The following is a 57,671-nucleotide window of genomic DNA, read 5'->3' as shown; positions in this document are numbered from 1 at the left end:
ACCAAACAAATACAACAACACAATTGGTCGCATATTAGTTTTGGCATTCTTTTTTTGGTTTGCAATAGAAGCGGCAACTAAGATAAAAACCAATATTGGTGCAATGGCTTTCAATGCGCCAACAAATAGCTCACCAAGAAAGGCAACGTTCTCTGCACCTGTTTTTGAAACTGTCGCCAATACAACACCAGCGATAATACCTACGAGAATTTGTAATACGAGACTGCCACTTGCCATTTTGGCAAACAGAGATGTTTTTTGATTCATTACTTAACCTGCATTTATAATTTTTAGTTTTTATTAATTTGATTTAAGGGCTAGCAGCAAAGTTGTAAGCCTTAAATTAAATTAATCTTCCTTCAACAGTGTTTGTATCGGATGTGGCCATAGTTGTCTACCTTTGCTAGACAATTAGACCTCGTTATTACTCTGAGGCAGCATATTACTAACAAGCTACTAAATATTAGCAATAGCTTTTACTTTATTCGCGCCACGCAGCATAGCTTCAATAAGCTCATGAGCATCGAACTTGGTCAGTGCTTCATTAGCGCCAACTTGATGAGCCTGGCTAACACTTATCTCACTCGATAGCGAAGTATGTAAGATGATATAGGCATCTGCGATAGCGGGGTTATTCTTAACTTCAAACGCTAATTCATAGCCGTCAAGTCCGGGCATCTCAATATCACTGACTAAGATATCGATAGCATGACCATTCTTTTCAGCCTGCTCCATAATTGCAAGAGCGTGCTGCCCATCGGCGGTCACTTGATAAGGAATGTTGATGCTATCTAACGCATCCGAAAGTTGTTTACGGGCAACCATCGAGTCGTCTACCAGTAATATTTGCAGTGGCTTAAGCTGTTCTCGCTGCACATCGGTCAAAATAGCGCGAGTTGTTTCAGGACTTGCAGGAAACACTTTTGAAAGTAGCAGTTCAACATCCAATAACTGAACTAATTTATCATCGATACGCGTGACACCGGTTAAGAATGCATTTTTCCCTAAGTTATTTGGCGGTGATTCAATATCTCGCCAATTACACTCGATTATCTTGTCAATTGAACGCACCAGAAAGCCAATCACCATCCGCTGACAATCGGTAATAATAATATAACTGTCTTTTAGCTCTTCATCCGACATGGGCCGATAACCAATGGCGGCTGCCATATCAACAACGGGAATAGTGGTACCGCGGATGGTTGCCGCTCCTAATATCGTCGGATGAGATTGAGGAATGACACTGAGCGGACTATAGGGAACTAACTCCCTGACTTTTAATGTCCCCAGCGCAAAGAGTTGAGTATATGACAGTTGAAACAATAATAATCCTTGGGACTGCGTTGCCTTACTTTTCATTATATTGTTATCTCTTAGTTACTTAAGTCTTCCTGATTTGCGCAAACAAACTTTACCTTAATCGTATCAAACTCACAATTAAAGCTGTGACTCAATCGGTAATAATGCGATACAGTCAACTAAGAATTTGCGCCAAAGACCTGCATCAGGCTCGCTATAGATCTCGCGCCCTTTTAGATCGTCATGCCAAATAAGCTCATCATCTTCAAGTGATAAACGGTAGGTATCTGCAGCCAAACTAGCTTCAATCCCCTCAACCACTCCACCGGCTAATTTTTCATTATTAATAATCAGCCCCATTTCTGTGTTGAGCCACGCTGAACGCGGGTCAAAATTAAACGAACCAACAAAGATTGAAGAACGATCTATAATAAATGTTTTCGCATGTAAGCTGCTCTTAGAGCTTCCTGTCCAACTGCTACTTTTCTTAATATTAAGATTGGCTTTAACTTCAAATATGCGTACACCTGCTTCTAATAGCCTTTCACGGTAAGCTCGATAACCAGCATGTACAGCAAGTACATCTGTTGCGGCGAGACTGTTCGTTAACACCGTGACTTCGATTCCACTTTTGACCGCATCGATTAGATTGCTCGTTCCCTCTCTAGTCGGGACAAAATAGGGCGATACAATCATTACCTCATTTTCAGCTTGAGACAAAAAACCACCTAAATCAGCTAGCATGCTATCTGACTCAGATTGATGGTTTTGTTTGTCAGGTTGATCATAGATAAGCTTAGCCTTCCCCCAAAACCATGGTAAAGAATGACTTTGCATCTTTTGAATTAAGTCACTGTCTAATAGACGCTTAATATAGGTGTTGCTGCGGTATTCAGCTTTAGCATTATCAACCACAGCCATTGCTTGTGCTAAGTCTTGTTTACTCACCTCGTGCTTGGCGAGTGCATTAATGTTAACGGTTAGCGGTGCATTCCAATACAAGTCAAACTGATCTGACACCTCATCAACAGATTCACCGATCGCCATCAAGTCAAAGTCACCAAAATCGACATCGGTGTGATTTGAGAAATACTCATTGCCAATATTGCGACCACCGACAACGGTAATCGTATTATCAACCGTTAACGACTTATTGTGCATACGGTGGTTCAGCCGAGAGAAACTACTTAAAAAGGCGATATTTCTAAAAGAACGTTCGAAAGACGGATTATATAAGCGCACATCAATATTTCTGTGCTTAGCCAACAAGATTAAGGTGTCATCGGCGCCCTTTGTTGCCATGTCATCAAGCAAAATTCGAACTCTTACACCCCGTTCAGCGGCATCCATCAGGTGCCACAGCAACAACCTACCGGTATCGTCAGCGCGATAAATATAATACTGTAGATCAATACTGCTTGAGGCGGCATTAACCAAAGCTAATCTTGCAATAAAAGCATCCACGCCATCCGTGAGAGGCACCACCCCGGTACGGTTTGGATTAGCTTGTAGATCGGAGGCTACATATTGTGAAAGCGCAGAGTTGGGATCAACTGACAGCTTAAATGTTGCTGTCTTTTCAGGATATTGAGGGGTTACTTGGCAGCCAACCAACAATATAATGGCTGCCCATAGCAATAGTAACTTTGCAGGAAAAGCAGTTAGCAATCCGATTGCTTTCATTGAATAACTTCAGTTGTTAACTAATACCTATTCTTGTAACGCATAAAGCACATCAAATGCAAATTGATCCCAGCCATCAGCGCTAAATGCTATATCACGAATTGCTCTTATCTGACTCACGGCATGTAAAGGCGCTGCGCCGTTATCCATCAGATAGTAGGCCATAATCAAGCCAGTTCTATCTTTACCAGAGCGGCAATGAATTAGAACTGTTTTATTTTGCGCTTCACATTGGCGAATATAAGCCAATGCCTTAGGAACTTGCTCTACGCAATACTCAAGATCTCCCGCTTCAGGCGGCGCATTGCGCGAAAAAGGAATGCACTTGTATTCGATGCCTACTGAAGAAAAATCCTCATCTTCACAGGATTCACCATTATTAACTGAAAGAATGGCATCAATGCCCTCCCCTTTCAATTCAGATAGATCCCAAGCGTCTTTATTGGGGCCACTGCGTCCTGCAATTTGTCCTTCTACTAACCAAAATAGGTGTTGCATACTTTGTCCTAATTAATCTTAGCGTTATACGAAGTAAAATTTACAATGGGTACTTATTTCTTTGCCCAAAGGTCAGCATTTGCCTTCGGTAATTTGTTACGGTGTTTCTTGCCAGTACCAGCGGGTTTAGCCATCGGTTTCTCGATACGTGATGGACAATCTTCAGGCGCTTCAGCATCTGCTTCAAAACCTGGGTACTGTTCTCGTTCGAGTCTTAGCTTATTCTTTTTCTCTATCACTTTGAAATGTTGATACTCATCATGAGAGATGAGTGACAATGCTAAACCCGCTTCGCCAGCTCGACCACTTCGACCAATACGGTGCATGTAGTCAGCAGGGCTTCGCGGTAACTCATAGTTAATTACAATAGGTAGTTTTTCAATATCAATACCACGAGCAGCGATATCGGTTGCAATAAGCACCCGAGTTTCACCACGCTTAAAACCGTCAAGCACTCGCGTTCTTGCCCCTTGGCCTTTATCACTGTGAAAAATTTCTGCGGTTATACCGGCATTATCTAATTTTTGAGCTAAGCGATTACAGGTATATTTTGCACTGGCAAATATTAGAATTTGCTGCCAGTCATTTTGTTTTATCAGCTCAACTAATAGTGGCGTTTTACGATTACGGTTAACCGTAATAACACGCTGAACTAAGGTGTTTTTCTCTTCACTCTGTAGTTGAACCTCCACAGGGTTATTAAGCAGAGATTGGGTCAGTAATGACACTTCTTCAGGAAAGGTCGCCGAGAAAAGCAGTGTTTGTTTCTTCGCGGGCAATTTCTCTAGCAACGCAGCTAATTCATCGGTAAAGCCTAGGCTCAACATACGATCAGCTTCATCGAGGACAAGGCTGCTAACCTTATCTAGCTTAACAGCATTACTTGACATCAAGTCGAGTAATCTTCCTGGCGTCGCCACTAAAATGTCTGCACCGCCGCGTAAGCTCTGCATTTGACTGTTAGTCGAAACGCCGCCATAAACAGCCAGTACTTTTAGGTTCGGCTTGATGTTTTGTGCATAACGCATAAAGCTGTCAGCAACTTGCTGTGCCAACTCTCGTGTAGGAACCAATATTAGACTCGAGACATAGTTACTTTGGCGAGTCTGTTTAGCTGATTTCGCTAGTAACTGAATGATAGGCAGGGCAAACGCAGCCGTTTTCCCAGATCCAGTTATGGCTCCGCCCAGTACGTCGCTACCAGCTATGACTGCAGGAATAGTGCTCTGTTGAATTGCTGTTGGCGACTGATAAGCCAAAGCATCAAGTGTTGCTAGCAATTCAGGGATTAGCCCTAAATCCGCAAAGCTTTTAAGCTGCGGTGCTTTTTCAACAGTGGTTATAGTGGCTTGAGTTGCAGGATCTGGCTGAGTCATATTTACGGGCGCGACCTAATCAAAAATAAGGCGGCTATTCTACGCTAATACCGTCAAAAAAGCTTTGCTTTGATGCTAAATAACGCCCCCGCCCCTGCAAATATAGTCACTAAGGGCGCAGTTTTTATGTTAAACGACTGAAATCCCCTCCAACTGTAATAGCTTTTGCTTTAATGATAAACCATAGGCGTATCCCGTTAACTTGCCATTCTTTCCAATCACTCGATGGCACGGCACAATTATCGCGATAGGATTAGCACCATTAGCAGTGCCCACCGCCCTAACGGCTTTAGGCCGACCAATTTTATCAGCAATATGCGCGTAACTACATGTACTGCCATAACCTAACTGGCTCAATGAGTGCCACACTTGCTGTTGAAACTCTGTTCCTTGTGGTGCAAGGGCTACAGTAAACAACTGTCGCTCTCCCGCGAGATATTCAAGCAACTCTTTCTTAGCTTGTTTGAGGTGCGCCTCGGCGAGCGATATTGACTCTTTTTCGTTTGAAGCATCAAGCAACACCTCTCTTGTTTGCCATCCATCACCTGTTTGTGGCACAAAACTAAGATGACTGATCCCAGATGCATTGGCGCAAAGCGAAATAACCCCCACTGTTGTTTTAAAATTAAGCTTGGCTAACGGTGCTAGTTTTATCATGATAAATTCCACAACTGAAAGGTTAAGTAACTTCCCCAAGGGCTGATGGTTTTAGTTATATCCTTGGTTAACGCAGGGTAATCTATTGCGTCTATTTCCCCTGCATCTTGTTGATGCTGCTGATACAAAGACAACACTCGCTTTTTAACAACCAGATCACCGCATAACAATATGTCAGGATGACTTGCGCCGCGCATTTGTGCATAAGCGATAGTCCAGGGGCCAATCCCTTTTATTGATAACCAATCATCAAGCGCTTTATCTGGATGTTGCTTTACAAACTCACCTAAAGCGTTAAGTGCGAGTTTTCTTGCACCAGGCATTTTTAATTCATCTAGACTAGCACTAGCCACGGCCTCAGGGGTTGGAAATAGCACAACCTCTTTATCACCGATAGCGCGCCGTTCACCGTAAGCAAGTACAAACTGATTGAGTAGTTTCGACGCTTGTATAATACTCACTTGTTGCCCCAGTACAGCCCTGCAACCAGCTTCAAAGGTTGACCAAGTTCCTGGTAGCCGTAAACCTGAGATCATCAGTGGCTTCAGCGGCACTAATAATGCTAAATCTTGCTCTATTGCTTGCATGTTGGCATTAAGGTCGAGGAGTCTTTTAATATTTCCAATAATAGCACTGAGCTCTATCAGCCCTTGCTCATTGTCCAGAACAATATCTACAGTGAAACTATTACGTGCCTGATTGTGATTGGCATCGAAGTAACCACTCACACCATTGAGGCTAAAGCTGCGTCCATAATTGCTTTCAGACTGAAGCCATTCCATATTACTTACCGCTCTGTCCTGATAAAAGTCATGTTGCGCCTGCCATGCTAACGGTGGACGGTATGATAGTTCCACAGACAATTTAATCGATGCAACGAAGTTTAGTTCTGATGCATCGCTTACTGACTTATCGGAGGATATTGACTGAGTTTCAGGAGATATAGCCTGCTTTCTGAAAGTCGACGGCGTGAGCTTTAATACCTGTTTAAAAGCTTCATTGAAACGACGAATACTGTTAAAGCCAGCGGCCAATCCGACTTGCGTAATCGTTAATTCTGTCTGATGCAATAGTTGTTTGGCAAACATTAGCTGTCGATATAGTGCATATTGTTTAATAGAAGTTCCAACGCCTTCGTTAAATAGCTTTCGAAGATAGCGACTACTTACTCCAAGCCTTTCAGACAGCCGCTCGATACTGACAGCATCAGCTCCTATTAGTACGCCACTGTCAATGAGTTGTATCGCCCTTTCTAGCGTAGTTGCAGTCCCCTTCCAAGCATATGAGCCTGGCGCACTGTCTGGACGGCAGCGTAAACAAGGTCTTAAACCCGCATTTGCTGCTTTCAATGGCGAATCAAAATAACGTACATTTTCCTCCTTCGGACTGACTGCTGGACAGATGCTACGACAATAAATACCTGTCGTTAGCACACCAGTAAAAAATTGGCCGTCAAACCTAGCATCTCGAGCGAGTCTCGCTTTACGGCAAATGTTGCTGTCAATTATACAATCATGGTTGACCATCAGGCTTCCGAAGCTGTAATTATCTTAAGTAAATATTACCATCTACCAGCGTTATAACTAGCGGAAAACGGAACTGAATATAAATACCGAATTCTTGCCCCAATTTATTAAATACCTTGTATGCTATCGCTATTGAGCAACATTTTCGCAACGAATACACGCAGAGATACTAAATGTTTAAAAGATTTGAATCTTGGGTAAACGCATTACCAGCAGAAGAGCCAGAACAACCACCAAAAGGGATATATGCCTTTTGCCGACATTACACAAAAGGTTTTGAAGTACCACTGGTCATTATGTCTATTTTGACTGCATTGCTGGCTATTTTAGAGGTATCGCTATTTGGCTTTATGGGTGATTTGGTTGATCTTTTAATCAACAATGATCCAGATACCTTATTCGAAAAAGAGGGAGTGAAACTACTTGGGATGACTATTTTAGTATTAGTCGTTATTCCGCTGTTGGTCTTACTGCATGCATTGATTGTTTATCAAGGTTTGCTAGGCAACTATCCCATGTCTATTCGCTGGCTAGCTCATCGTTATTTACTTAAGCAAAGCGTATCTTTTTATCAAAATGACTTTGCAGGGCGAATCGCCACAAAAGTCATGCAAACCTCATTAGCGGTAAGAGAAACAGTAACTAAGCTATTGGATGTATTAGTTTATATCTTGGTTTATTTCACTTCTATGGTGGTAATGATAGCAAAAGCCGATTTAAGGTTAATGTTACCAATGCTGATTTGGCTGCTGATCTACATAGGATTGCAGGTGAGGTTTTTACCACAGTTAAAAAAGGTATCCACAGAACAAGCGGATGCCCGTTCAAACATGACGGGACGTATCGTCGACAGTTATACCAATATCGCCACGGTCAAACTGTTCTCTCACACCCAAAAAGAAGCTGAATATGCTAAAGGCAGTATGACTACCTTTTTGCATACCGTTTACCGTCAAATGCGCCTCGTAACCAAAATAAACGTAAGTGTACAAGTCATTAACTATGTATTGGCCTTTAGTATCGCAGCCGTGTCAATTTGGTTATGGCGTGACAGCGCAATTAGTGTAGGAGCTATAGCCATTGCCATTAGCTTATCTTTGCGCCTTAACGGTATGTCACAGTGGATAATGTGGGAGATAAGCTCCCTATTTGAAAACATCGGTACAGTCGCAGATGGAATGAATACATTGTCTAAACCCACCGATATAACCGATATTGAAAATGCCCCCGAACTTAAGGTCGAAAAAGGCGAGATTAATTTTGATAATGTGAGTTTTCACTACGGTGAGAACAGTGGCGTGATAGACGGACTCGATCTCAACATTCAAGCTGGCGAAAAAGTGGGTCTTGTTGGCCGTTCAGGCGCAGGTAAATCTACTCTAGTAAACTTGTTAATGCGCTTTCATGATGTTGAATCAGGAAAGATACTCATAGACCAACAAAACGTAACCCAAGTCACACAGGACTCACTGCGCGCGCATATTGGTATGGTCACTCAGGATACTTCCCTACTCCACCGCTCTATTAGAGAAAATATCCTCTATGGAAACCCCGATGCATCTGAAATGGAGTTATTAACTGCAATTAAGAACTCACAAGCTTACGAGTTTATTCAAACTCTGACCGATCCAGATGGCAACATAGGGCTTGATGCCCAAGTTGGTGAACGCGGCGTTAAATTATCTGGTGGTCAACGTCAACGGATTGCCATTGCGCGTGTACTACTCAAAAACGCACCGATCTTGTTACTCGATGAGGCAACATCCGCATTAGATTCTGAGGTAGAGGCTGCTATTCAAGAAAGTCTATATCAGCTAATGGAAGGTAAAACGGTAATTGCAATTGCACATCGCCTATCAACAATTGCCGCTATGGATAGACTCATAGTCATCGATGAGGGCAAGATTGTCGAGCAAGGTACTCATCAAGAGTTAATTAATGCAAGTGGTATATATGCCCAACTATGGGCACATCAAACAGGGGGCTTTCTGGGGGTAGATTAATCAGCAGTAGCTCAAGAACATATATAGATAATAAAGCCACCTCTACGGTGGCTTTATTATCTATTACGCTGTGATTAACAGCTTAATGATAATTACAGTGACGAACAATCCTCTTCCTTTTAGGGGATGCACTTAGTCAAGTCAATCACCGTCGTACATTCAACTCAAGGTTGAATAGTTGAAGAGCCATTTATTCGTTGTAATACCAATCAGTATAAGAAGTTAAGCGGCTCTGATGCTGCGTTAGTGAACTTGAACCTAATTGTACGAAGCTTCCCACTCGTCTGAAGCAGCACGACCTCTTTTGTTCCATACAAAATAAAACATTCCCTCCCCTTGAAGGTCAGATGTGGTCAATATCATTAATGCATGACTATACGAATATATGAGGAAGCTCGAAGGTAGGATAATGCTGGAGCGGTTACTGATGGGTAATTCATAACCTTAGCTCGGAACGGCTAAGCTCTCGCAGAACTATCAAAGCTTTATACTGATAGGCACAAGCGAATAAAAAGGTATAGATACAAAAAAACCACCTTGCGGTGGTTTAAAGTATCTATCAAATCTTCGATAAATATGGTGGAGCCTAGCGGGATCGAACCGCTGACCTCAACACTGCCAGTGTTGCGCTCTCCCAGCTGAGCTAAGGCCCCATTTTACGCAAACAGTATCAGCATAAAATAGAAAGTTGGTATCCCCAAGGGGATTCGAACCCCTGTTACCGCCGTGAAAGGGCGGTGTCCTAGGCCTCTAGACGATGGGGACCCGGACATATTGTTTTACTTCTAATATAACGAAGACCTATAAGTCACACTTTAGAAGGCTATTAAAGTGAAACCGCCGTGCTGTTTAAACAAAATAGCGCGGTGTCCTAGGCGCTCTCTTCTTGACGATGGAGACCCGGACTGCATTAGACTCTGCAAAGAGTGAATCACTCATTAAGTTCTGTAGGCTAAAACTTAACGCTTTTTAATTTCTCGATAATCATCAAGAAAAATAAATAGTGGTATCCCCAAGGGGATTCGAACCCCTGTTACCGCCGTGAAAGGGCGGTGTCCTAGGCCTCTAGACGATGGGGACCCGGACATATTGTTTTACTTCTAATATAACGAAGACCTATAAGTCACACTTTAGAAGGCTATTAAAGTGAAACCGCCGTGCTGTTTAAACAAAATAGCGCGGTGTCCTAGGCGCTCTCTTCTTGACGATGGAGACCCGGACTGCATTAGACTCTGCAAAGAGTGAATCACTCATTAAGTTCTGTAGGCTAAAACTTAACGCTTTTTAATTTCTCGATAATCATCAAGAAAAATAAATAGTGGTATCCCCAAGGGGATTCGAACCCCTGTTACCGCCGTGAAAGGGCGGTGTCCTAGGCCTCTAGACGATGGGGACCCGGACATATTGTTTTACTTCTAATATAACGAAGACCTATAAGTCACACTTTAGAAGGCTATTAAAGTGAAACCGCCGTGCTGTTTAAACAAAATAGCGCGGTGTCCTAGGCGCTCTCTTCTTGACGATGGAGACCCAGACTGCATTAGACTCTGCAAAGAGTGAATCACTCATTAAGTTCTGTAGGCTAAAACTTAACGCTTTTTAATTTCTCGATAATCATCAAGAAAAATAAATAGTGGTATCCCCAAGGGGATTCGAACCCCTGTTACCGCCGTGAAAGGGCGGTGTCCTAGGCCTCTAGACGATGGGGACCCGGACATATTGTTTTACTTCTAATATAACGAAGACCTATAAGTCACACTTTAGAAGGCTATTAAAGTGAAACCGCCGTGCTGTTTAAACAAAATAGCGCGGTGTCCTAGGCGCTCTCTTCTTGACGATGGAGACCCGGACTGCATTAGACTCTGCAAAGAGTGAATCACTCATTAAGTTCTGTAGGCTAAAACTTAACGCTTTTTAATTTCTCGATAATTACCAAGAAAAATAAATAGTGGTATCCCCAAGGGGATTCGAACCCCTGTTACCGCCGTGAAAGGGCGGTGTCCTAGGCCTCTAGACGATGGGGACCCGGACATATTGTTTTACTTCTAATATAACGAAGACCTATAAGTCACACTTTAGAAGGCTATTAAAGTGAAACCGCCGTGCTGTTTAAACAAAATAGCACGGTGTCCTAGGCGCTCTCTTCTTAACGATGGAGACCCAGACTGCATTAGACTCTGCAAAGAGTGAATACTCATTAAGTTCTGTAGGCTAAAACTTAACGCTTCTTAATTTCTCGATAATTATCAAGAAAAATAAATAGTGGTATCCCCAAGGGGATTCGAACCCCTGTTACCGCCGTGAAAGGGCGGTGTCCTAGGCCTCTAGACGATGGGGACCCGGACTGCATTAGACTCTGCAAAGAGTGAATCACTCATTAAGTTCTGTAGGCTAAAACTTAATGCTTTCACTTAGTTAGATGGTGGAGCCTAGCGGGATCGAACCGCTGACCTCAACACTGCCAGTGTTGCGCTCTCCCAGCTGAGCTAAGGCCCCGCACTAACTAAATCACTTTTGAGTGCACTTCAAGCATTTGCCATCAGTGTCTCAACTGCGAGGCGCATTCTATGCAGCACACCCAAAAGTGTCAACTCGTTTTTTAGGAATTTATTCTATTTGCTACAAATTCAATCGCTTTGGAGATTCTTTGCTCACAACGAGCCTTTCCAACCAAGAATAAGGTTAAATCGACAGCAGGTGACATCCCTGCCCCAGTTACTGCGACACGCAAAGGCATACCAACTTTTCCCATACCAACTTCTAATTCACTGGCTGTGTCTTCAATCGCTTGATGTATTGACTCTAGGGTCCACTCTTCCAATTCAGACAATTTTGCTTGGATCAGCTTAAGTGGTTCCATAGCAACACCCCTAAGGTGTTTCTTCGCGGCGTTTTCGTCAAAATCAGTAAAGTCTTCATAGAAGTAGCGGCTAGATGCTGCTAACTCTTTCAAGGTTTTCGCTCGTTCAGACAGCGCTGAAACCACTTCAGACAGTTTAGGTCCATTACTCATATCAATATTTTGATCATCCATGTGCCACTTTAGATGAGTAGCAACATATTCTGGGTCCATCTCTTTAATATAGTGTTGGTTCAACCAAACTAACTTCTCAGTATTAAAAGCTGAGGCAGCTTTGTTGATATCATCAAGCTTAAATAATTGCTTCATCTCATCGATAGAGAACACTTCTTGGTCACCATGTGACCAGCCTAAGCGAACAAGGTAGTTAAGCAATGCTTCAGGTAAGTAACCATCATCGCGATACTGCATAACCCCAACAGCGCCATGGCGCTTTGACAATTTAGCGCCATCGTCACCCAAGATCATCGCTACATGCGCATATTCAGGAATAGGAGCACCAAGAGCTTTCAGAATATTTATCTGACGTGGAGTGTTATTGATATGGTCTTCACCACGAACAACACAAGTAATGCCCATATCCCAGTCATCAACGACAACGCAGAAATTATAAGTAGGCGTACCTTCGGTACGGGCAATAATCAAATCATCTAGCATGTCATTTGATATTTCAATACGGCCACGTACATGGTCATCAAATACAACGCTGCCTTCTGTTGGGTTTTTGAATCGAATAACATAAGGTTCATCAGTCTCGCGAGGCGCTTTATCACGACAGCAACCGTCATACTTTTGCTGTTCACCTTTAGCAGCTTGCTCTTCACGCATAAGTTCAATACGTTCACGACTGCAGTAACACTTATAAGCACTGCCCTGCTCTAGCATTTGAGCAATGATTTCGTTATAACGATCGAAACGCTTTGTTTGATAGTACGGACCTTCATCCCACGTCAAACCTAACCATTCCATACCTTCTAGAATCGCAGCACAAGCCTCGGGGGTTGAACGTTCAATATCTGTATCTTCTACTCGTAATACAAATTCACCTTGGTTTGCACGTGCATATAACCATGAATAAAGTGCTGTTCGAGCACCACCAACGTGCAAAAAACCAGTAGGGCTTGGTGCAAAACGCGTCTTAATTGTCATAATGGGACACTGACCTATATAGAAAGTCTAAATAATAGACTGTACCAATGAATGTGGCGCACATTCTAACAGTCAAAGCCCTCAGGTAAAATAGCCCTGCTACTATATGGCAAATTTTGTGGCCAAAATGATATTTGCATCGTGGCCCTTTTGCCTTACTCAACTATAAACAACATTGCCAAGCCCCAAAAATAAGGAACTATTGATTGCTGCCCGATGATTCTTAGCTCTCTATTAATGATCATAATGATTAGGGGATGGATTTCGCATTAGGTATTTTCGAAACAAACAAGTCACTGCGAGTGAGCATAGATAGGGACCGTCTAACTGCTAGATTGGTGTATAACTTTTAAAAGACCAATTCAGGCTGTAATCAGCTCCCCACAACCTAAATAAAGTTTGGTTTTCAATTATTGCAATGAAACCATTGTACTTGTACAGAAAATAAACTTAACAGCCCCCTGATTTCCCTACAGATAGCGAAAAGCTCAACACTGAGTTAACTCCCTCTTTATTTACCCGCTGAATAAACCTCCGCTTCAAACCTTTGAGGTAATAATTTAATCACTTAACGCAAGATATAGTACTGTATGTGATTAACTATGCGTCAATACGTGCGAAATTGAACCGTACACCATCTTTTATCTAAAAAAGCGTTGACAGTAGATCGTTCCCCCCTATAATACGGCCCCACACAGCGAGGTCGATTAGCTCAGCTGGGAGAGCACCTCCCTTACAAGGAGGGGGTCACTGGTTCGAGCCCAGTATCGACCACCATTCTTTTCGTAAAGAATTAAAACATTATGAAATCCCAGGTCGATTAGCTCAGCTGGGAGAGCACCTCCCTTACAAGGAGGGGGTCACTGGTTCGAGCCCAGTATCGACCACCATTCTTTTCGTAAAGAATTAAAACATTATGAAATCCCAGGTCGATTAGCTCAGCTGGGAGAGCACCTCCCTTACAAGGAGGGGGTCACTGGTTCGAGCCCAGTATCGACCACCATTCTTTTATACCTCTTCGTAAAAAAATATCGCCAATCTAGTTCATTTTAATCCATCAGCATTAACCGAATTCAACTATCCTTTAGTATCTTCTATTTTTGGATGAATCTCATGGCTGACGTTAGTCAATCGGCTTCTCTTTCGAGTATTGCTGCCTACTTAAAACTTACCTACCAATATGATCAACAAACCGCGATCGTAGAGGCGAAAGAGGTGATGAATAACCTTGTCAGAATGCGTCAAAAAGGGTTTATTACCGGGTGGTACTTCGACGAGCATGGCCACCTAGAACTACTGCCCAGCGATAGTGTGATGCAACAAATAAATCCCAATAAATAGTCCGTGCTCTGGGGGCAATTAAGCCAAGAGTTTTCTTTCTCCTTTTACGAACTGTGAGACTTAAAACTGCACATCGACAATAGGCTTTAACTAGAACTCTACCAACCCCACTCCTCCCGCTAAACACTCACGCAAGTTAGCCCGTTGCACTTTAAGGGTATTAAACCAAACCTTAACGTAACAAGCCAAAACCTCATAAGCAGTTAGTTCAAACAATTTGCTTCCAGCAAAATCGACTTACTCACCTAAATACCAATTCAGAATAAAAAGTTGATCTACTCAGAGTACTTTTGCCGAACTAACTCAAGGCAGGCTAACCCAAAGTGAGTAATGGCATAATGGCTATTCCTTTATGAGTTCATTCGTTGCCAAAGTAGGCAGTAAAAAACACTCATTACAGGCGAGTCTTGCCGGTTCAGATCCTGTGTTAATAAGCTTGAGCGTAGAATAACGATGCCCTTCACTCATTAACTGAACTCAAAACCGCTAAACTCTCGCAGAGCGATCCAATCTTTATTCTGATTGGTACCACCCAATTAAGTAAACTTTTTTATTTACATAACTAGCTAGACATGCGATATTCATTGCTCTCTTAACTAGCAGTAGATTAAATAGATGCCTATCGCCGTGCAACAAACCGAAGCCAAAAGAATACTGATGATCACATTGATTGTGACCCTAATCAGTGTTGCAGGTATTGCTCTGCCGTACCCGATTTTAGCGCCGCTTTTCGAACAAGGTGACAGTGCATTGAGCCAGTTCATGGGGCTGCCAAAAGAGTTATTACTAGGCATCGTTTTGGGGGTTACCCGTTAGGTATTATTATTGGTAGCTCTTTTATTGGTTCATTGTCAGACAGTTACGGTAGACGCAGACTCTTAACTCTCACGTTAGTAGGAAGTGGTCTCGGGTATAGCGCAACGGCATTCGCTGCGTTATCTGGTAACTTTGCACTGTTCTGTATAGCAAGGCTTCTCACAGGTGTGTGTGAAGGAAACATTTCGATTGCGCGGGCAATCGCGGCAGATCTTCACCCTATTATCGACAAAGCGCGCAGTTTTTCGCTTATCAGCGCCATGGGTTACGGTGGTTACCTTCTCGGCCCTCTTTTAGGTGGGTATTTAATTTACTCGGGAATTGAAACTGTGTTTATTGTGGCGGCATTGGCTTGTTTTATATGTGCTGGGCTCAGTCACTTTATGATGCCAACGAGTTTAAACAAAACGATACAAGCCCCCAGCCACTCATCTAGCTTTGTCCTGTTGCGGCAGGTGGATCTACGACGATTCTTTATGTTGTACTTACTGCTAACGACTGGGGTTAACCTCTATTACGAATATTACCCTTTGCATTTAGTGAGACAATTTAACTACACACCAGTAGATATCAGTTGGGCAACAGTATTTTTAACCGCTTGTATGATCTTTACCAGTATATGGATAAACCCAATAATCCAGCGAACTATGTCACATGCAAGCGCAGGCTTAGTTGGAGTGATTGTATTTGGCTCATCCCTTGTGGCACTGCCTTTTATTGACAACCAATTTTACTTAGTCTCGTTTGCACTAATGGGCGCTGGTATCGCCATTTACAACGGATTTTTACCCGTATACTTGTCCAATTCATATCAAAATAATGCTCAAGGTCAGCTAATGGGCATGCTGGTCACCGTTTTCTGTTTAGGCAATCTTTTTGCTGCAGGGCTTGGCAGCGTATTAAGCATGATTGATGTTAAGTGGAGTTTACTCGGAGGTGCTTTGGTGACTTTCTTCGCCGCAGCGGTATTCTTTCACGGTCATTACAAAGCGCAGATATGGCCGCAACCAGCGAATGCTACAGCTGAAATTTAGTACATTAATACTTGCACTAAACGATGAATGATAAGGGGCTTTTCGCCTCTGCTGGCGATAGTAATTTTACCACCAGTGCAGCGAGTACTAACAGACATAACATCGATCCCAGTACCACGCCTTGCCAGCCCCATTGCTGCCAAAATGGTAGCAAATATGGCCCGCCAATAGCGGCACCAAGGTAATAACTACACAAATAAAGGGCCGTTGCTTTGGCGCGATGTTGCTTAGCGATAAAGGCGACCCAAGCATTACAGCTACTGTGGATTAGGAAAAAACCAAACGAAGAGATTAAAAAACCAATATAGATGGCGGCTACAGTATCAAACAGTGTAAACAAGGAGCCTAACACTAATGCGATAACAGACGTAATATACACCCGCTTAACACCGCTATTCTTTATCCATTTTGCACTGCGATATGATGCATAGGTACCACTTAAATAGCAGAGGAAAATTAAAGTCACCTCGAAAGGCCCCTGCATAAACGGCGTATCCATTAAATGCAATTGAATATAGCTAAATTGATTGACCATCACCATAAATGCACTGCCGCTAATCAAGTAAATCAACCTCAACTTAGGGTTCGCTAAATGACTGTAAAAACCCTTTAAATCTGCGTGTAATGCCTCTTTGTTCAGTATCAACTTAGTCTTGGTAAACTTACTCTCTGGCAATAAACGAGTCGCGAGTAAAGCTCCGATTAATGATATAACAGCTAACAACATCATTGCTTCCTGCCATTGTAAATACTCCGATATCAGCCCACCGAGTAACCTTCCCGCAATACCACCAATACTGTTAGCCGCAATATAGATAGCCGCCGCTTTTAGCAGTACATGGCCACCTAGTTCATCTTTGAAATAAGCCATCGCCATAGCAGGAACTGAAGCTAGCAGCGCCCCTTGAACCATTCTTAAAGCGACTAACTGACCAAAGTCAGTAATAAAGATGGCAACTATATCTACCATCACCAATAGATAAAGACTGATAAGAATGGGCCGTTTACGACCTACTCTGTCTGACATGACTGCAAATAGTAATAACGAAAACGCCATGGTGAAACTTGTCACCGACAGCAGTAACGTTGCGTGGGATTTAGAGACTGAGAATGTGGCGGCAATCAAGGGCAACATACCCTGCACTAGGTATAGATTGATAAAAATAACAATTGAAGCAATTGATAACCCACCAATCAGCTTCAACTCGCGGTTACTATTTACCTGCTCTACAGTGCTGCTCATTATCATGACTCATTATAAAACCGCCTTAGTGCCAAATAGCATAGCAATTGAAGATATATAACGATAATAATTAAAAGCACCCACATTTATTGATTTTTATTATGGAAGGTGTTGTGTCAAATCCGCTAGTATTGGATTCAGCAACGGACAATGATTGCCGTTAAAATTAAAAGTGGGTTCGCGATGGATATAAAACAGTTAAAGCACTTAGATGCGCTAATCACTTTTGGAGGTTTTACAAAAGCTGCACAGCAATTGAATATAGCGCAACCAGCACTAAGCCAGAGCATTAAAAGGCTAGAAGACTCCCTTGGGGTTACATTAGTCGATAGAGGCGCGCATAAGCGTAGTAAGGCGCTCTCACTCACAGCTGAGGGACGCGCGCTGCATCAACACGCAAAACTCATCATCAAAAATATGGTACAAGCCGAAGCTCATATAAAATCGATGGCTAACTTAACTAAAGGGGAAGTCAGAGTGGCGGTGCCGGGAATGCTCGGTTCCTTCTACTTACCTAGCCGCTTAATGGCGTTTAGGCATCAACATCCTGATCTTAAATTGTCTCTTTTTGAAGGCGGCACCCGCGATACACTTAAAATGTTACGCCGTGAAGATGTAGATATCGCCATTATCACAGCCAATGATTTAGATGATAACTTTGACAGCCATCTGCTATTACAGGAGCAGATGGTAGTTGCAGTCGGTAAACATCACCCTTTAGCGGCTCAGGGAACTGTGCCACTGGATCAGTTTTTCCAACATGATCTGGTGCTATTTAAGCAAGGTTACTTTCATCGGGAATGGATGCTTGAACAAGCCAAGTTATTAGGTCTTAACGCCAGTATCGCTTTTGAAACCAATCTGATTAATCTTATAAAACAGGTTGTAGCCCAAGAGTACGGGATCACCAGTGTGTTAAAGATGGTAATTGAGCAAGATGACGATATCCTTGCGAAACCTTTTGACCCGCCCGTTTATCTAGACTTGCATATAGCCTGGAAAAAACAGCGCCCAATCAGCAAAGCCGATCGAGCGTTTGTCGATTTTTTAATGGAAAACCGTTAAAAAGTACCACGCGCCTACCAGCTCCACTTTAGCTTGCGTCGTGTTGATTCTCTGGCATAGCATCGATAAACACTTGCTGCGTTAAACAATGGGCATTAATCCGCACGATATTTGGAAATGGCGTCATATCCACTTTAAAGCGCTCAGCATTGTATACCTGTGGCACCAAGCATAAATCGGCTAAGGTAATGCTATCACCAAAACAAAAATCACCGCTATATTGTGCTAATTGTTGCTCTAACGCCGTAAAACCTTGAATCACCCAGTTGTGATACCACTCTGTTTTAGCGCTATCCGTTATATCTAGTTCCGAAGCCAAGTACTGCAATACTTTAAGGTTATTTAGCGGGTGAACTTCGCTTGCAACAGTAAGCGACATTGCTCGTACAATTGCTTTGTCATATGCATTATCAGGCAGTAACGAACTGCCCTTATAAACCTCATCAAGATACTCTATGATCGCTACTGACTGAGTTAATGCGAGCTCTTGGCCGTTATCATTGCTAATGACTAGGGTTGGAACCAACTCCTGTGCATTCAATGCAGTATATGACGATTGATGCTGCTCTCCGCCATTTTTAACTAAATGGACCGAGATCTGCTCTGCGGTTAATCCTTTATGATTAAGTGCTATCCGCACACGATAAGCTGCGCTTGAGCGCCAGTATCCATACAATTTCATCATGATTTCTCTCTCCCAATGCTTAAACAAAAAAGAGTTAATCCACAACGAATTAACTCTCTTTTCTATTTAATTTAAAGCCTTATTGCAACTTAAGCTTTATATTCGACAACCTGTTGATCAATGGTGCCAAATATTGATTGGTTGTTCTCATCCAGCATCTCGATACGAACGCGGTCACCAAAGCCCATAAATGGTGTTGTTGGCTTACCATCGGCAATGGTTTCTAGCATACGCGTTTCTGCTAAGCAGCTTGAGCCTGCACTGCGGTCGTAGTTTGAGATAGTGCCCGAACCAATAATCGCACCCGCTCCCAATGGACGAGTCTTAGCTACATGAGAAACCAGTTGGCTGAAGTTAAACGTCATGTCCACCCCTGCATTTGGTTGGCCAAAAAGCGCATTATTTAAATGGGTGATCAAAGGTAGATGTACTTTGCTATCTTGCCACTTATCATTTAGTTCATCTGGCGTCACAGCGACAGGAGAAAAACTACTTGATGGTTTAGCTTGGAAAAATCCGAAACCTTTAGCCAGTTCACCCGGAATTAGGTTTCTCAATGACACATCATTAACTAACATAAGGAGTTTAATGTGTTTATCGGCATTTTCAGTGGTAACGCCCATTGGTACATCATCAGTGATTACTGCAATTTCTGATTCGAAATCAATGCCCCACTCTTCACTTGCTAAAGGGATATCCGCTTTAGGCGCAATAAAGCAATCAGAACCACCCTGATACACTAAAGGGTCGGTCCAGAACGTTGCAGGCATTTCAGCACCACGCGCTTTACGAACCAACTCAACGTGATTGACATAAGCACTACCGTCAGCCCATTGATATGCACGAGGCAATGGAGATAGGCATTTAGCCTCATCAAACTCTACGGCGTTATCCATCAAACCTTGGTTTAATGCATCATATAACTCTACCAATTGTGGGTTAAGTAGATCCCATGCATCCAGTAATTGCTGCATAGTATGAGCAATAGCAGGTACCGCAACCGCTTTAGTTAGATCACGGCTCACTAACATTAACTGGCCGTCACGGCGTCCATTATCATAACTTGCTAACTTCATACTTACTCCTAATAAAATGTGGCTAGCTGACTAATTCTGCTTCAGTTTCTGAGGTGTTTTCATCATGCTCTCGCCTTAATCTGCTCATAGAATGACACTAACTAGCACAACAGGGGAATAGCGTGAGCTAAATCACACTAAATCGCTATGCCACTCAAATTGTAAACATATAATTACAGCCTATCTAAGATAGGCTGTAATTGAGATTCTTTGGCTTCTATTGCTGTTAAAGCAAACACTGGCAATCAGTGGTTACAAGGCTTTGTGCTTACTAATTTTGTATTCACGCAGTTTATTTGCGATTGCAGTATGAGACACGCCTAACTTTTTAGCCAATTGTCGTGTACTTGGGTAAGCTGGATACAAGCGTCGCAATAAACTGGCCTCAAACTGCTTCATTGCCTGCTCAAGGCTACCTTCGAACTGATGGTCAAAATAGCCAAACCCTTCAGCATAAGATGGTAGTTTAAGCTGCTCAACCGTTAACTCGGCACTGCCGTCCCACATAGATACCGCTCTAAATATGGCATTTTTTAGCTGGCGCACATTTCCAGGCCATGCGTAACCAAGTAAATGCTCACGGCACTCGCCTGAGATCCGACGAATTGGGATCGATAACTGCTGACTGTAATGCTCTAAGAACATTTCGGTTAGCGGGATCACATCCACTTTTCGTTCTCGTAGAGAAGGAACATGGAAGCTTAATACATGAATTCGATAGTAAAGATCCTCCCTAAACTCGCCACTTTGACAGAGTTCAGCAAGATTCTTTTGCGTTGAACAGATAATACGTACATCACTACGCACCTCTTCATCGCCGCCAACACGTCTGAATGTGCCATCTTGTAAAAAGCGTAATAGTTTAACTTGAGCAGATCTCGACATCTCTGCGATTTCATCTAAAAAGACGGTACCGCCTTTCGCCTCTTCAAAGAAGCCTCGCTTAACCACGCTACCATTACTGACGAAACCAAATAGCTCCTCTTCAGCGGCACTATCAGGCATCGCTGCGCAGTTAATTGCAATAAACGGTTGATCTCGGCGCATACTGGCGTCATGGCAAGCACGAGACATCAACTCTTTACCGGTACCAGTTTCCCCAGTGATCAATAATGGCGCGTCAAGCTGAGCCATTCTACGCGCTTGTACTAACACCTCTTTCATCTTGTCACTGGTGGCTAATACATTCTCAAAACCTGTCGTTTGATTTTGCAGCGCATTAAATTGTTTACCTAACCGTGCTGGAGATTTCAGAGATACCACGGCACCCGCGAGGATCGGGGTCTGGCTACCATCAGGTAAATAAATAGGTAGCATCTCAGCCAAATACTCATTCTCGCCGATGTTAACGCGTGTTGCTTGAGCCAATACTGTTGTCTCACTAAGCCAGCGGCTGAAATTGAAACCTTGCACCCAGTGGCCAATCGATTCGTCTAAAATCTCATGCTCCGCCATCCCTATAATATGCAGGGCAGATTCATTAACGATACGAATACGACCTTTAATATCGAGTGAAAATACAGAATCAGGCAGAGTCTTCAGCAAAGTTTTGAGCGCATAATGCTCCTGCTCAGAAGGCATAAATGACACAGTGCGTACATCATGAACCCCCTCTACTTTGCGAATAAGTGGCAGTAATTCACTGAGCGTATCGAAACTGACTTCAGCAAATTGTAGATACAGAAAACCTTGGTTGCTCGCATCGATAGCGAACAAGTTGATCCCATAATCTTCCATTATCAATAATATATCTTTAGCTAGACCGACTCGGTCTAAACAGCTGACTTCCAAGCGCATACTATTGCAGTTCCCTTTTGTAGATAGTCGTTATTGGGATAAAACCAATTGCATTAATTATTCGATGGCTTTGTTTTCAAACCTGAAGCGTGATGGATAGCAAATATCTACCGCGGCATAGTCCGAAAGTGACCTTAAATCATCAAATAGTTAATAAAACTGAAATTAAGCAAATAGCTATAAATCTATGAGTTAACGTCTGAATTTGTATTCAAAAATCAAATTAATTCAATAGACCGAGAAGTCGATAAGCTTAATTCGCCTATACGTTAGAAGGTTATGGCAGTTGTGGCAAGACTTGTTTACAGCAGATTTGTAACATAAAGAAAATAAATGCGTGCAAGTTACCCAGCACGCAATTCAATTAGTCTAGCAAGGTATCTGTTTTAGCGGCCATGATGAAATCATTCTTATGCAACCCCTTTATTGAATGAGACCACCAAGTCACTGTGACTTTACCCCATTCAGTTAAAATGCCAGGGTGATGAAAATCAGCTTCAGCCAGATCGGCCAGCTTATTAGTAAATGCCATGGCCAATTTAAAATTTTTAAATTTATACACGCGCTCAAGCTGCATAATGCCGTCACGCACTTCTACCGTCCAGTCTGGGATCATACGTACAAGTTCGCCCAGCTCGGCATCACTTACTTTAGGCGCGTCAGCTTGGCAGGCTTCACATTTCATTTGTGCTAATTCAGTCATTCTATTTCCTTTCATTCTGTTATTTTTATCTTCAACCTAGCAGTCGGCTTTAATCTTAATTGGTATCAGATCCACCCTGCGGTTTTACTCATTGTTATTAACCCACTTTGGCTGGATAAGTCGCCTCGAATAAACCAAGTTGTTTAGCTTTGTTAACCGCGCCCATAATATCCATCTCAGCTATTTTATCGAGTTCGCAGATATCACTGATTGCATAGTAGATGGGCTGCATAATATCGATACGATAAGGTGTACGCATCACATCCACCAAGTCAAAAGGTCTGATTTCAGGCTCATCTCCCATCACAAATTCAGTTTCTCCTGGCGAGCTTAAAATACCACCACCATAGATACTCAAATCATTATTGTTACCACTAATAACGCCAAACTCAACGGTAAACCAATACAATCGCGCTAAGAAAACCCGCTCCTGCTTACTGGCTGCGAGTCCCAACTTGCCATACAGATGAGAAAAGTGCGCAAAAGAGGGATTAGTCAGCAATGGGCAATGGCCAAAAACTTCGTGAAATATATCTGGCTCTTGCAAGTAATCGAGCTCTTCACGGCTACGGATAAATGTCGCGACTGGGAATGACTTATTTGCTAATAATTCAAAAAACTTTCCGAATGAAATCAGCGCGGGTACAGCCGCTGTTTTCCAGCCGGTCGTCTGTTGAAGCACTGCATCAATCTCATTTAGCTGCGGGATCCTGTCGTTTGGTAGCGCTAAACGGTCTAATCCATCTATATAAGCTTGGCACGCTCGGCCAGGCAAGTTGACAAGCTGCCTCGAATAGAGCTCCTGCCAAATATCATGTTCATTTTGTGGGTATTGTATAAAGCCGTTCGCATCAGGCAAACGAGCCGTATAGTTAGTCGCTTTGCTCATATTAGTAAAAACACTGGTAACGATTCCTGCCTACATAGTTAACCAAAGTTGATATTTTGTTAACCAGATCACAGTTTAAACTTTGATGCTTCAGCACAGCCTTGCGTAACCATAAGTTTACATCCGCACAAGCTAGTGCTAAAAAAGCTTTTATTAACAGTAGATTTGTTGTAAGCCATAATTTACAGATGCTAATAACATTGGTGAATTTAGCCCGAGTTAGCCTAGAAAAGCTATGACACTCATCTTTTTAGCTAAGCAACGACGTACGCTTTCACTCAGACAGAAGCAAACCGACAGGCTTGATTACTACAATTTCGAATAAAAACCGAGCGGATAAGCGACAAAATTAGTAATTATCAAGCCACTTTATCAAATTCAAAGCACACGTGATAAAAATTCAGTATAGAATAGTGCTAGAGCGCTAATCCATTGATAGGGACAGTAGGAATACGATGAAACAACATAAGATTAAAAAAGCAGTAATCCCAGTTGCAGGCCTTGGTACACGGATGCTACCAGCGACAAAAGCAATGCCTAAAGAGATGCTGCCAGTGATGGATAAACCCCTTATCCAATATGTTGTCAAAGAAGCAATTGCTGCGGGTATTAAAGAGATCGTTTTAGTCACTCACGCCAGTAAAAACTCAGTCGAGAACCACTTCGACACCAGCTTTGAGTTAGAAGCCCATCTAGAGCGCCGGGTAAAACGTCAACTTCTTGCAGAAGTACAAAGCATTTGCCCTGCAGACGTTACCATCATTAGTGTGCGTCAAGCCCAGGCAAAAGGCTTAGGTCATGCAATTTTATGTGCCAAGACTATTGTGGGTGATGCGCCATTTGCAGTGCTGTTACCAGATGTGATTGTCGATGATTCTAGCAGTAACTTAGCGAAAGATAATTTGGCACAGATGGTAAAGCTATTTGATGAAACCGAAGTAGGCCAAATCATGGTAGAAGGCGTGCCTCATGATCAGGTTGATCAATACGGTATTGCAGACATCAATGGCGAAGAGTTACAGCCAGGGGAGTCATTACCACTAAGTCAGCTAGTTGAAAAGCCAGCGGTTGAGGAAGCACCATCAAACCTTGGTGTGGTTGGCCGATACGTGCTGCCAGCAGATATTTGGTCTTACCTAGCTAAAACACCAGCCGGCGCAGGCGATGAGATCCAGTTAACCGACGCGATAGCGATGCTGATGGAAAATCAAACCGTTAACGCTTATTACATGCAAGGTAAGAGTCATGATTGCGGTAATAAACTCGGCTATATGCAAGCCAACGTAGAGCACGCTTTGCGCCACAAGGATATAGGCCCAGAGTTTGCTGAATATATTAAGTCTATCGCTAAAAGCCTTTAGCACTTAAATAGATAATGACGATTATATTGCAAGTAAGGATTTAACGATGACAATTTTGGTAACTGGCGGTGCAGGTTATATCGGCACTCATACTGTAGTTGAACTGCTCAATAACGGCAGCGATGTGGTTATTCTCGACAATCTCAGTAACTCAAGCGTGACAGCACTTGAGCGCGTTGAGCAGATCACAGGAAAATCAGTCACTTTCTATCAAGGTGATATTCTCAATAAACCTTTTTTACAAAAGCTATTCACAGATCACGATATTGAGTCAGTTATCCATTTCGCTGGGCTTAAAGCAGTTGGTGAATCTGTTGAGCAACCGCTACGCTATTATGAAAATAATGTCACAGGCACCATAGTGCTGTGCCAGGTAATGGCTGAGTTCAATGTGAAGAACATCGTTTTTAGCTCTTCGGCAACCGTTTACGGTGATCCGGCATCTCTACCGATTACTGAAGATTTCCCAACGGGTGCAACCAACCCCTACGGCCAGTCAAAATTGATGGTAGAGCATGTTTTAGCTGATCTGCATCATTCAGATCCTAGCTGGAACATTGCCCGTTTAAGGTACTTCAACCCTGTAGGCGCGCACGATAGCGGTTTGATTGGTGAAGATCCTAACGATATTCCTAACAACTTAATGCCCTTCATTACCCAAGTCGCTGTGGGCAAACGTGAACAGTTAAGTGTATTTGGCAATGATTACGATACCGTTGACGGCACTGGTGTGCGTGATTACATCCACGTCGTTGACCTAGCAGTTGGGCACCTACGAGCACTGGACAAACTGCGCACTAAACCAGGGTTGGTGACTTATAACTTAGGTACTGGCCAAGGTTACAGCGTGCTAGAAATGGTAGCAGCATTTGAGAAAGCCAGCGGTACAGAGATTAAGTATCAACTCGTTGCAAGACGAGCCGGTGATATTGCTGCGTGCTATGCAAACCCAGATAAGGCACAAACTGAGCTTAACTGGCAAGCGACCCACACTATCGATGATATGGCGCAAAGTAGCTGGCATTGGCAGTCCAGTAACCCAAATGGCTACAGCAGCTAGAAGTCGAAAGTCATTTTTAGCATTAGTTCAATATCGTTTTAACCAAGAGTAAAAGTCATGAGCAGCATCAATCAAAGTCGACGTCGTCTATTTAGCCGTAAAAAAAGTGATGCTGTTCATCTGCCTTGGGTAAAGGGGGATATCGCGTTTACCGATGAGTGCACTCGTTGTGATAAGTGCATTTCGGCATGTGAAACTAACATTATTATTAAAGGCGATGGAGGGTTTCCTGAGGTCAACTTTAGTATTGATGAATGCACCTTTTGTAAAAAGTGTGTAGAGGCATGCCCCGAGCCTTTATTTATCCAAACCGATGAGGCTCCTTGGGCTATTGCTGCCTCAATTCAAAATACTTGTATGGCGTATCAAGGTATATGGTGCCAAAGCTGCAAGGATGCCTGCGATGAAAGAGCCATTAGCTTTACCATGGCGGTTGGCAAAGCGCCTCAGCCATCCATTGATACTGATGCATGTACAGGTTGTGGCGCTTGTGTTGCTCCCTGCCCGTCCGACGCAATACTGATAAAGCAATGATTAACCATCGTATTTTTCGTATTAAAATTTTTTACTATCAATAAGCTACTTTATTTAAGCCTAAAGCCTGACTTTTCTCAATCGATTCATTGCCAAAATAATGACATCAAGCGCCAAATATAAGTGGTTTTTAATTGCTTTTTTTCAAGGTAACATCAAGCTACCTTGACTAATAGCGACGCATTTATGTTTAAAAGAAAGAAAAGCGGTGGGCTCACTTTTATTGCCCAAGGAACCAAGCTAACAGGTGAGAGCGAATTCACTGCTGAGGCATTAGTCTCCGGTGAGCTTTATGGCGACATCCAATCAACAAACAACATTACTATTGAGCAGGATGGCCTTATTGACGGCGTGTTGAATTGCCAAGAACTCAGAGTCTCAGGCACTTTCCGCGGAAAATTGCATTGCAATAAACTCAATATCACCAGTACAGGTATTGTTGACGGCGAAGTCACCTGTCAATCAATGGAAATTTTTGAAGGCGGTCAATTTATTGGAATGCGTGTCCGTGACGACATCGCCTTTCTACCGGCATCTTCGAAGGAAAAACTCGAATCCACTAACACTGAGCAAATTGAAGATGCACAGCTAACGGCTAATGGCTAATGGCTAACGCTTTATGTAGACGAGTAATGACCGAGGCTAGGTTTATCACTTGATAAACTTAGCTCTTCAAATCTTATACCAATTCAGTATAAGAAGTTGATCTACTCCGCGATCAAATCTTTATACTGATTGGTATTACTCATCGCTCTCCATTATTGCTTGGCGCTGATAACGCCTCAGTAATGAAACAAACTCTTCAGCAGGCCTATCTAACGCATCCGTGGCAATATACAAGTGATAGCCTAAGTGGCTACCCAGTATTCGACATCGATGACCAAACATCGCAAGTACGCCCTTATAACGGCTGTCATCTTCGATAAATGGGGTAAACTCAGCACTCATTTGATTTTCTAACGTGGATAGGTCCTCATCTTGAGCTGATACCGTCATCAGCAGCGGCCTTTGCTCAGTCAGCAAGCCAGAAGCTAATCGCAGTGAAATACAATCTAATACTGGTCCCACAGTTTTTAACTTAATACCAATATAGGGCAAAGTGATGGTTTCAAGTCCTTGAGTGACTCGAGGTTGATCAAGGCGCTGAATATTTTCCCAGTCGACCTGAACCTCACCGCGGCGATGAAAATAGCGTATTCCCTGAGGAGCAATACTCATTGTAACCTCGGGCTCTACCAGCTTAGAAACGCCGAGTACTACGGCAATAGCACCTAGTGCAAAACAGATGATACCTGGCGTAAATAGATGGCTGCCCGCAAGGAAAAGTCCAATTCCAACAACAACACCAGTGATACCGATGAAAGTGAGGGTCAATCCATTACGTTTGTTGGGGGACTTGATGAGCAATGTTTGTAAATTCGATTGTTCCAAAATGCGCTCTACTATTGGTTGATTTAAAGGTGATTAATCAGCTGTATAAGCTAATGGCTTGTTTCGGTGACGAAACAACTCGCTACTACCAACGTCAGAGTTGACTAATTTTCATGCTTAAATTTAAACCAGAGTAGGCCTAAATATTCATGGATTGCACGTTGTGACGATAATAAGCTTTGCGCATCAAAATACCACCAATAGGTTTTTCTTTGGGCAAAATCTGTCGGCGCAGCAGTGGCATTTAAACCTGAATTTTCAAAAATTGCCATCGAACGCGGCATATGACTCGCTGATGTCACTAGTCTAAAGGGGGCATCTGCAACCTCCCATTGCATAAACTGCGCTTCTTCAATGGTATCTTTTGCAAGTGGGAATTTAATAATAGCGTTTGGATTAACGCCTAGCTCTACGGCTGCATCAAACATAACATCCGCATGAGCGCGAGTATTTAATCCGCCGCTCCATCCACTAACGACTAACTGACAGTCTTGGCCTAATGACAGTTGTCTTATTCCTTCACTCAATCTCGCTAACCCCGTATTCGATAACTGTTGCACAGCAGGTTGGTTTTCAACTTCATCATGACCACTGCCTAATACCATGACTAAACACCCGCTTCCCATCGGCTCATTGTTGACTGAGTATTGGTTCTCTAAAGGGGCTAACAATGCATTACTCCCCATACTGCTGCTCAGAACAAGGATCATGCCTGCAGCAATCAACAAAATGCTTTTAGCCAACTTTAGATTACGAATAACAAGATAGGCCACTGCGATAAGGATGATCGACAGAGGAACAGGCATAAACAGTTGAGAAACGATCTTCTTTAGCCAAAACATGTAATAAAACTCAGAAAAGGATGCTAGAGCTGCAAGTTTAGCATGGATTTCAGTTAGTAATATGGCAGAAAGACCGCTTAGATAAACAGACAAAAAGCCATACAATGAAGGTCATCATATGGCTCGATAATAAATCACTTGTTGTTACCTATTGCTGTGATTAAGCTTCGTTTTTACTCCACAACCAAGCTGCGCCTCGCACTCCCGAGGATCCACCATAGATATTTTGTACCACCGGTGTGCGGCATTCTCCGCCAAGCACATACTTAGGTAAGATACTTGGAAGCTGCGGATAGATAGCTTCAATATTTGACACCCCTCCGCCCAAGACAATGACATCAGGATCAAGAATATTGATCACGTGGGCAAGTGAACGAGCTAGTCTGTCGATATATCGCTCAAACGCCTCTGTAGCGAGCAGCTCACCCCGCTCCATTCGCTGGGCAATCTCAATACCACTTGGCGCATTACCGCCAGCTTGCTTGTAGTCACGCACAAAGCCAGTCCCAGAGATAAAGGTCTCAATACAGTCTTGATTGCCACAAAAACATTCAGTTGAATTAAATTCATCTGCCGTCATCCAAGGCAAAGGATTATGTCCCCACTCTCCACCAATACCGTTTCCGCCGCCATGCACTTTGCCGTTTATCGCAAGGCCGGCGCCGCAGCCAGTGCCGATAATCACACCAAATACCACCCCTTTGCCTGCAGCTGCACCGTCAACCGCTTCAGAAACGGCAAAACAGTTAGCGTCATTGGCGACTCTAACCTCTCGATTTAGCCTTTTACCTAAATCGAGATCCAGCGGATGACCGTTAATCCAAGTTGAATTGGCATTCTTTACTAGACCTGAGTACGGAGAGACAACACCAGGGATCCCAACGCCAACAGTGCCTTTGTCATCCAGTAAAGACTCTGCTTCATTGACTAACGATTCTATTGCATCTAACGTCGCTATATATTCCCTAGGAGTCGGTAGACGTTTACGAAAAAGCTCTTCACCTTCGCTACTTAATGCAACTAACTCTATTTTTGTTCCACCAAGATCGATGCCAATCCGCAACATTTAAGCCTCTCCCATAATCATACTGATCATTTCTCTAGTTATATTATTAAGGCACCAAGCTCATACAAGCTGCCAATTAAATCTTCTTGCTCACTCCCAATGAGGCGCGTAAGCAATGAAATATGGATTCAAAATATCTGACTTTTGATTGTAATCAAGTGCAGCTTCACTGCCATATTGCAGCACCTTTCCACCTGCACTTTCTAACACGGCCTGCGCAGCAGCTGTATCCCATTCACTGGTGAGACCTAGTCTTGGGTATATATCAGCCTCACCTTCGGCTAACAGACAAAACTTAAGTGAACTGCCAACGCTCTTCATTTCATGTTCACCCAGCGCCGCTAAGTAACTCTGTAAACCTGGGCTAATATGAGAACGACTTCCGACAACCCTAGGCACAGCCTTATTTTCAAATGATTTTTTAATCAAAGCTTGCTCTACACCCGCATTTTTCAACCACGCACCACCAGTAAGACTACCGAAATAGCATTTGTCTAAAACCGGTGCGTAAACCACGCCAGCAACTGCACGACCTTGATGAATAAAAGCAATATTGACGGTGAACTCACCATTTCGCTTAATAAACTCTTTAGTGCCATCAAGTGGATCGATTAACCAGTAAGACTGCCAAAGCTTTCTCTCTTCCCATGCTAATGTCGTCGACTCTTCAGACATCACTGGAATATTGGGCGTTAACTTATTTAGCGCCGCCACTATCACATTATGACTGGCAAGATCTGCAGCTGTAACTGGGCTATCGTCAGTTTTAACATCAACCTCATAATCATCTGACGCATAAACCGTCATAATCGCATCACCCGCAGCAGAGGCAATATCAACGATTGCGACTAACCAATCAGGCTCAAAGCCAATAACGTTATCGGTGTTTGCAGATAATTGTGTCTTAATCTGGCTCAAAGTATTCTCTCTATAAAAAATGGCTAGCTGAGCATTATGCCACTGACTTTCAGCAAAATTTAATAACCAATTACGCACTTTAGGTCTAAAAGATACTAAGCCACTCGCTGACACAAAAATAGTATTTGCGCTATGTTGCAATCGTATTCAACCCAATCCGTCTCTAAAGAGCATCTTCAGACACATTTAAAATTCACGCTCATCAAACTTACCCTCTACCATCACGGCATCCTCTTGAATGTCAGCACAGCCCTTACCGGTTTCTACAGCGACCGAACAGCGATAGACGCGCACATAATCAATTTCAAACGCTTGTGGAAAAATTGAAGCATCAACTCCCTTCTCATTAACCGTGCCCGCCCAATCACCTCCTACTGCCAAGTTAACAATAAAGTGAAAGTGCTGGTTAAAAGGCGCATCATTTTCAGCTAGCACTCCAGTAACCGGTTCGCTATACCAACCCTGAGCTGTTTGCGTAGCGTAGTGCTTTCCATCCATGTACCAACGGATCTCTCCTTGCTCCCATTCAATCGCATAAACATGAAATCCATCAGCTGGATTTTCATGACCAACTAAGCGGTAAGACTGACCAGAATAAACATTCTCAGGCCACTCTTTACCATAATGCAGCGTGCCATGAATTCGGGTTTCAAGCAGTCTTGCTTGGGGCTGTTTATGACTCGCGAGATATTCATCAGAAACTGTACCAAGGTTTACTGCTTCAACGATATCAATCTCTCCTGAACTGGCCCACTCGCCATAAACCCAGTCTGTTGGCAACATCCAAGCAGCTCCCCAAGTGCCTTGCCCTTTTGGAAACTTGGCTCGAACTTCAAAACGACCGTAGCGCCAATCTCCCTTACCAAGCGTACGCAACCTGGCAGAAGTGTAATCTTTAGTCACTGATTTATCATCAGCGTCATAATTTGGATGGTCATCTTTATCTGCCGGTCCGCTGTATTGCTCCTTTATTGCAACAATATGCAATGAACCATTTGCGACATAGCTATTACCGGCATTCGCGGTATAGCACTGCGCTTCAGAGTTACCGCCGCCGTAACAATTAACCTCATGGCTCCATTTACTTAGATCAATTGAAGCCCCATCAAACTCATCATTCCATACCAGCTGCCAACCTTTTTCATCAAACCTAGTCTGTGAATGACACCCTACTAAAATCAATACAAAAACCACCATTACACACAAACTGGTCGGCAAGTTACCCAGTGGTGAACAACCTTTGTGAGGTAAAAATAGTTGCAAAGTTAATCATCTCAATAATTAAAAATTCAAGTAATCGCCACCCTCTTGCAAGAAGATGGCTTATCTAGCTCAAATCACTGACACTCAATGCTCGCTTGTTGATTGTCAGCTCGCGGCAGTAAGGCTATATCAGCAATACTCATCGTTAGCTTCCCCTGCGTTGACAGAGAGAATGGTGAGTTAACCCTCGAAAAGTCCACCCCAGTGTCACTAAAGCACTTCAAATCAATACTAACGGTTTGCCAACTGTTTTTTGGTTGTTCAGCGAGTAAAGCGGTGATATTTAGCGGCTTACCACATTGGATATCACAGCCCATAGAGATATAGATTTCATCATTAATGTAGCTATCGAGTTTCACCTCAAAAGACAGCGCAGAGTTAGATTCAATTGCAGCTCTTAGATCTCTTGGGAAGTTACTGCCAAATCGAACAAAACCAGCACCTTTACCATTAAACTCTATTCGCCTTGCATCTTCCTGCACCACTTTATCAACAGTACGTAAATAGACGGTTTCGCCCTGCAGCACACTGCTAGTCACTGCTATCTGCTCATTATCACTGCCTATCGACATTACCCAAGGCGCTTGTACTGAGCGAGTGAAAATGGCAATGCTTTGTGACTCATCATTACTCAGCTCGGCAACTTCATCCAATAATGCGAGCTCAGTTTCATCGCCGTAGCTTAATCCAAAGCCATAAGGAAACAACGGCAGGTAGTCATCATCAAAACGATTTACGACCGTTTGAGTGGGACTGTTTGGCCATGAAAAAGACAGCTTGCCGGTCATATCAAATTGCACTTGATTATCAACATCAGCAAATATCACATCAGCAACAGCCTTACCTTCACTACCAGGTAACCAAGCCGCGACAAAAGCATCTGATGCATTTAACTCAGCATTAACCCACATAGGTCTGCCACTGATAAACACAGCTACAACCGGAACACCTTGCGCTTTTAGCTTTTGCAATAAGGCTAAATCACGTTTATTACCACGTTGATACTCCAAGTTATCAATATCGCCATTGCCTTCGGCATAGGGCTCTTCACCAAAAACCACGATTGCTACATCCGGTTTAACCGCATAATCCCCAGAAACATTAAAAATGGTTTTTCCGCCCGCACTTTCTACTTGAGCTTTAATCCCATCATAGATTGAGCTGCCACCAGGAAAATCTGCGTTGGTGTTATTGGTGCCTTGCCAAGTAATTGTCCAACCACCAGATTGCTTACCGATATTATCTGCAGCATCACCAGCAACAAGTACTGTTTGTTTAGGTGATAACGGCAAAATATTGTCATTATTTTTCAGTAGAACCAAAGACTCTCGAACAGCTTGCCTCGCCACTACACGGTGAGCTTTTGCACCAATAAGTTCAGTTTTACCTGATAATGTTCGATTTGCAGGGCTTGGTTTATCAAACAAACCCGCACGCATTTTGACCCTAAGTATGCGCGTTACTGCGTCATCCACTCTCGCCATTGGGATCTCACCGCTCTCGACTTGGGCAACGGTATTTTCAAAAAGCAGTTTCCAGGCTGCCGTAGGCACCATATAAACATCAAGTCCCGCATTAATGGTTTGTGGGCAATTATCATTACTGCAACCAGGGATTTGGCCATGACCATTCCAATCGCCAACCACAAAGCCGTCAAAACCCATCTGGTCTTTGAGCACATTGGTCAAAAGATATTTGTTAGCGTGATTTTTAACCCCGTGCCAGCTATTAAAAGATGCCATTACAGTCTGTGCACCCACAGAGAGCCCACTAACGTAACCCTGGGCATGAAGATCAAATAGCGCTTGCTCCGTTGCGATATTGTCGCCTTGATCGATACCATCAATCGTGCCGCCATCTCCTAAGAAATGCTTTACCGTTGATATCACTCTTTCATCCCCAAGAAAATCTTCATCTGCGGCACCTTGTAACCCTCTTACAATAGAGGCTGCGTAGGCACCAACAATTTCAGGATCTTCAGAGTAGCCCTCATAAGTACGCCCCCATCTGTCATCACGTACCACAGCGACAGTTGGAGCAAATACCCAATCGATCCCCGTAACCATCACCTCTTTGGCAGTGATAGCCGCAATCTGTTCAATGAGCTCTGGATTGTTAGTCGCGCCAAGACCAATATTGTGCGGGAATAGCGTCGCCCCTATTACATTATTATGCCCATGAACGGCATCGGTGCCCCACATTGTCGGAATGGTAGAACCATCAATAGAGTCATCGACCGATGCTTGGTATATAGCCTCAGCCAATGCTATCCAGTCACTTGGAGTGGCATGCTTATCATCATTAGGAAAAGCGCCGCCACCATTAAGGTAAGAACCAAAGCCATAAGCGCGCATATCCTCAACTGTAATATCGCGGATCTCAGGCTGGATCATCTGCGCCACTTTTTGCTTCAAGGTCATTCCACTGACCATTGTCGCTATTTTTTGCTCCATCTCCGCATTTGGCTGTACTTCTAGTTGTAATTTAGGCCACACCACAGAGGCATCACGTTGCTCAACAGGCTCAACCTCTTTTAACGAACAAGCTGTCACACTTGATAAAATCAACGCCGATACCAGTAAGCTAAATTTCGACTTTGTTAGCATAGCGACATCTGAATGCTGATTAAATTTATTGTTAGTCATTAATTAATTCCCTTTAAGTGGCATGAATGGAGAGTTAACTCGCTAAAGAATAGACTTACCATTACACGTGCTCCTTGCTAGAAACCAACTCTACTTGGCTTCCTTTAAGACCATAGAACAAAATATAGCCATAGCACAGTACAGGTAAGAAAAAAGCCAACTGAATGCCAAGAACATCCGCTAACACACCTTGCAGCAACGGTACTATCGCACCACCAACAATGGCCAGACACAACCAACCTGAACCTTGTGAGGTGTGCGGCCCTAAATTTTGCAGGGCTAAGCTAAAAATTGTCGGGAACATAATAGAATTAAACAAACCAACTGCGAGTATGGCGTACATGGCTGTTGCACCAGAACTCGCAATAGCCACACACACTAACAGTGCCGCCATGGTTGCGTTAAAACCCAGCACTTTTCCTGCAGGGATTTTTTGCATCACAGCTGAACCAATAAAGCGCCCTATCATCGCGCCCCCCCAGTAATAGGTAATGTATTTCGCCGCTTCAGCCTCCTCCATAGCAGCGATATTTGATTCGCCTAAAAAGCTGACCAGGAAACTACCAATTGATACTTCTGCGCCAACATATACAAAAATAGCTAATGCACCTAGCGCAAGATGACGATGACCAATGGCATTGGTTTTTCCTAAATACTCAACAGGCTTGCCATCTGAACGCACCTCTCCATGACCTTCAATAACCGGCAATTTAAGTTTTGAGAAAATCACCGCAAGCGTGGCAAGCATTCCGGATAACAACAGATATGGCAGCTTAACCTGCTCCGCCTCAGCTTGAGCATGACTCAGTTCACTGCCAGCTCCTGCCGCCACAGATAGAATAAGCACGGCGCCAAAATAAGGCGCGACTGTCGTGCCTAGAGCGTTAAATGCTTGAGTTAAGTTAAGGCGACTCGATGCGGTTTCAGCAGTGCCTAATGCGTTAACATAGGGGTTAGCAGCTACTTGCAAAATAGTAATTCCCGAGGCTAAAACAAACAGTGCGCCAAGAAACAGCCCGTAAACAGCTTGATCTGCTGCAGGATAAAACAATGCACAACCAAAACTAGCAATAACAAGTCCTGTGACAATACCTCGCTGATAACCTATTTTTTTCACTAAGTAACCAGCAGGCATCGAGACCAAGAAGTAGGCACCAAAAAAGCAAAACTGGATCAGCATTGCTTCTGTGTAATTCAGTGAAAAAACAGCTTTTAAATGAGGAATTAGAATGTCATTTAAACAAGTAATAAATCCCCACATGAAAAACAACGACGTTAGCGACACCAACGCGAATGTTTGCTTTTCAGTACCTCTAGATTCATTCAAGCTACTGTTATCTGACATCATTGGCGAACTAGCCATATACACCCCTTATAAGTCTTATTATGCGTGTAGCCAGTATCGCTACAATATCGGTTATTTAAGCAGTCTCGCCGTTTATACAAGCTAACCTGCCTCTCTACTGTCTAGCGGTAACATCGTGGCAAACGTGTTAAATAAATGTGTTGACCTTTTTTCTGTTACGCTCTAATCTCAATGTAAGCGCTTTCATTTATAACACAAACACAACGAAGATCAACTGTTCTGTTAACATTTAATGTAAGCGCTTTCATTACTACAGTGTTTGTTGATATTGCAATTTTCTTCGCCTGAAATCTTGCTGCTTATCGGCCAATAGTGAATGACAGTAATGACTTATTAGGCTCAATCATGTTATTTGACTGCATAATGCTTCAGGCTAATGACGTTAATGATTGCGCTGTATTTTTTGTCACTATTAGGAAATGACTAATATCGCCATGAAGATTTCTTTGCCTTTCAATTCAAAAATGCAAAAGCGTGACTTTTTGTTTGGAGTCGCCACCGCCTCATTTCAGATTGAAGGTGGTATTGATTCACGCCTTCCCTGTATCTGGGATACTTTTTGCAATACGCCTAATAAGATCAGAGATAACTCCGACGGTGCAATAGCCTGTGATCATTACAATTTGTGGCAACAAGATGTGGCTCTAATAGAGTCTTTGAACGTAGACGCTTATCGTCTATCTATCTCTTGGCCACGCGTTATCACTGTAGAAGGTACACTTAATCAACAGGGCGTTGATTTCTACATCGGGTTATTAGATAGGTTAATCGAAAAAGGCATTAAACCTTTTGTGACACTATATCATTGGGACTTACCGCAACACCTTGAGGATAATGGTGGTTGGCTAAACCGAGATACAGCCTATAAATTTCGAGATTACGCTGATCTAATATCAACAGCATTTGGCGACCGAGTTCATTCATACGCCACACTTAACGAGCCTTTTTGTAGCGCCTATTTGGGTTATGAAGCGGGTATTCATGCGCCAGGTTTAAAGAGTCGCTCTTTCGGGAAAAAAGCGGCGCATCATTTACTGCTTGCTCATGGTTTAGCAATGCAAGTACTGCAAAAAAATAGCCCTAATGCGCTAAATGGCATAGTGCTCAATTTTACGCCATGCTATCCACAGTCAAATTCGCTGCAAGATCTTAATGCCAGCAATATTGCTGACGCCCATTTTAATCAATGGTACATAAAGCCACTTTTTGACAAGCGCTATCCAAGTATCATTGAGAACCTACCTGCAGAAGAGTTGCCGCAAATAGAGCCTGGTGACATGGAGATAATTGGCCAACCATTAGGCTTCATGGGCGTTAACTTCTATACCCGTGCAGTTTATAAAGCTAGTGCTGAAAACCAGTTTGAGCAAGTCACAGTGCCTGATGTGCCCCATACCGATATTGGCTGGGAAATCTACCCTAAAGCTCTATCTGAGCTGCTCGTGTCATTAAACGATTTGTATCCTCTGCCACCACTTTACATCACCGAAAATGGTGCCGCCATGGATGACAAACTCCAAGATGGCAGCGTTGCAGACGAAGATCGCACTCAGTATTACCATCAGCACTTAAATGCCGTAAACGACGCCATCGAAGCCGGCGTCGATATTAGAGGCTATTTTGCATGGAGTTTAATGGATAACTTTGAGTGGGCGGAAGGCTACTTAAAGCGCTTTGGTATCGTCTACGTTGATTACCTGACTCAACAACGCACACTGAAAAACAGTGCTAAAGCTTATCGAGATTTTATCAGTCTCCGAGCATAACAAGCTTTAAAATCAGACTCAAAAAGCTTACATTCTCTAACTTCTCTGCTGCAATTTATTAACGAGTAGAGAGGTTAGTTAAGCAAGCACCGAAAAAGAATAAAAATAATGAGGCTACCATGCTTAAAGTAAAAGAGAAAATTGCCTATGGTTTAGGCGATACGGCAAGTAACATCATTTTTCAAACCGTGATGATGTTTCTACTCATTTTCTATACCGATGTCGTCGGTTTATCACCCGCTGCAGTGGGTACACTATTTTTAGTCGTGCGTATTTTTGATGCGATTACCGATCCGCTTATGGGCTCTCTCGCCGATAGAACCCGCACTCGCTGGGGCCAGTTCCGCCCTTACTTACTCTGGCTTGCCATTCCATTCGGGCTTATCAGTGTATTGGCATTTACTACCCCCGATCTCAGTGACAGCAATAAGCTTATCTATGCTTTTGTGACCTATACATTGCTGATGATGGTTTATACAGCCATTAATATTCCTTACTGCGCCTTAGGTGGAGTGCTTACTGCAAAACCCTCTGAGCGAGTATCAGTCCAGTCTTATCGATTTGTATTTGCCATGCTCGGTGGCGTAATTGTCGCTTCTTGTACCCTGCCATTAGTCGAGTGGTTCGGTAGCGGAGATTCAGCCAAAGGTTATCAACTAACCATGACCGCCATGAGCCTTTTTGGGGTGGTGTTGTTTCTGCTTTGTTTTTTAGGAACTAAAGAGCGGATTAGCGCACCTAAGACGCAGAAGGCTAACTTTTGGGTGGAGATTAAACATCTTTGGCAGAATGACCAAGCTAGAATTTTATGTATTACAGGTATATTTCTGTTGACCGGTCAGGTGCTTAAATTCACCCTCGCCGTTTATTACGTTAAATACTTCCTGTTAAGAGAAGAGCTCATTACCGCCTTTATGACCACTGGGATGGTCGGAAGTATGCTCGGTTGTGCATTAGCGCAAGTACTTGCAAAGAAAATGTGTAAAATAAAGGCTTATATCGGGCTACAAGTTATTGCAGCCATTATCTGTATTATGAGCTATTTTATTGCCGCCGATCAGGTAATAATGGCCTTTATCGCATTCTTCTTGTGGAAGTTTTTCCTTGATATGGCCACGCCTTTACTCAGGGCCAAAATGGCTGATGCCATCGACTATGGACAATGGAAAACAGGAGTACGCATTACTGGCATGGTTTATTCAACCATCATATTTTTCATTAAGCTCGGCGTAGCACTTGGCGGCGCACTGGCTGGCTGGGCATTAGCTTATTATGGTTACCAAGCAGATGTAGAACAAACTGAAGCAACAAAATCGGGGATATTGCTATCATTCACACTTTATCCGGCGATCGGCAGTTTAATGGTTGCAGTCGTGATGAAGTGGTATATCTTGGATGACAAGAAAGTTGAGCAAATTCAAAGTGAACTTAATGCCGCAAACACGTAAAGTAAATAAATGATGTCGATAGGCGTTTAATAAGGAATATATGGCAACGATTTACGATGTGTCAGTCCTAGCCGGAGTATCACTCGCAACAGTATCAAGAGTGATGAATAAAAACGCTAAGGTCAGTGAAAAGACACTAAAGAAAGTACAAGATGCGATGGACCAATTAGGCTATAGGCCTAATGCGATTGCACAATCTCTTGCCTCGAATCGCTCAAATAGTGTCGGTATTTTGGTCTCGGAGCTACACGGTCCTTTCTATGGTTCCATGCTTAGCGGTATTGAAGCTGAGCTGCGAGGTTCACAAAAGCATGCCATCATTGCCGCAGGACATAGCGAAGAGGAGACAGAAAAAGAGGGGATTGAGTTTCTTATCAGCCGCCGGTGCGACGCACTGATCCTCCATGTTGAAGCGGTATCAGATGAATACCTCGTTGATCTTGTTAAAAATGAAGTGCCCATTGTGCTGATTAACCGGTTTATTCCGGCAATCGCTGATAACTGCATTAGTCTCAATAATGAACTCGGCGGATACCTTGCGGCAAAAGCAATACTCGAACAAGGCCATAAAGAAGTCGCTTATATTTCAGGGCCTAACTGGAAGATGGATGCTAGCGACCGCTTAAAAGGTCATAAAAAAGCCTTACAAGAGTTCAATGTCACTTATAATCCTAAGTTAACCTATGAAGGTGATTATCAAGAGGTGGGTGGCAGCGATGGTTTAGAGTATCTACTTAACAGTAAGCAGCCTTTCACTGCCGTTATTTGTGCAAATGATGAAATGGCATCAGGTGCCATGACTTTTGCCCGAGAACATAGAATATCAATACCGAAAGAGCTATCGATCATAGGTTTCGATAACATCATTTTGGCGCAGTATATCTACCCTAAACTGACCACTATTGATTATCCTATTAAGCAAATGGGGCAAATGGCAGCAAGATGGATCCTTAAAAATACTTTTAAGCAAACCGATCTTGAAGTTAAAAATGTGTTTGAACCTAAGCTCATAACAAGAGATTCCATTCTCGCTCACTGATCACTAATTCTGTAGGTCATAAGCTGCTTTTAACTGCTTATGACCGCTATTGAAAGCAAACTTTAGACAAACCGCTCTGGTTTTTTATTGCAACTAGCCATTATTTTGCTATTCCAAACAAGAATAACCGCCCTTCTCTGCTACAGGACGCTAGGCTTATACGCATTCTTAACAACATCACTCTGCTCTTTATGAAAAATATAAGCTGAGCATGAATTCAAGTATTTTCAGCTCTACACTCAACTTTTACAGCTTGGTTTAACTTTAATCACAATCAGTATTAAGACTTGCTCCCTCAGCGAGAGTTTAGCGGCTTTAAGGTAAGGTCATTAAATGCTCCTCGGTAACGGCTTCTGCGTGACTCTCGATAATCGCTGCTGCATGATTCTAGCTTCGAGGATCCTTGCTCTCGTACCGCCAATATCAGACCTCTCAGGAGGGAGGGAATGCCTTAAGCACCTCAGGAACATACTAGGCCATGTTGTTAGCAATGAATAAAGGACATAGTTAAACTAGGTTCAAGTCCATTCACGCATAAAACCCGCCTATAAGGAGTGTTTTTGGCTTGCTACTTCTACGTTGAAAAAATTAATAAGAGAACAACCATTGTGTCATGACTCACTTTGAATTAGCCGGCCTTGAATGAGTTCGACAAAAACTTTCTGAGTAGATCAACGTCTTATACAGATTGGTATAAGACACTTGTAAGAACTGTTTAAAGAAGTTTATAAATCTAAATAAGCTTGTACCTAGTGGTGAGTTGGTTGTAACGCAGATATTTGATTAATTAAAAGCTGAAAAGATGCTGCCTAGCCTCCATGCCAAACAGACTTAAGTAAGTTCCCAGCTGGAGCAAAATAATCAAAATCTTGGGAAGATTGATTTAGCTGCTCCTAATTGTCGAAATGCGACCTTAATTAACATTCTGACAACAACAGTGTAAGCACAAAAGCAACCAAATGAAAGCGCTTACATTTAATTTGCGGAATATTTATTCTGATGACTTAGAAAATCCTACTTATTGAGACTGCCGTTATAACTACCTTTCACCACAAAGAAAGCTATATGCACCACTAGATAAGTAAAAGGCAGGTCCACTCTCCTTTGTCAGTGTTTTTAGCACTATAAACATACATATTTTTTTGTTACTTCCCAAGCAGCCTCTGTTAGCTAAAAAAGCAGATAGAAGTCTTTCTTAAAAATTAATATCAAGATAAAGACTAATACACCAATCCCTTGTTCAGCATGCTTTCGCACCCAACTCCGTCACGACCAAGGTTGCTTTTTTGTTAACTAATGGTGAATTAATGTTGACCTTGTTCGCAAATTACCCTAGGTTTGTGTAAGCGCTTACAAAGTGGTTTAGTTATTTTTTTTATACTTTTTTGTAAGCGCTTACATTTAGAGAAAGATTAAAACTATGATTGAATGACTTTGGGGGAAAGAGATGAAACCACAACTATTTAAAAAGACGAGGCTAGCTACCAGCTTGTCGTTGGTGCTAAGCGCATCAACGATGGCACCGGTTTATGCCGCTGAAGCAGAAGGCACAGAAAACACAGCCAATGAGAATATGGAAGTTATTGCTGTAACGGGTATTCGAGGCAGTTTAGTCAAATCGATGGACGTCAAGAAATCATCTGACGGCATCGTCGATGCAATTTCAGCTGAAGACATCGGTAAAATGCCAGATTCAAACTTAGCAGAATCGATGCAACGAATTCCAGGTGTCTCTATTGACCGTCAAAATGGTGAAGGGAGTCGAGTCTCTGTTCGTGGTTTCGGTGCAGATCGTAACCTGGTTCTGCTCAACGGCCGTCAAATGCCGGTGACGACAGGCTCTCGTTCATTTGATTTTGCCAACATAGCTTCAGAGTCTATTAGTGGTGTAGAGATAAGAAAAACCAGTGTCGCTTCAAGTCCTACAGGCGGTATCGGTGCAACGATTGATGTATTAACTCATCGCCCATTCAATACTCCTGGTCTGAAAGCAACATTTGGCGCGAAAGCGGTTGATGATACATCAACTGATAAAGGCAGCATTACCCCTGAGCTTTCAGGTTTATATTCGAATACTTTTGCAGATGACAAATTTGGTATCTCAATATCTGCCAGCTATCAAGAACGTGAAAGTGGTAACCAACAAGCCCAAGTTGGCACGGGTTGGAGAAGCTTTCCTGGTAGCGCTGACAATACTACTGATTGGGGCGGCGTACAAAAAGATAATCAAGTCAATCGCCCTGGTGATGACGATATCTACTCAGTGCCACAAACTACCATTTACCGTTTTGAAGAGCAGCAACGTACCCGTACTAACGGTCAGTTGGTACTGCAGTACAGCCCTGTTGATTCACTCGTAGCAACGCTGGATTACACTTACATGCGTAATGATATCGACACGCAGTATAACGATGTATCAGCTTGGTTTACCTTTGCGCCTTCAGAGAGTACTTGGACTGACGGCCCCGTTTCATCGCCACTGGTTTATTCTGAAACCTACGACAGTCCGCAAGATGTCTCTATGGCAGCCGGTGATTACGGTGTACGTAACGAAAGTGGTTCTTTAGGGCTAAACCTTGATTGGCAGGTCAGCGACAATCTAAATCTAACACTAGACATGCATAAGTCTGATGCAGAAAACAAACCCAACCATATCTACGGTAGCAGCAATACACTCAGTACAGCCGGCTTTATCCGTACCAGCGCAGCCACTGATTTCTCAAAAGACTTACCCGCACTTGCTGTCGGCAATGGCAACAATATTAAACCATCGGACATGCGTGTGACCGGTAGTGTGTTTGGCAACTCTCGCAATAAATCAGAAATTGATCAGTACCAATTAGACGGTGAATACCTGTTTGAACATTCCGGCAGCATTGACTTTGGTATCGCACTGACCGATGTCAATAACCACTCTCAATCTGTTAACGTTCAACGAAATGACTGGGGCGGTGTAGGTCAAGAGGGAGACTTTGAAGATGAGTGGTTCCCAGCTGACACTATTCATGACAAGTTTGATGCTAGCAAAGGTAACTTTGCTGATGCTGACGGCGACTTCGATCTACTAGATACCATATTCTTCTGGGACTTTGATGCTGTGCGTGGCCGCGCAGAAGAGCTTTATACTGCAGCGGGTTATGTTGGCGCTGGTGATTGTGGTACTGATTTTTGCCCATCGACTCAATATGCGATGGACGTAGACCGTTATACCGAAGAAAAGTCTACATCAGCTTATATCCAGTATAACTTTGAGTCAGAGTTTGGCGACATGCCATACGACATCCATGTCGGTCTTCGCTACGAGAAAACTGATGTCACTTCGACCTCTGCAGTTGCCAGCTATGATGGCGCTGATTGGATAGCGGATACGGAAATTGCGCTAGTTGCTACCGGTGATCAAGTATTCCAAACTCAAACAGGTGATTACGACTACTACCTACCAAATGTTAACTTCAACATCGAAGTTGTTGAAGATGTGATGTTACGAGCAGCCTACAGTGAGACTATTGGCCGCCCTGACTACACCTCTATTCAAGGTGGTACCGTTGTTGGAACACTCGCTAACCGTGCAGGTGGTAGTGGTACAACGGGTAACCCAGGCCTATTGCCACTTGAATCTACAAACTACGACTTGTCAGCAGAATGGTATTACTCACAAACCAGTTACATGTCTGTGGGTTACTTTAGAAAAGATACCGTTAACGGTATCGATAATGTCAAAGTTGAATCTGATATCTACAACATTGCCAACCCAACGGACGGAGCAAAATATGATGCTGCTGTAGCAGCTGTTGGTACCGATGCAGGTAATATTCGTCAGTGGATTTTTGATAACTATCCAAATGATCCATTTGTTGATGTTGCAAACGGCATAATCTCAGGCAACTCTGCCGAAGATAATACCTTGCTATTTGACTTAGATACTCCTGCAAACAGTAAAGATAAAACCACTATTGATGGTTGGGAATTTGCTATTCAGCACTTCTTTGGTGAGTCAGGCTTCGGTGTGATAGGTAACTACACTTTGGTTGACGCTGGTGATAGCTATAATAACTATTTACTAGAAGATCAAGCGGTTGAAACCAACATCAGTGATACCGCTAACCTTATCGCTATCTATGATAACTATGGTTTCCAAGCACGTCTGGCCTACAACTGGCGTGACGAATTCTTGAGCTCTCGCGGCCAAGGAACGGGGCAAAACCCACAGTACACAGAAGCTTATTCTCAAGTCGATTTTAATGTTAGCTACGATATTGAAGCACTTGAAGGCTTAACGGTATTTTTCGAAGGTTTGAACATTACCAACGAATATACCCGAGTCCATGGCCGTGCTAACCAGCAGCTGCTAAATCTGACTCAAACTGGTGCACGCTATAGCTTAGGCGCGAGATACACCTTCTAGAGCGTATAGAGAAGATGAAGCCAATGCTGTGGCTTCATCTTCTCTTTTCTATCTAAGTATTAATATTCTTTTTATTAAGCCATTTTTAACCGACATTCGTTGGCTTCAAGCTTTACACCTTCAAAGTAAATCTTGATACATAAAGTGACTGGATCTACTCCTACAGCAAGGTTATATTGGCAAAAGTTAATTAGTTGTAACAAACCACAAAATCAATTAACCCAATATTGATAAACACTGTAAAAGAGTAACTTAATAAAATAAATAATAGGTCGAGCAGTATGAATAACGACATTAAAAAAGTGATCATTGTAGGTGGTGGAGCTGCAGGTTGGCTCACCGCAGGGGTTATTGCTGCTGAGCATATTAATGCTGCAGCAACCCCATCACAACGTACGCTCGAAGTTATTCTAATTGAATCACCACAAGTGCCCACCATCGGGGTCGGCGAAGGCACTTGGCCTTCAATGCGCGGTACGCTCAAAAAAATGGGCATTTCTGAAACCGAATTTATGATTGAGTGTGACGCCAGCTTCAAGCAAGGTTCAAAATTTATCGATTGGTTACACTCACCCGAGACAGCAAGCTCGGATAAGCTCCCGCTCAATAGCCAGAGCTATTATCATCCTTTTTCTTTACCAAGTCAGTTTAACGAGATCAATCTCGCTAAGCATTGGCAAGCCCATAAACAACAAGTTTCATTTACTAATGCGGTCACTTATCAAGGTAGACTTTGCGATCAAGGCTGCGCACCTAAACTCATTTCTACACCTGAGTATGAGTGCAATGCTAATTATGGTTACCACTTAGATGCTGGAAAATTTGCTCAGTTTCTGCAGCGTCATTGCAGCAAAAAGCTCGGGGTGCAGCATATTGTCGATCATGTTGAATCTGTAAGCAGCCATGGCAACGGCGATATTGCAGCGGTAAATACAAAGTCCAATGGCGCCATTAGCGGCGATCTATTTATTGATTGTAGCGGTTTCAAATCATTGCTTATCGGCGAGCACTACCAAGTCACTTTCATTGAAAAAAAGTCAGTACTGTTTAATGACTCAGCCTTAGCGGTACAAGTGCCCTATGAAAATCAACAAAGCGCCATTAGCTCTTGCACACATTCAACCGCGCAATCGTCTGGTTGGGTTTGGGATATTGGCCTGCCCTCACGCCGCGGCGTCGGTTACGTATACTCCAGTAGCCACACTGATGATGACCGCGCTGAAAGCGAGTTACGTAGTTACCTGCTATCGAGTATAAGCAAATCACAGGCAGAGTCTGCATCGCTTAGGAAAATAACATTTAACCCTGGTCACAGAGCCCACTTCTGGCATAAAAACTGTGTAGCTGTTGGTATTGCCGCAGGTTTTATTGAGCCGCTAGAAGCATCAGCACTCGCGCTCATTGAGCAATCGGCAAAGATGATCAGCGAGCAGTTACCGCAAAACCGCCAGTCGATGGAGATAGTAGCCAAACGTTTCAATGAAAAGTTTTTACAGCGCTGGCGTCAGGTGGTCGATTTTCTCAAACTGCATTACGCCATCAGTCAACGTGACGACTCCGATTATTGGCGTGACAATCGAGACATAGCCTCAATACCGCAGTCTTTACAGCAACAATTAGCGCTGTGGCAATATCAACAGCCCTACTCTTACGATATCACTGAAACCGAGGCGTTGTTTCCAGCGGCTAGCTTTCAATATGTGCTGTTTGGTATGGGTTTTAACAGTGCGCCGCCACGCTATATAAAGCTAGCAGAGCAAGAAAAGGCCATGGCACTGTTTCAACAAAATATTCAACGTAGTCATCAATTGCTTTCAGCACTACCAAGCAATAGAGCACTACTCGATAAAGTTCATCAATTTGGTTTTCCTAAAATATAACGACTAAAGCAACTATAAAAAATAAAAAGGAGTCAAAATGACCGCACAAGCCACCACCCAAACGCCGAACAACAACGTCATGCTCAACAGCATTAAACATAAAGATCTTAAAGTTATCACCGAACACTCTGCGCAATATGGCGATAATGTTTGGTATTCATTGACCTTCCCTGTTGAATTTAGGAGTGTACAAGCCCACTACCCTATTTTCTTCCAAAAAGATCCACAAACGGGTCGTTTCTTCTCTGTGGCGCTGTTTGGCTTTAAAGATAAAGAGAACTTATTTTTAGAAAACGGTCATTGGCAGGCATCTTACGTTCCATTGGCTATTAGACGTCAACCATTTTTGATTGGTAGTCAGAACATAATGGAAGATGGCGCACAGAAAATGCAACGAGTACTGCACATTGATCTCAATAACCCAAGAGTCAGCACCGAGCAAGGTGAACCACTGTTTCTTGAGTTTGGTGGTAATACGCCCTTCCTCGATACTGCTGCAGATATGTTAGATGTCATACATAACGGATTAGAAGACAGCGACAACTTTATTGAAGCGCTACTTAAATTTGAATTACTGGAATCCTTCACTTTAGATGTTGAGCTAAATAACGGCAGCAAGCATCAAATGATTGGTTTCTATACCGTCAACGAAGACAAACTAAAAACACTTTCAAGTGATAATTTGGCTGAGCTGCATGACAAAGGTTACCTGCAAGCCATCTATATGACGATAGCCTCACAAGCCAACATCCGCACACTATTGGATAAGAAAAACAAGCAGATAGAACAGTAGTTTTTTGTCCATTAATGTAAGCGGTTACAGAACAAGGTGTATTTATGTTAGCAGTCGAAAAGAGCGTCAAACAGATAAGTCATTGCAAACCAGGTGATATTCCTGAGTTTGTATTATCGTCGACGCAACCGCTGATCTTAAAAGATTTTGCTGCTGAGTGGCCACTCGTGCAAGCTGGCAAGCAATCTACCCAAGCCGCGATTGATTATTTACTTCAGTTCTACAGTGGCGTGCCGGTAACGGCTTGTTTTGGTGAAAGTGAGCACCAAGGTAGAGTGTTTTACAACGAGCAACTCACTGGCTTTAACTTTAGAGCCAGTCAGGTTGATTTAAGGCAGGTGTTTGACAAGCTAATATCGCATATAGACGACGAAACGCCGCCAACACTGTATGTCGGATCTACCGAAGTTAACCGATGGCTACCAGGGTTTGCAGCCGACAACCCACTCGCAATAGATGATATTAAGCCATTAACCAGTGTTTGGATCGGTAACCAAAGTCGAATTGCCGCTCATTTTGATTTTCCTAACAACCTTGCTTGCTCGGCGGTTGGTCGCCGCCGCTTTACTCTGTTTCCCTCCGAGCAGATAGATAACTTGTATGTGGGGCCGATGGAGTTGTCTCCTGGCGGGCAAGATATAAGTATGGTGGACTTTCACGCACCTAACTTTGACAAGTACCCCAAGTTTCAACAAGCGCTAGAAGCAGCGCAAGTTGCTGAACTTGAGCCGGGCGACGCACTCTTTATTCCCAGTATGTGGTGGCACCATGTCGAAGCACTTGATGCGATTAATGTGTTAGTCACTCACTGGTGGCGAGACTCGCCAGCTTATATGGGCAGACCAACTAATGCACTGCAGCACGCCATTTTAAGCTTGCGAAGCTTACCAATAGCCCAACGTAAAGCGTGGCAAGCGATGTTTAACCACTATGTTTTTGAACATGAACTGCACGACACTGACCATATTGCTGAGCATGCTCAAGGGATGCTGTCATTGCCTATAGATGAGTTATCTGCGCGAAAATTACGCGCTGAATTACAGAATAAATTAAAGCGTTAAGTCATTCGTTTACGCTGATTAAGGATATATGATGAATACAAATAAGCCGATTAAAAATGTCGTCATTGCCGGTGGCGGCACTGCAGGTTGGATGGCAGCCGCAGCGTTGTCAAAACTATTAGGTAAAAACCTTAATATCAGCCTAATTGAATCCGACGATATTCCAACTGTTGGTGTTGGTGAGGCCACTATCCCTACTCTACATGTATTTCATCGCTTACTCGGCATTAATGAACAAGAGTTTATGGCGGCGACCAACGCCACCTTTAAATTGGCGATATCTTTTGAAAACTGGCGCGATGAGAATCAAGACTACTTACACTCCTTTGGTTTCTTAGGTAAGGATTGTTGGGCGGCTGGGTTTCAACACTTTTGGCTAAAGGGCCGTGACAAAGGCTTTGCCAGTGAAATTGGTGATTACTGCGCGGAACATCTTGGCTCTCGCACTGGCAAATTTGCAGTACTACCGAATCAAGACTTAAACCATGCTTATCACCATGATGCAGGACTGTACGCAAAATTTCTCAGAAAAATTGCCGAGCAACATGGTATCAATCGTATTGAGGGTAAGATCACTGAGGTAAACCTCAATCAACAAGATGGTCAAATAGAAAGTCTATTGTTAGCCTCTGGTCAATTAGTTGAGGGGGATCTCTTTATCGATTGTACCGGCTTTAGAGGCTTATTGATTGAAAATGCATTGCATACTGGTTTTGAAGACTGGTCCCATTGGTTACCTTGTGACAGTGCTATTGCGGTGCAAACAACGACCACCAGCACACCTGTTCCCTATACCCGCTCAATTGCTCGTGAATCGGGTTGGCAGTGGCGTATTCCACTGCAAAACCGAACCGGTAATGGGCTGGTATTTTGCAGTAAATACATGACCGATGAGCAAGCCAAACAGTTGTTACTCGATAATATTGAGGGCGACCTACTTACTGAGCCTCGCGTCATCAAATACAAGACGGGAACCAGACGCAAGCACTGGAATAAAAACTGTGTCGCCATAGGGCTATCAAGTGGCTTTATTGAGCCTCTTGAGTCCACCAGCATCCACCTTATTCAACGGGGCATTGTGCGCCTAATGCAGATGTTCCCAGCGCAAGGTTTAGTACAAGCCGATATTGACGAATTTAACGCACAGACAAAGTTTGAAACCGATAACGTACGCGACTTCATTATCTTGCATTATCACGTGACACAACGACGAGACAGCAAGTTCTGGCGTTATTGCTCAAGTATGCCAATACCTGAATCGCTTGCCCATCGATTAGAGATGTTTGCAGCTGCAGCCAAAGTATACAAGTACCCCAATGAACTGTTCGGTGAAAGCTCTTGGATCCAGGTGATGCTAGGCCAAGGCATTGAGCCTAAGCAGTATCACCCTATTGTTGACATGATGGAAGATGAAGAGCTTAAGGCCTTTTTGAATAACATTAAAAGTGTGGTCAAGCGCAAGAATGACAACCTACCACACCATTATGATTTTATTCAGCATTACTGTAAATCGCCAATGATGTAGTCATCAGAGTCGTGCTATGTAGCCTTAAAGCATAGGGCTACATTGAAGCATTTACACAATACAGCTAAAAATAGTTAAGCGGGTTAGATTAAAATGCAGCAAAATATGATTAGCGTTAACCCAGCCGCCACGCCAAAAATCATCTTAATTGGCGAGGAGAAAACGCCTGTCGTCATCATAGATGACTTTAGTTTAAGCACTGACGATATTATTACTTATGCCACTACCGAGGCGGATTTTAACGACGACCTAAACTCCTATTATCCTGGGATCAGGGCAAAACTCCCCCGTGAATACGCCAAAACAGTAATTGATGCCGTCTTCCAAGGGATCTATCAGTGTTATCACATTCCACGGCAGTTACGACTCAAGCCTCAAAGCCTATTTTTATCGCTGATCACCCGTGAGGAATCTGCGCTATCGACCTTACAAAGAATGCCGCACTTTGACACCCCAAAGCCATTTTACTTTGCCATCATGCATTACTTAAACCCAAATGAGCATGGCCCTACAGGTTTCTTTCGGCATAAACCGACTCAATGGGAGCGGATCAGTGAGCAACGCTGCCAGCCCTATTTTGACGCAGTACAAAAGCACAATGAGTTAAATGGAGCACCCAAACAAGGCTACTGCAACCAGAGCAATCATCATTTTGACTTATACGAGCAGATAGAATACCGCCCAAACAGACTAGTGATATATCCAGGCAATTTACTACACTCCAGCATAGTAAACTCAGCTAAGGATATCGATAGCAGCCCTGACACAGGCAGGCTTACCGCCAATATATTTATCGACTTTCAATAACCACGAGTCCAAAAATACCGGCATTAATACCAACACTACTTCAATAAACTAATATGGAATTTAGAATGAAGCGTCCTATTATTAACAAATTAGCCCTTAGCTGCTTGGTTATCTCAACCTTACTAGTTACAGTCCCTATGGCCTTGGCTGAAACTCAAGTGGAACAAACCATTTATGAAGATGTGGGCTTAGTTGAACCTCGTCGCCCACTTCTGCAGCAGCGTCTAGATCAGGTCGAGCAAACAATTCAAACGCTATTGCCACAAATGACACTGGCCGAAAAAGTATCCTTAGTTCATGCCAATGGCAAATTCACTACAGCCGCTATTGAGCGCCTTGGGATCCACGAAATGTGGCTATCAGATGGTCCACACGGTGTTCGCCATGAGATAGAGCGTAATAGCTGGAATTCTGCAAATTGGACAAGTGATTACTCAACTTATTTACCGGTATTAACCGCAGTAGCCGCCAGTTGGAATACCGACATGGCTACCTTACATGGCGCAGTGCTCGGCAGTGAAGCCCGTCATCGCGGTAAAGATCTAATTCTTGGACCTGGCGTTAATTTAGCAAGACTACCACTCTATGGCCGTAACTTTGAGTATTTAGGTGAAGACCCCTATTTAGCATCTAAGCTTGTGGTGCCACAAATTAAAGCCATTCAAAAAAATGATGTTGCCGCCACTATTAAACATTATGCGCTCAATACTCAAGAGTTAAACCGCACAGGAGTGAATGCTAAACCCGACGAGCGTACTTTGCGCGAAGTGTACCTGCCCGCCTTTGAGGCCGCAGTAAAACAAGCCAATGTTTATGCCATGATGGGTTCATACAATGAATTTAGAGGCACTAACGCTAACCAAAGCAAGCACCTCGTCATGGATATCCTTAAAGGAGAATGGGGTTATGAAGGACTGCTGGTGACAGACTGGAATGTAGATATCAATACCTATGACGCTGCTGTCAATGGTTTAGATCTTGAAATGGGCACTGATGTCCCACATTACAAAGACTACTTTCTCGCACAACCACTGATTAAAATGATTAACGCAGGTAAAGTACCTGTCGCCGCACTCGATGATAAAGTCTCGCGAATACTTAGGGTGCAACTGAGCATCGGCATGATGGATAACTACCGCCTGGCAGGCCAGCGTAATATTGCTTCCCACCGCGCTGCTGCTAGACGAATTGCCGAAGAAGGAATTGTGTTACTTAAAAATGATCGCCAAGTATTGCCGTTTGAACAAGATAAAGTGAAAAACATTCTCGTCCTAGGCCCTAATCTTGATAAAAAGCATGGCTCAGGCGGCGGTTCATCAGAGGTAAAATCACTTTATGAAATAACGCCTTTGCAAGGCCTTAAACAAAAGTTAGATGGCAAAGCAAGCATTACTGTCATGCGTGCTCAAAGCAGTAAACTTGCACCAATCAGCAACGATTACCTAGCGACTCGGCATTGGACTGGTACGCCATCGTGGAATATTAGCTACTTTACCGATGAAAGCCGTCAACAGCTTATCGAAGAGTCATGGATAGCCGATTCTGAGTTTAAACCGTCTAATTTAGTCGCTAAAGGGACGCCACAATTTATCACCATGAAAGCGGCAATAAAGCCGCTAAAATCCGGTGTACATACTTTAAAAGTGACCGCAAAAGGTAAAATCAATATCAAAGTCGATGGTAGCTCAGTCTTGCAGTTTGATGGTAATTCAAGCGAAGTACTCAACAAGAATATCTCATTACTACAGGACAAAGATTATCAGTTCGAAATAGAATACAGTGGCAGTGATGGCTATACCCTAGGCTGGGATACGCCTAATAAGCTATTTAACAGTGAAGAAGAATACTTAACTGCAGCAAAAAATGCCGATGCGGTGATCTACTTTGGTGGCCTTAGTCATAGTGATGACCGAGAGTCTATCGATAGAGCCGATCTCGTTCTTCCTAATCAACAGGATGAGATGATAACAAAGCTGATAGCCGCCAACCCTAAAACAGTGGTGTTCATCACCGCAGGTAGTGCAGTAGAAATGCCATGGGTCGACAAAGCATCCACCATAGTTTGGAATTCCTATAGTGGTATGGAAGGCGGTCATGCCGTTGCAGATATGCTGTTTGGTGATGTAAACCCAAGCGGTAAAATGCCCTTTACGCTGCCTAAGAAACTTGAAGATACCGCGCCTATAGCACTGAATGATTACAATGCTGTTGAATCTCTCTATTCAGAAGGCGTCTTTATCGGTCACCGTTGGTTTGAGCAGCAAAACATCAAACCACTGTTTAGCTTTGGCCATGGTTTGTCCTATAGTAACTTCACCCTTAGCGGTATAACGCTTTCTAAAAAGGCCATTAACCTCGATGACACTCTTGAAGTGTCACTGACCGTGACCAACATTGGCAAAGTAAGCGGCGCCGAAGTCGTGCAGCTTTACCTAAATGATAAAAAGGCCAGCGTTGAACGACCAACAAAAGAGCTGAAAGGCTTTGCTAAAGTCAGCCTACAACCAGGTGAAAGCAAGCAAGTTATCATGCAGCTTAACCGTCGCGACCTGTCTTTTTGGGATGAAAAATCAAACGATTGGCTAGCTGAAGCTGGAGAGTTTGAAGTGTTAATTGGTACTAGCCTAGATTACATCCATCTGCGAGACACTTTTAGCCTTAAATAACCTGTTCCCTGTTCCTATTATCGCTTTAATATTATCTATAGATATTAAAGCGATATTAACGCCTTCCCAATTAACACCTCGATAACAACACTCGACTACATCTCAAAGTCTCAGCAACAAAGTTGTTAATAGCTGTTGCTATTATTGAATAACTAGTCATTCTCCGCTGTCAGCTTTTAGTGAAATACTCTAGAATGCGCCTCATTGACAGAAGGGATCACAATGAAACTTAAATTATTAGCAGGACTATTTATTTTTGGCTGTAGCTCAGTACAAGCTGCATGGTGGGTAGAGCCTACAGATCTGGCTTTGAGAGCAGATATCCAACTACTTTCCGATACTGGCATTATTGTGCAGCCTATCACGACTTACCCATTAATGTGGGACGGATTAAAGCAAGATTTGGACAAGGCCGAACCCGCTAAGCTCTCCAATATTCAGCGCAGTGCCTTTGACCGAGTCAATCAAGCTTATGATAAGGACCACCGCGGTTTTAGCACTAAGGTAGAACTCGCAGGTAGCACCGATACCACCCGATTTATTGGATTTGGCCAAGATTATCGTGATAAAGGTGAAGGGGCTGTCAGCGCAGAAATAACTAAAGACTGGTTCAGTGGTCGTTTATCGGCAAGCTATCATGCGGATCCAATTGACGGTAACAGCACTCGCTTAGATGACAGTTTTGCTGCAGTTAAGCTTGGTAACTGGATCGTTAGCGCTGGCGCGCAACAAAAGTACTGGGGACCAGGCTGGGACAGCGGTTTGATTCAAACCACTAACGCTCGCCCTATGCCTGGCATTACATTAAGCCGCAACAACAGCCAAGCCTTTGAAACACCCTGGCTTAATTGGATTGGCCCATGGACTTTTACCACCGCATTTAGTCAAATGGAAAGCGATCGCTACGTGCCAGATACCCAACACTGGGGCGCTCGCGGCACCATACGCCCAATTTCAAAACTAGAAGTAGGCTTCTCATGGACCATGCAATGGGGCGGTGAAGGTTACGGCAATAGCCTAAGCGACTGGTGGGATGGACTATCTAATGGCGGTGGCACCGAAGGTGATTTAAAAAATGGTCAAGAGAATTTGCTTGCAGGCTATGATTTTCGCTGGTCAGATACCGCCTTTGGCATTCCTTATGGTATCTACTATGAGCGCACTCATGAAGATTACCACAATGGTAAAAATAAATTGATCAATGCGGCCAACATGGGCGGTATCGACTTTGTTTTAACCGACATCAATACCCGTGTCTTTATAGAATACTCAGATACCAAGGTTGCATGTGGTATCGACCCACAAGCATACAATTGTATGTATGAACACACCTTTTACCAAAGTGGCTACCGTTATTACGGCCGCAGTTTAGGCAGCACCTATGATAATGACTCAGAAACCTTGGTTGTCGGTGGTATCACTCAGTTAGGCGGCGGTCAAAGCATTACTAATAAACTACGTTGGTTGCGACTCAATACTGACGGAATTGATAACGGACTACCTGATGCTGGTAACCCTGTATCACCGGGCGAATATGAACGGGTATACCAATATGATACCAGCTACCATAGACCGTTTTATCAAGGCACTCTGAAAGTGGGTGGCACGATTAGCTATAGTGAGTACGTCACCTCTGGTGGCGACGACTGGGACGCAACTTTATACGCTGGTTGGGAAAGAAGCTTTTAAGCTTAATCAATAGCTCTCGGCTTGAGTATTAGAGGTTCTAGCAATAAAAGGTAAAAGTAGCTCCCTACTTTTGTCTTTTATTATTTTTCATCTCGTAAAAGCATGGACCTCTTACTTTTATCAACTGACCTTGTACCAATCACAGCAAGTGTTCAGAAATAGCGCAGGAAAAGCTTGAGAACAAGACAGAAATTCTCGATAAGTCGGTATCCTACAATCAAAATTTATAACGACGTTATCGAATGTTTTAACAAACTAGGGTCAGCTGCTATTTACTACGATGGGTATTAATAATTTTTTGAAAATCTAGCATCCCTTTGAGCTGCTGTTGCCATTTATCCTTCAACAAACTTCCTTCTCTTACACCCAACTGCTGGCACACTCTTTGACTATTAAGCGCACTCTGATTCGGTCTTTTAGCCAATATCTGTTCATGACAAGCTTGCCAAGATAACGTAGTGATTGGTGTTATTCTACAATGCGTTTTAATCAACTTATCATCTGTTAACATCAATTGCTGGATCTGTTGCGCAAACTCAAACCAAGAGCAACTGTTCGCTGCGGCATAGTGATACAAATTGTCTGAACTATCACTATCACCAACAAAATTGGGTTCTAAGTTAATACCTAAGCTCGCATCTAAGCCAACACCTCTTTGAGTCGCTTCTTTTTGCTTTATCAGCTTAAATATGATGACAGCCAGCGCTTCACTCCAAGTTGGACTGCCGTATTGATCGGCGATAACTGATACTTGCTCCTTTGCTGCAAACAACTTCTGCATTGTATGAACAAAATTATTCCCTTGGCAGCTATAGAGCCAGCTGGTTCGAATAATATAAGCTTTACTCGCTATAACCTGTCGTACAGCTTGTTCACCTGCAAGCTTACTTTTACCGTAAACAGATAGCGGTTCAGGGAGATCTTGTTCGTTGTAAGGTGAATGTTTCTCGCCAGCAAAGACAAAGTCAGAAGAGATATGAATCAGCATGACTCCGTCACGTTTACAGCGCTCCGCCAGTAATTTAGGGCCCTCAAAGTTAACCTTAAATGCACTTTCAGAGTCTGTTTCAGCATTATCCACTGCGTTAAATGCCGCGCAGTTAATCACCACGTCAGGATTGACCCGCATAAAAGCATCATCTATGGCTGCAGAGTCGCAAATATCTAACTTTCGATGTGACAGCAGGTGCAATTCATCCTGCTCACTCAAGCTGTTCCTCACTTCAGGTAAAATATTGACTAAGGCCTGCACAATATCAGCTGTTATACGAGTAAAAGAGCTAGCTTTCACTTTTGCATCACTTAAGTGAGCGATTAATGCTAACGACTGAGCGAGTTGGCCATTACCACCAGTAACCATTATTTTTATAGGAGCTTGCATAAGAGTTTAGATCGTAACCTTTGTCGAAGTTCTTCAAGAGCTTTCATACAAGATCTGCATACTCATCGAGTGAGTCGTGGCCTCTTGCAGATAGGAAACACAGCAGAGCTTCAGGGCTTCTATTAAGTAACCGCTCGATTGGAAATTGTACAGCTTCGATCACCTCAACCGCTTTATCAAAATCGCCTAAGCTGAATGCAACATGAGAATCTGACCCCATTACTAATAACCCGCCGGCTTCTTTCACCGCTAGCGCAATGGCCCTGCAGCTTTTTTCACTGCCTTTGCGTGAAGTTAAAAATGAAGAGTTATTGATCTCTAGCGCAACATTATGCTTTGCGGCAGCTTGAGCCACTCTCTCAATATCAATCGGATACGCTGGATTACCTGGGTGGCTGATAATATCAACTTTGCCACTTTCAATACAGTTAATAAGGGCTTGAGTATGGTTCTCTGCTGTCGATGGTGGAAAAACGGGTTCGTGAAAGCCCGCTAAAACTATATCGAGTTGTTTTAAATAATCGCCGAAAAAATCAATGTCTCCTTGCTGGTTTTTGATATTCGCTTCAATCCCTCGAAGCACTCCAACACCATCAATAATCCGCGGTAACACTCTCATATTCACAAAGTGCCAAAAATGTGGTGCATCTGCCATATCTGGTCCATGGTCGGTGATGGCGAATAGTTTAATACCTTTCTCTTTGGCGACATTTAAGTAGTCGTGCAGCGTACTGTAAGCATGGGTTGAAGCTATGGTATGGGCGTGGGTATCGACTAAAAACTTCATCTGCAGCCTCTCGAGCTCAAACGATAAGAGTAGACCTGAAGTCTACTCTTATCGTGTGTTTAACTCTATATCGCAGCAAGATAAATGTATCAGCTAGCCCTCGTGGCTTAAGCTACTTTCTAACTCTTCCCAGCTCTGCCGTTTACGGTAAATTGTCGATGCACTGATATCTAATAAAGCAGCGGCCTTTGGAACATTACCATCACAAAAGGCAATAGCATCTTCAATAGTTTGCTTC

General features: G+C 43.2%; 44 protein-coding genes and 11 tRNA genes (2 of these 55 only partly in view). 23 read left to right on the top strand and 32 right to left on the bottom strand.

Annotation, left to right across the window (positions count from 1 at the left end):
- The 7 genes from sstT to SWP_RS07425 all read right to left on the bottom strand — a co-directional run.
- Positions 1-267: the beginning of a serine/threonine transporter SstT gene (sstT, locus tag SWP_RS07455; protein WP_020911822.1), read on the bottom strand. The gene continues 954 nt to the left of window position 1, outside the view; the window shows 267 of its 1,221 coding nt (coding positions 1-267); the start codon lies at positions 265-267; its stop codon lies off the left edge, out of view.
- A 189-nt stretch (positions 268-456) separates the two neighbouring features.
- A complete protein-coding gene (locus tag SWP_RS07450) occupies positions 457-1,359 on the bottom strand; it encodes a chemotaxis protein (RefSeq protein WP_020911821.1) in 903 nt (300 codons plus the stop codon).
- Positions 1,360-1,437: 78 nt separating this feature from the next.
- The gene (locus SWP_RS07445; protein WP_020911820.1) at positions 1,438-2,982 is read right to left on the bottom strand and encodes a phospholipase D-like domain-containing protein; all 1,545 of its coding nucleotides are present in this window, start codon (positions 2,980-2,982) and stop codon (positions 1,438-1,440) included.
- Between the two features lie 27 nt (positions 2,983-3,009).
- Positions 3,010-3,480: a phosphatase domain-containing protein gene (locus SWP_RS07440; protein WP_020911819.1), complete on the bottom strand. Its 471-nt coding sequence runs from the start codon at positions 3,478-3,480 to the stop codon at positions 3,010-3,012.
- A 53-nt stretch (positions 3,481-3,533) separates the two neighbouring features.
- Positions 3,534-4,856 (bottom strand): DEAD/DEAH box helicase, encoded by a 1,323-nt coding sequence (locus tag SWP_RS07435; RefSeq protein WP_020911818.1) that lies wholly within the window; start codon positions 4,854-4,856, stop codon positions 3,534-3,536.
- 129 nt (positions 4,857-4,985) lie between these two features.
- On the bottom strand, positions 4,986-5,513 hold the full coding sequence (locus SWP_RS07430) for a methylated-DNA--[protein]-cysteine S-methyltransferase (protein WP_044555758.1): 528 nt from the start codon (positions 5,511-5,513) through the stop codon (positions 4,986-4,988).
- Positions 5,510-7,039 (bottom strand): DNA-3-methyladenine glycosylase 2 family protein, encoded by a 1,530-nt coding sequence (locus SWP_RS07425; protein WP_020911816.1) that lies wholly within the window; start codon positions 7,037-7,039, stop codon positions 5,510-5,512. The genes SWP_RS07430 and SWP_RS07425 overlap by 4 nt, the downstream gene beginning before the upstream one ends.
- 173 nt (positions 7,040-7,212) lie before the next feature.
- On the opposite strand from SWP_RS07425, the gene SWP_RS07420 reads away from it, so the two are divergent.
- Positions 7,213-9,042 (top strand): ABC transporter ATP-binding protein, encoded by a 1,830-nt coding sequence (locus SWP_RS07420; protein ID WP_020911815.1) that lies wholly within the window; start codon positions 7,213-7,215, stop codon positions 9,040-9,042.
- 577 nt (positions 9,043-9,619) lie between these two features.
- Here SWP_RS07420 and SWP_RS07415 read toward each other — a convergent pair.
- From SWP_RS07415 to gltX, 9 genes are all read right to left on the bottom strand, one after another.
- Positions 9,620-9,695 (bottom strand) — tRNA-Ala (locus tag SWP_RS07415).
- A 36-nt stretch (positions 9,696-9,731) separates the two neighbouring features.
- Positions 9,732-9,807 (bottom strand) — tRNA-Glu (locus SWP_RS07410).
- Positions 9,808-10,046: 239 nt separating this feature from the next.
- Positions 10,047-10,122, bottom strand: a tRNA-Glu gene (locus SWP_RS07405).
- Between the two features lie 239 nt (positions 10,123-10,361).
- Positions 10,362-10,437 (bottom strand) — tRNA-Glu (locus SWP_RS07400).
- 239 nt (positions 10,438-10,676) lie between these two features.
- Positions 10,677-10,752 (bottom strand) — tRNA-Glu (locus SWP_RS07395).
- 239 nt (positions 10,753-10,991) lie between these two features.
- Positions 10,992-11,067 (bottom strand) — tRNA-Glu (locus SWP_RS07390).
- 238 nt (positions 11,068-11,305) lie between these two features.
- Positions 11,306-11,381, bottom strand: a tRNA-Glu gene (locus tag SWP_RS07385).
- 81 nt (positions 11,382-11,462) lie between these two features.
- A tRNA-Ala gene (locus SWP_RS07380) sits at positions 11,463-11,538 on the bottom strand.
- Positions 11,539-11,641: 103 nt separating this feature from the next.
- The gene (gltX, locus tag SWP_RS07375; protein WP_020911814.1) at positions 11,642-13,051 is read right to left on the bottom strand and encodes a glutamate--tRNA ligase; all 1,410 of its coding nucleotides are present in this window, start codon (positions 13,049-13,051) and stop codon (positions 11,642-11,644) included.
- Between the two features lie 701 nt (positions 13,052-13,752).
- Between gltX and SWP_RS07370 the strand changes: the two genes are divergently transcribed.
- The 6 genes from SWP_RS07370 to SWP_RS07350 all read left to right on the top strand — a co-directional run bounded on the left by SWP_RS07370 (position 13,753) and on the right by SWP_RS07350 (position 16,242).
- A tRNA-Val gene (locus SWP_RS07370) sits at positions 13,753-13,828 on the top strand.
- Between the two features lie 37 nt (positions 13,829-13,865).
- Positions 13,866-13,941 (top strand) — tRNA-Val (locus tag SWP_RS07365).
- A gap of 37 nt (positions 13,942-13,978) precedes the next feature.
- Positions 13,979-14,054, top strand: a tRNA-Val gene (locus SWP_RS07360).
- A 110-nt stretch (positions 14,055-14,164) separates the two neighbouring features.
- Positions 14,165-14,392, top strand: a complete 228-nt coding sequence (locus tag SWP_RS07355; RefSeq protein ID WP_044555756.1) for a hypothetical protein — start codon at positions 14,165-14,167, stop codon at positions 14,390-14,392.
- A gap of 657 nt (positions 14,393-15,049) precedes the next feature.
- A complete protein-coding gene (locus tag SWP_RS24435; RefSeq protein ID WP_228371123.1) occupies positions 15,050-15,208 on the top strand; it encodes a hypothetical protein in 159 nt (52 codons plus the stop codon).
- A 32-nt stretch (positions 15,209-15,240) separates the two neighbouring features.
- Positions 15,241-16,242 carry an MFS transporter gene (locus tag SWP_RS07350; RefSeq protein ID WP_020911811.1) on the top strand — a complete coding sequence of 334 codons (1,002 nt, stop codon included), beginning with the start codon at positions 15,241-15,243 and terminating at the stop codon, positions 16,240-16,242.
- A 16-nt stretch (positions 16,243-16,258) separates the two neighbouring features.
- Here the strand turns inward: SWP_RS07350 and SWP_RS07345 are convergent, their stop codons facing one another.
- On the bottom strand, positions 16,259-17,485 hold the full coding sequence (locus SWP_RS07345) for an MFS transporter (RefSeq protein ID WP_020911810.1): 1,227 nt from the start codon (positions 17,483-17,485) through the stop codon (positions 16,259-16,261).
- A 183-nt stretch (positions 17,486-17,668) separates the two neighbouring features.
- Here SWP_RS07345 and SWP_RS07340 point away from each other — a divergent pair, with 183 nt between their 5' ends.
- Positions 17,669-18,550, top strand: coding sequence for a LysR family transcriptional regulator (locus SWP_RS07340; RefSeq protein ID WP_020911809.1), 882 nt, complete (start codon positions 17,669-17,671; stop codon positions 18,548-18,550).
- A 28-nt stretch (positions 18,551-18,578) separates the two neighbouring features.
- On the opposite strand, the gene maiA is transcribed toward SWP_RS07340, so the two are convergent.
- The 5 genes from maiA to phhA form a co-directional block, all read right to left on the bottom strand.
- On the bottom strand, positions 18,579-19,232 hold the full coding sequence (gene maiA, locus SWP_RS07335) for a maleylacetoacetate isomerase (RefSeq protein ID WP_044556331.1): 654 nt from the start codon (positions 19,230-19,232) through the stop codon (positions 18,579-18,581).
- Between the two features lie 92 nt (positions 19,233-19,324).
- A complete protein-coding gene (locus tag SWP_RS07330; RefSeq protein ID WP_020911807.1) occupies positions 19,325-20,311 on the bottom strand; it encodes a fumarylacetoacetate hydrolase family protein in 987 nt (328 codons plus the stop codon).
- A 252-nt stretch (positions 20,312-20,563) separates the two neighbouring features.
- A complete protein-coding gene (gene tyrR / locus SWP_RS07325; protein WP_020911806.1) occupies positions 20,564-22,108 on the bottom strand; it encodes a transcriptional regulator TyrR in 1,545 nt (514 codons plus the stop codon).
- Between the two features lie 364 nt (positions 22,109-22,472).
- Complete coding sequence (locus tag SWP_RS07320; protein WP_020911805.1) at positions 22,473-22,811, bottom strand: 4a-hydroxytetrahydrobiopterin dehydratase; 339 nt, start codon at positions 22,809-22,811, stop codon at positions 22,473-22,475.
- Positions 22,812-22,908: 97 nt separating this feature from the next.
- Positions 22,909-23,700: a phenylalanine 4-monooxygenase gene (gene phhA, locus SWP_RS07315; protein ID WP_020911804.1), complete on the bottom strand. Its 792-nt coding sequence runs from the start codon at positions 23,698-23,700 to the stop codon at positions 22,909-22,911.
- A gap of 455 nt (positions 23,701-24,155) precedes the next feature.
- Between phhA and galU the strand changes: the two genes are divergently transcribed.
- The 4 genes from galU to SWP_RS07295 all read left to right on the top strand — a co-directional run bounded on the left by galU (position 24,156) and on the right by SWP_RS07295 (position 27,261).
- Positions 24,156-25,061 (top strand): UTP--glucose-1-phosphate uridylyltransferase GalU, encoded by a 906-nt coding sequence (gene galU / locus SWP_RS07310; protein WP_020911803.1) that lies wholly within the window; start codon positions 24,156-24,158, stop codon positions 25,059-25,061.
- 46 nt (positions 25,062-25,107) lie between these two features.
- Positions 25,108-26,121 carry a UDP-glucose 4-epimerase GalE gene (gene galE / locus SWP_RS07305; protein WP_020911802.1) on the top strand — a complete coding sequence of 338 codons (1,014 nt, stop codon included), beginning with the start codon at positions 25,108-25,110 and terminating at the stop codon, positions 26,119-26,121.
- Positions 26,122-26,178: 57 nt separating this feature from the next.
- A complete protein-coding gene (gene napF, locus SWP_RS07300; RefSeq protein ID WP_020911801.1) occupies positions 26,179-26,655 on the top strand; it encodes a ferredoxin-type protein NapF in 477 nt (158 codons plus the stop codon).
- Between the two features lie 186 nt (positions 26,656-26,841).
- Entirely contained in the window at positions 26,842-27,261 is a 420-nt protein-coding gene (locus SWP_RS07295; RefSeq protein ID WP_044555755.1) for a bactofilin family protein, read from the top strand.
- Between the two features lie 135 nt (positions 27,262-27,396).
- Here SWP_RS07295 and SWP_RS07290 read toward each other — a convergent pair whose 3' ends face one another.
- The 7 genes from SWP_RS07290 to SWP_RS07260 form a co-directional block, all read right to left on the bottom strand.
- Complete coding sequence (locus SWP_RS07290) at positions 27,397-28,086, bottom strand: DUF2982 domain-containing protein (protein ID WP_020911799.1); 690 nt, start codon at positions 28,084-28,086, stop codon at positions 27,397-27,399.
- A 104-nt stretch (positions 28,087-28,190) separates the two neighbouring features.
- Positions 28,191-28,928, bottom strand: coding sequence for a YdcF family protein (locus tag SWP_RS07285; RefSeq protein WP_044556330.1), 738 nt, complete (start codon positions 28,926-28,928; stop codon positions 28,191-28,193).
- 160 nt (positions 28,929-29,088) lie between these two features.
- Entirely contained in the window at positions 29,089-29,994 is a 906-nt protein-coding gene (mak, locus tag SWP_RS07280) for a fructokinase (RefSeq protein WP_020911796.1), read from the bottom strand.
- A gap of 90 nt (positions 29,995-30,084) precedes the next feature.
- Positions 30,085-30,867: a 3'(2'),5'-bisphosphate nucleotidase CysQ gene (gene cysQ, locus SWP_RS07275; RefSeq protein ID WP_044556329.1), complete on the bottom strand. Its 783-nt coding sequence runs from the start codon at positions 30,865-30,867 to the stop codon at positions 30,085-30,087.
- A 231-nt stretch (positions 30,868-31,098) separates the two neighbouring features.
- Positions 31,099-32,175: a glycoside hydrolase family 16 protein gene (locus SWP_RS07270; protein ID WP_020911794.1), complete on the bottom strand. Its 1,077-nt coding sequence runs from the start codon at positions 32,173-32,175 to the stop codon at positions 31,099-31,101.
- A 74-nt stretch (positions 32,176-32,249) separates the two neighbouring features.
- Complete coding sequence (locus tag SWP_RS07265; RefSeq protein WP_044556327.1) at positions 32,250-34,781, bottom strand: glycoside hydrolase family 3 protein; 2,532 nt, start codon at positions 34,779-34,781, stop codon at positions 32,250-32,252.
- 100 nt (positions 34,782-34,881) lie between these two features.
- Complete coding sequence (locus SWP_RS07260; protein ID WP_020911792.1) at positions 34,882-36,183, bottom strand: sugar MFS transporter; 1,302 nt, start codon at positions 36,181-36,183, stop codon at positions 34,882-34,884.
- 437 nt (positions 36,184-36,620) lie between these two features.
- Here SWP_RS07260 and SWP_RS07255 point away from each other — a divergent pair, with 437 nt between their 5' ends.
- The 11 genes from SWP_RS07255 (at position 36,621) to SWP_RS07205 (ending at position 55,265) form a co-directional block, all read left to right on the top strand.
- A complete protein-coding gene (locus tag SWP_RS07255; RefSeq protein ID WP_044556326.1) occupies positions 36,621-37,952 on the top strand; it encodes a GH1 family beta-glucosidase in 1,332 nt (443 codons plus the stop codon).
- Positions 37,953-38,071: 119 nt separating this feature from the next.
- The gene (locus tag SWP_RS07250) at positions 38,072-39,400 is read left to right on the top strand and encodes a glycoside-pentoside-hexuronide (GPH):cation symporter (protein ID WP_020911789.1); all 1,329 of its coding nucleotides are present in this window, start codon (positions 38,072-38,074) and stop codon (positions 39,398-39,400) included.
- Between the two features lie 40 nt (positions 39,401-39,440).
- Positions 39,441-40,439, top strand: coding sequence for a LacI family DNA-binding transcriptional regulator (locus SWP_RS07245; protein ID WP_044555753.1), 999 nt, complete (start codon positions 39,441-39,443; stop codon positions 40,437-40,439).
- Positions 40,440-41,886: 1,447 nt separating this feature from the next.
- Positions 41,887-44,844 carry a TonB-dependent receptor gene (locus SWP_RS07240; RefSeq protein ID WP_020911787.1) on the top strand — a complete coding sequence of 986 codons (2,958 nt, stop codon included), beginning with the start codon at positions 41,887-41,889 and terminating at the stop codon, positions 44,842-44,844.
- A gap of 281 nt (positions 44,845-45,125) precedes the next feature.
- The gene (locus SWP_RS07235) at positions 45,126-46,724 is read left to right on the top strand and encodes a tryptophan halogenase family protein (protein ID WP_020911786.1); all 1,599 of its coding nucleotides are present in this window, start codon (positions 45,126-45,128) and stop codon (positions 46,722-46,724) included.
- 37 nt (positions 46,725-46,761) lie between these two features.
- Positions 46,762-47,517 carry a SapC family protein gene (locus SWP_RS07230; protein ID WP_020911785.1) on the top strand — a complete coding sequence of 252 codons (756 nt, stop codon included), beginning with the start codon at positions 46,762-46,764 and terminating at the stop codon, positions 47,515-47,517.
- Between the two features lie 44 nt (positions 47,518-47,561).
- Positions 47,562-48,578: a cupin-like domain-containing protein gene (locus SWP_RS07225; RefSeq protein WP_020911784.1), complete on the top strand. Its 1,017-nt coding sequence runs from the start codon at positions 47,562-47,564 to the stop codon at positions 48,576-48,578.
- Positions 48,579-48,609: 31 nt separating this feature from the next.
- Positions 48,610-50,103: a tryptophan halogenase family protein gene (locus SWP_RS07220; protein WP_020911783.1), complete on the top strand. Its 1,494-nt coding sequence runs from the start codon at positions 48,610-48,612 to the stop codon at positions 50,101-50,103.
- Positions 50,104-50,196: 93 nt separating this feature from the next.
- Positions 50,197-50,910: a DUF6445 family protein gene (locus SWP_RS07215; protein WP_044555751.1), complete on the top strand. Its 714-nt coding sequence runs from the start codon at positions 50,197-50,199 to the stop codon at positions 50,908-50,910.
- A 65-nt stretch (positions 50,911-50,975) separates the two neighbouring features.
- Positions 50,976-53,576, top strand: a complete 2,601-nt coding sequence (locus SWP_RS07210; RefSeq protein ID WP_020911781.1) for a beta-glucosidase — start codon at positions 50,976-50,978, stop codon at positions 53,574-53,576.
- A 222-nt stretch (positions 53,577-53,798) separates the two neighbouring features.
- Entirely contained in the window at positions 53,799-55,265 is a 1,467-nt protein-coding gene (locus SWP_RS07205; RefSeq protein ID WP_020911780.1) for a capsule assembly Wzi family protein, read from the top strand.
- 268 nt (positions 55,266-55,533) lie between these two features.
- On the opposite strand, the gene rfbD is transcribed toward SWP_RS07205, so the two are convergent.
- From rfbD to SWP_RS07190, 3 genes are all read right to left on the bottom strand, one after another.
- Complete coding sequence (gene rfbD / locus SWP_RS07200; protein WP_020911779.1) at positions 55,534-56,646, bottom strand: dTDP-4-dehydrorhamnose reductase; 1,113 nt, start codon at positions 56,644-56,646, stop codon at positions 55,534-55,536.
- Positions 56,647-56,689: 43 nt separating this feature from the next.
- Positions 56,690-57,433 carry a phosphatase gene (locus SWP_RS07195; RefSeq protein ID WP_020911777.1) on the bottom strand — a complete coding sequence of 248 codons (744 nt, stop codon included), beginning with the start codon at positions 57,431-57,433 and terminating at the stop codon, positions 56,690-56,692.
- Between the two features lie 93 nt (positions 57,434-57,526).
- Positions 57,527-57,671 carry the 3' end of a sigma-54-dependent transcriptional regulator gene (locus SWP_RS07190; RefSeq protein ID WP_044555750.1) on the bottom strand. Its footprint extends 1,355 nt past the window's final position, so 145 of the gene's 1,500 nt are visible here — the last part of the coding sequence; its start codon lies off the right edge, out of view; it ends in the stop codon at positions 57,527-57,529.

Source organism: Shewanella piezotolerans WP3 (assembly GCF_000014885.1).
GTDB classification, from domain to species: Bacteria; Pseudomonadota; Gammaproteobacteria; order Enterobacterales; family Shewanellaceae; genus Shewanella; species Shewanella piezotolerans.
The sequence above is the reverse complement of the archived record's forward strand: the minus strand, read 5'-3'. Positions and strand labels throughout refer to the sequence as shown.

Excerpts from the sequence above, each read along its gene's own strand:
- SWP_RS07265 (WP_044556327.1), bottom strand. The coding sequence starts at position 34,781 with ATGCTAACAAAGTCGAAATTTAGCTTACTGGTATCGGCGTTGATTTTA.
- mak (WP_020911796.1), bottom strand. The coding sequence starts at position 29,994 with ATGTTGCGGATTGGCATCGATCTTGGTGGAACAAAAATAGAGTTAGTT.
- maiA (WP_044556331.1), bottom strand. The coding sequence starts at position 19,232 with ATGAAATTGTATGGATACTGGCGCTCAAGCGCAGCTTATCGTGTGCGG.
- SWP_RS07285 (WP_044556330.1), bottom strand. The coding sequence starts at position 28,928 with ATGTTTTGGCTAAAGAAGATCGTTTCTCAACTGTTTATGCCTGTTCCT.
- SWP_RS07425 (WP_020911816.1), bottom strand. The coding sequence starts at position 7,039 with ATGGTCAACCATGATTGTATAATTGACAGCAACATTTGCCGTAAAGCG.
- SWP_RS07450 (WP_020911821.1), bottom strand. The coding sequence starts at position 1,359 with ATGAAAAGTAAGGCAACGCAGTCCCAAGGATTATTATTGTTTCAACTG.
- SWP_RS24435 (WP_228371123.1), top strand. The coding sequence starts at position 15,050 with ATGATCACATTGATTGTGACCCTAATCAGTGTTGCAGGTATTGCTCTG.
- SWP_RS07345 (WP_020911810.1), bottom strand. The coding sequence starts at position 17,485 with ATGAGCAGCACTGTAGAGCAGGTAAATAGTAACCGCGAGTTGAAGCTG.
- SWP_RS07330 (WP_020911807.1), bottom strand. The coding sequence starts at position 20,311 with ATGAAGTTAGCAAGTTATGATAATGGACGCCGTGACGGCCAGTTAATG.
- SWP_RS07235 (WP_020911786.1), top strand. The coding sequence starts at position 45,126 with ATGAATAACGACATTAAAAAAGTGATCATTGTAGGTGGTGGAGCTGCA.
- SWP_RS07445 (WP_020911820.1), bottom strand. The coding sequence starts at position 2,982 with ATGAAAGCAATCGGATTGCTAACTGCTTTTCCTGCAAAGTTACTATTG.
- SWP_RS07435 (WP_020911818.1), bottom strand. The coding sequence starts at position 4,856 with ATGACTCAGCCAGATCCTGCAACTCAAGCCACTATAACCACTGTTGAA.
- SWP_RS07420 (WP_020911815.1), top strand. The coding sequence starts at position 7,213 with ATGTTTAAAAGATTTGAATCTTGGGTAAACGCATTACCAGCAGAAGAG.
- SWP_RS07260 (WP_020911792.1), bottom strand. The coding sequence starts at position 36,183 with ATGGCTAGTTCGCCAATGATGTCAGATAACAGTAGCTTGAATGAATCT.
- SWP_RS07355 (WP_044555756.1), top strand. The coding sequence starts at position 14,165 with ATGGCTGACGTTAGTCAATCGGCTTCTCTTTCGAGTATTGCTGCCTAC.
- galE (WP_020911802.1), top strand. The coding sequence starts at position 25,108 with ATGACAATTTTGGTAACTGGCGGTGCAGGTTATATCGGCACTCATACT.
- rfbD (WP_020911779.1), bottom strand. The coding sequence starts at position 56,646 with ATGCAAGCTCCTATAAAAATAATGGTTACTGGTGGTAATGGCCAACTC.
- SWP_RS07245 (WP_044555753.1), top strand. The coding sequence starts at position 39,441 with ATGGCAACGATTTACGATGTGTCAGTCCTAGCCGGAGTATCACTCGCA.
- SWP_RS07240 (WP_020911787.1), top strand. The coding sequence starts at position 41,887 with ATGAAACCACAACTATTTAAAAAGACGAGGCTAGCTACCAGCTTGTCG.
- SWP_RS07210 (WP_020911781.1), top strand. The coding sequence starts at position 50,976 with ATGAAGCGTCCTATTATTAACAAATTAGCCCTTAGCTGCTTGGTTATC.
- phhA (WP_020911804.1), bottom strand. The coding sequence starts at position 23,700 with ATGAGCAAAGCGACTAACTATACGGCTCGTTTGCCTGATGCGAACGGC.
- gltX (WP_020911814.1), bottom strand. The coding sequence starts at position 13,051 with ATGACAATTAAGACGCGTTTTGCACCAAGCCCTACTGGTTTTTTGCAC.
- SWP_RS07230 (WP_020911785.1), top strand. The coding sequence starts at position 46,762 with ATGACCGCACAAGCCACCACCCAAACGCCGAACAACAACGTCATGCTC.
- galU (WP_020911803.1), top strand. The coding sequence starts at position 24,156 with ATGAAACAACATAAGATTAAAAAAGCAGTAATCCCAGTTGCAGGCCTT.
- SWP_RS07430 (WP_044555758.1), bottom strand. The coding sequence starts at position 5,513 with ATGATAAAACTAGCACCGTTAGCCAAGCTTAATTTTAAAACAACAGTG.
- tyrR (WP_020911806.1), bottom strand. The coding sequence starts at position 22,108 with ATGCGCTTGGAAGTCAGCTGTTTAGACCGAGTCGGTCTAGCTAAAGAT.
- SWP_RS07215 (WP_044555751.1), top strand. The coding sequence starts at position 50,197 with ATGCAGCAAAATATGATTAGCGTTAACCCAGCCGCCACGCCAAAAATC.
- SWP_RS07295 (WP_044555755.1), top strand. The coding sequence starts at position 26,842 with ATGTTTAAAAGAAAGAAAAGCGGTGGGCTCACTTTTATTGCCCAAGGA.
- SWP_RS07250 (WP_020911789.1), top strand. The coding sequence starts at position 38,072 with ATGCTTAAAGTAAAAGAGAAAATTGCCTATGGTTTAGGCGATACGGCA.
- SWP_RS07440 (WP_020911819.1), bottom strand. The coding sequence starts at position 3,480 with ATGCAACACCTATTTTGGTTAGTAGAAGGACAAATTGCAGGACGCAGT.
- SWP_RS07340 (WP_020911809.1), top strand. The coding sequence starts at position 17,669 with ATGGATATAAAACAGTTAAAGCACTTAGATGCGCTAATCACTTTTGGA.
- SWP_RS07320 (WP_020911805.1), bottom strand. The coding sequence starts at position 22,811 with ATGACTGAATTAGCACAAATGAAATGTGAAGCCTGCCAAGCTGACGCG.
- napF (WP_020911801.1), top strand. The coding sequence starts at position 26,179 with ATGAGCAGCATCAATCAAAGTCGACGTCGTCTATTTAGCCGTAAAAAA.
- SWP_RS07195 (WP_020911777.1), bottom strand. The coding sequence starts at position 57,433 with ATGAAGTTTTTAGTCGATACCCACGCCCATACCATAGCTTCAACCCAT.
- SWP_RS07255 (WP_044556326.1), top strand. The coding sequence starts at position 36,621 with ATGAAGATTTCTTTGCCTTTCAATTCAAAAATGCAAAAGCGTGACTTT.
- SWP_RS07225 (WP_020911784.1), top strand. The coding sequence starts at position 47,562 with ATGTTAGCAGTCGAAAAGAGCGTCAAACAGATAAGTCATTGCAAACCA.
- SWP_RS07205 (WP_020911780.1), top strand. The coding sequence starts at position 53,799 with ATGAAACTTAAATTATTAGCAGGACTATTTATTTTTGGCTGTAGCTCA.
- SWP_RS07220 (WP_020911783.1), top strand. The coding sequence starts at position 48,610 with ATGAATACAAATAAGCCGATTAAAAATGTCGTCATTGCCGGTGGCGGC.